18 protein-coding genes (1 of these 18 cut by a window edge) are annotated in these 45347 nt (G+C 74.6%); 11 read left to right on the plus strand and 7 right to left on the minus strand.

What is annotated here, in order from left to right; genetic code table 11:
- From IEZ04_RS21865 to IEZ04_RS21885, 5 genes are all read right to left on the minus strand, one after another.
- On the minus strand, window positions 1-16710 hold the 5' portion of the coding sequence (locus IEZ04_RS21865; protein WP_189218625.1) for an SDR family NAD(P)-dependent oxidoreductase. Its footprint begins 8802 nt before the window's first position; 16710 of the gene's 25512 nt are visible here — the first part of the coding sequence; its start codon is at window positions 16708-16710; its stop codon lies beyond the left edge, outside the window.
- A 39-nt stretch (window positions 16711-16749) separates the two neighbouring features.
- Window positions 16750-26748 carry an SDR family NAD(P)-dependent oxidoreductase gene (locus IEZ04_RS21870; RefSeq protein WP_189218626.1) on the minus strand — a complete coding sequence of 3333 codons (9999 nt, stop codon included), beginning with the start codon at window positions 26746-26748 and terminating at the stop codon, window positions 16750-16752.
- 52 nt (window positions 26749-26800) lie between these two features.
- Window positions 26801-28774, minus strand: coding sequence for an asparagine synthase (glutamine-hydrolyzing) (gene asnB, locus IEZ04_RS21875; RefSeq protein WP_189218627.1), 1974 nt, complete (start codon window positions 28772-28774; stop codon window positions 26801-26803).
- 4 nt (window positions 28775-28778) lie between these two features.
- Window positions 28779-29036 (minus strand): acyl carrier protein, encoded by a 258-nt coding sequence (locus tag IEZ04_RS21880; protein WP_229821174.1) that lies wholly within the window; start codon window positions 29034-29036, stop codon window positions 28779-28781.
- A gap of 109 nt (window positions 29037-29145) precedes the next feature.
- The gene (locus IEZ04_RS21885; RefSeq protein WP_189218628.1) at window positions 29146-30807 is read right to left on the minus strand and encodes an alpha/beta fold hydrolase; all 1662 of its coding nucleotides are present in this window, start codon (window positions 30805-30807) and stop codon (window positions 29146-29148) included.
- Between the two features lie 517 nt (window positions 30808-31324).
- Between IEZ04_RS21885 and IEZ04_RS21890 the strand changes: the two genes are divergently transcribed.
- From IEZ04_RS21890 to urtE, 8 genes are all read left to right on the plus strand, one after another.
- Complete coding sequence (locus IEZ04_RS21890) at window positions 31325-32062, plus strand: 4'-phosphopantetheinyl transferase family protein (RefSeq protein WP_373296342.1); 738 nt, start codon at window positions 31325-31327, stop codon at window positions 32060-32062.
- Window positions 32063-32258: 196 nt separating this feature from the next.
- Window positions 32259-33479 (plus strand): methionine adenosyltransferase, encoded by a 1221-nt coding sequence (gene metK / locus IEZ04_RS21895; RefSeq protein WP_189218629.1) that lies wholly within the window; start codon window positions 32259-32261, stop codon window positions 33477-33479.
- 274 nt (window positions 33480-33753) lie between these two features.
- A complete protein-coding gene (locus IEZ04_RS21900; RefSeq protein ID WP_189218630.1) occupies window positions 33754-34887 on the plus strand; it encodes an amidinotransferase in 1134 nt (377 codons plus the stop codon).
- A 416-nt stretch (window positions 34888-35303) separates the two neighbouring features.
- Complete coding sequence (gene urtA / locus IEZ04_RS21905; RefSeq protein ID WP_189218631.1) at window positions 35304-36557, plus strand: urea ABC transporter substrate-binding protein; 1254 nt, start codon at window positions 35304-35306, stop codon at window positions 36555-36557.
- Between the two features lie 50 nt (window positions 36558-36607).
- Window positions 36608-37492, plus strand: coding sequence for an urea ABC transporter permease subunit UrtB (urtB, locus tag IEZ04_RS21910; protein ID WP_189218632.1), 885 nt, complete (start codon window positions 36608-36610; stop codon window positions 37490-37492).
- Entirely contained in the window at window positions 37489-38628 is a 1140-nt protein-coding gene (urtC, locus tag IEZ04_RS21915) for an urea ABC transporter permease subunit UrtC (RefSeq protein ID WP_189218633.1), read from the plus strand. Before urtB ends, urtC begins: the two co-directional genes overlap by 4 nt.
- Window positions 38625-39398 carry an urea ABC transporter ATP-binding protein UrtD gene (gene urtD, locus IEZ04_RS21920; protein ID WP_189218634.1) on the plus strand — a complete coding sequence of 258 codons (774 nt, stop codon included), beginning with the start codon at window positions 38625-38627 and terminating at the stop codon, window positions 39396-39398. The genes urtC and urtD overlap by 4 nt, the downstream gene beginning before the upstream one ends.
- A gap of 5 nt (window positions 39399-39403) precedes the next feature.
- Window positions 39404-40096, plus strand: coding sequence for an urea ABC transporter ATP-binding subunit UrtE (urtE, locus tag IEZ04_RS21925; protein ID WP_189218661.1), 693 nt, complete (start codon window positions 39404-39406; stop codon window positions 40094-40096).
- A gap of 213 nt (window positions 40097-40309) precedes the next feature.
- On the opposite strand, the gene IEZ04_RS21930 is transcribed toward urtE, so the two are convergent.
- Complete coding sequence (locus IEZ04_RS21930; RefSeq protein WP_189218635.1) at window positions 40310-40510, minus strand: hypothetical protein; 201 nt, start codon at window positions 40508-40510, stop codon at window positions 40310-40312.
- A gap of 169 nt (window positions 40511-40679) precedes the next feature.
- On the opposite strand from IEZ04_RS21930, the gene IEZ04_RS21935 reads away from it, so the two are divergent.
- Window positions 40680-42557, plus strand: a complete 1878-nt coding sequence (locus tag IEZ04_RS21935; RefSeq protein ID WP_189218636.1) for a LamG-like jellyroll fold domain-containing protein — start codon at window positions 40680-40682, stop codon at window positions 42555-42557.
- A gap of 196 nt (window positions 42558-42753) precedes the next feature.
- Complete coding sequence (locus IEZ04_RS21940; RefSeq protein WP_189218637.1) at window positions 42754-43587, plus strand: endo alpha-1,4 polygalactosaminidase; 834 nt, start codon at window positions 42754-42756, stop codon at window positions 43585-43587.
- Between the two features lie 57 nt (window positions 43588-43644).
- Here IEZ04_RS21940 and IEZ04_RS21945 read toward each other — a convergent pair whose 3' ends face one another.
- Window positions 43645-43839: a type 1 glutamine amidotransferase family protein gene (locus IEZ04_RS21945; RefSeq protein WP_189218638.1), complete on the minus strand. Its 195-nt coding sequence runs from the start codon at window positions 43837-43839 to the stop codon at window positions 43645-43647.
- Window positions 43840-43936: 97 nt separating this feature from the next.
- On the opposite strand from IEZ04_RS21945, the gene IEZ04_RS21950 reads away from it, so the two are divergent.
- A partial coding sequence (locus IEZ04_RS21950) for an AfsR/SARP family transcriptional regulator (protein WP_189218639.1) occupies window positions 43937-45347 on the plus strand: 1411 nt, incomplete at its 3' end.

The raw sequence follows: 45347 nt of genomic DNA on the forward strand, positions 1-45347 counted from the left end.
CCGCGGGTCGCGGACGGGCCGGGCGACGGCGTCGGGCGCCGCGACCGGCTCGGTGACCGACTCGGTGACCGGCTCGGTGACCGGCTCGGTGACCGGCTGCGTGCGGGACCGGGCGGTCCCGGACGGGCGGTCCGGCCGCCTGGAGGACTCGACCCAGTACCGCTTGCGCCGGAACGGCTCGGTCGGCAGCGGGACGCGCCGGACGTCGAGCCCGGCGAACAGCGGGCCGAAGTCGACCGTGCCGCCGTCGAGGTAGCGGCCGCGGGCGTCCTCCAGCGAGGTGATGTCGTACGCGGTGGACGGCGCCGGTCCGTCGTCCGCACCCGCCAGCCAGTCCTCCAGCCGCCGCGCCAGCTCCTCGCCGCCGGTGGCGACGAAGGCCGCGCGGTGCGCGAAGTGGCGCCGGCCGAGCGCCAGGGTGAAGGCGATGTCACCGGGCGCCGCGTCGGGCGTGCGGCGCAGGTGGGCCAGCAGGTCGGCGGCCCGGCGGCGCAGCGACTCGGGCTGCGGCGCGGACAGCACGAACAGGTACGGACGGCCGTCGGTCCCGCGGCCGCCGCCGCGTACGGCCGGCTCCGGTGCGCTCTCCACGACGAGGTGGGCGTTGGTGCCGCTGAAGCCGAAGGAGCTCAGCGCCGCCGTCCGCAGGCCGCGGGCGTCGGGCCGCCAGGGCCGCAGCTCGGTGTTGACGTAGAAGGGGCTGCCGGCGAGCCGGACGGCGGGGTTGGGCTCGCGGTGGTGCAGCGACGGCGGGATCTGCCCGTGCCGCATCGACAGCACGATCTTCAGCAGGCTCGCCACGCCCGCGGCCGAGGTGGTGTGGCCGAGGTTGGTCTTCACGGAGCCCAGGGCGCAGGAGGCGGGTCCGCCGGCGGGCCCGTACGCCCTGCGCAGGGCGTCGAACTCGATCGGGTCGCCGAGCTGGGTGCCGGTGCCGTGCGCCTCGACCATGCCGATGGCGGCGGGGTCGACGCCGAAGTCGTCGTACACCTGGCGGATCAGCCGCTCCTGCGACAGGGCGCTGGGGGCGGTGATGCCGTTGGTGGCGCCGTCCTGGTTCAGCCCGGAGCCGCGGATGACGGCGTGGATGTGGTCGCCGTCGGCGAGCGCGTCGGACAGGCGCCGCAGGACCACCACGCCCACGCCCTCGCCGGGCACGAAGCCGTCGGCGCGGGAGTCGAAGGTGTGGCAGCGGCCCGTCGGCGAGAGCATGCCGGCCCGGCCGGCGTTCAGGTGGGTCTGCGGGGTGGAGTAGACGCTGACACCGCCGGCCACGGCCAGGTCGGTCTCGCCGGTCCACAGTCCCTGGCAGGCCAGGTGGACGGCGACCAGGGAGCTGGAGCAGGCCGTGTCCACCGCGACGGCGGGGCCGTGCAGGTCGAGGTGGTAGGCGATGCGCGCGGGGACGACGGACGGCGCGTTGCCCCAGACCGCCTGCGCGGGCGGCGCCTCGTCGAACCACTGGGTGTAGTCGCCGCCGGTGCAGCCGACGTAGACGCCGGCGCGCAGACCGGCGAGGGAGGCGCCGACGTGGCCGGCGTTCTCCAGGGCGGTCCATGCCTGCTCCAGGAACAGGCGCTGCTGCGGGTCGGTGTACGTGGCCTCCAGGCCGGTCATGTTGAAGAACCGGGCGTCGAACCGGTCGATGCCGTCGAGGAAGCTGCCCGCGCGGCAGGACAGTTCGTCCTCGCCGACGGCGGAGAGGTCCCAGCGCTCGATGGGCCCGACCAGGTCGTGGCCCGCGGCCAGGTGCTCCCACAGGGCGTCGACGTCGTCGGACTGCGCGAAACGGCCGCTGATGCCGACGATGGCGATGGGTTCGCGGACGACTCCGGCCGGCGGCTGCGGCTGCGGCTTTGGCTGCGGCTGCGGCTGCGGCTGCGGCTGCGGCTGTACGTCGACAGGTCCCGCGGCCACCGGAGTCGCGACCACCGGAGTCGCGGCCACCGGAGTCGCCGGGGCCGCCGACGGCGGAGTGGGCCGGTGCTCCTCGGTGATGTGCGCGGCGAGCTGCTCCACGCTGCGGTGGTCGAAGATGACCGTGGTCGCCAGGTCGAGCCCGAGGGCCTCGTTCAGCCGCTGGACGAACTTGGCGCCCACGATGGAGTCCAGTCCGTAGTCGGCGAACGCCCGCTCGGTGTCGATCCGTTCGGCCGGCATGCGCAGGGCGGCGGAGAGGGCCTCCAGGACGATGTCCGCCACCGCCACCGGAGCGGGTTCCTCCGTACGTGGTGCGGGTGCGGCCGGGAGCGGCGCCGGCGCACCGGCCGCTCCGCGAGGACGGCGGACGACACCGTCGCTGACGGCCGTCACGATCTGCTGGCCCAGCACCAGCCCCGTCTCCGCCGGGTGGCGGATCGCGGTGAAGCCCTCCTGCTCCAGCACCCGCTGCCAGCTCTCCGGCGGCAGCGCCGGGCTGCCCGGGACGCGCAGTTCGGTGTCGTCGTGGCTCCACCAGCCGTCGAGCAGGCCGAAGGTGAGGTGGTTGACGAGGTAGAAGCCGCTGATCTCGTTGAGCGCGAGCAGTCCGCCGCCGCGCAGCAGGGACTTGGCGTGGCGCAGGGTCGGGCGGATGTCGGGCGTCGCGTGCAGCACGTTCGCCGCGATGACGACGTCGTACTCGCCGCTGCCGAAACCCTGGTCCTGCGGCGCCCTGCCGATGTCGAGGACGCGGTAGGCGAGCGAGCCGCGGTGCGCGCCGAAGGTGTCCTGCGCGTTCTGCAGGAAGGCCTGCGAGAGGTCGGTGAAGCAGTACTCGTCGGGGGTCAGGCCCTCGCGCTCCAGGCGGTCGAGGACCGGCACGGTGGTGCCGCCGGTGCCGGCGCCGATCTCCAGGACGCGCAGCGGGGCGTGCGGGCCGGTCCGGCGGCGTGCGCGCAGGTACGCCGCCACCTGGTCGGCGAGCACCGCGTTGAAGTGCCCGGCCACGCGGTTGTCCCGGTAGACGCCCTCGACCAGCGCGAAGCTGCCGCCGGGGAAGAGCACGTCGGTGGCCGCGCGGCGGCCGAGCAGGACGTCGGCCAGCGCGGGAAGCGTCTCGCCGAGCAGGGCCAGCGGGGCGCGCAGGTCGTCGTTGGCCTCGGTCCAGCGGCGGCCTGCGCGGACCACGTCGGCGCGGCGGGCGTCCGCCTCGTCGCCCGTCGGGGCGCCGGGCGCCCAGCGGCCGTCGGCGCCGATCAGCCCCTGCTCGCCCAGGGCGCGCAGCGTGGCGGTGAGCCAGGCGCCGAGACGGGCGTCGAGGCCCGCCCGCGCCGTCCACTCGTCCTTGCGGCCTGGCTCGTCGAGGCCCATGCGGCGCAGTTCGGCGGCGAGACAGCGGCCCAGGTAGGCGTCGATCTCCCGGGGGACGGGCCCGGTGCCGTACGCGGCCAGCTCGGGCGGCAGCGGGAGCCCGGCCGTCCCGTGGTGCGGGACCGGTTCGACGGGCAGCGTGCTCAGGGTCTCCCCCGTCAGGGCGCCCTCGACGGGCAGCGGGCGGGAGGTGCGCATGAAGCCGACCTGGTCGAGCGGGCCGGCCAGGAGGCGTTCCAGCGCGGTCATCGCGGTCGCGGGCTCGATCGGCGCCAGGCCCAGTGCGGCGAGTTCGCGCAGGTGCTCGGTGGGTGTGTTGCCCCAGTAGCCCCAGTTGACGACCTTGACCGGGCAGCCGAGCGCCGCGCGCAGCGCCGGAGCGCTCGCGTCCTGGGCGGCGCAGGCCGCGGCGTAGTGCGCCTGGTGGGCGTTGCGGATGAAGGAGACCAGCGAGGACACCAGCAGCACGAAGTCGAGGTGGTGACCGGCGAACACCTCGGCGAGGTGCGCGCACGGGTCGGCCTTCGCGGCGCGCACGGCCTCGAGTTCGCCCTCGTCCATCGCGGACAGCGGGGTGTGCGTGAACACCATGGCCAGGTGCACCACGCCGTCGACGCGGCCGTACCGCCGCGAGACCTCGTCGCGCACCCGGGCCAGGGCGTCGCGGTCGGTGGCGTCGGCGGACAGGTACAGCGGGGCGTGCCCGCCGCCCGCGGCGACGCGGGCCGCCCTCTCGCGGACGGCGGCGTCCTCCGCGCGGCGGCCGACCCACACGACGCGGGCGCCGTACCGCCGTACGAGGTGCTCGCTGAGCTGCACGCCGAGGTCGCCCGCGCCGCCGATCAGCACGTACACGCCGTCGTTGCGGAAGCGGGTGGCGTCCGCCGCGGGCGTGGTGTCGTCGTCGACGGCGATGAGGCGCCGGTGCAGCCACTGTCCGCCGCGGCGGGCGAGCGGGTGCGCCCGGTGGCCGGCCGGGAGGGAGAGCACCTCGCTCGGGTCGGGGTTCTCGCCGTCGGCCAGGTCGGCGGCCCGTACCCGCCACTGCGGGCACTCCTTGGCCAGTCCGCCGAACAGGCCGTGCAGGGACGCCTGCTCGGGGTCGACGGCGGCCGTGCCGGCCGGGTCGAAGGCGTGGCGGGTCAGCAGCGTCAGTTCCAGCGGGCGCTCGCCGGCGCCGGTCGCGAGGAGCGCCCTGCCGAAGCGGAAGGCCCGGCGCAGGGCGTCACCGCGGGCGCCGGTGGCGGGGGTGGGGAAGCGGGCGATCACCTGGTCCGGGGCGCCGAGCGCGGCCAGTTCCGCACGGAGTTCCTCGATCGTCCGGTCCGCGGTGTCGAGCGTGACGACCCGCGCGTGGCGGGTACGCAGCGCGTCGACGGTCTCCTGCGGCAGGTTCACCGCGAGCATGCGGCCGGCGCGCGCGTCGGCGGGCGCGGGCCCGGGGCGGCGCACCGGTTCCCAGACGGGTACGAGGGTGAGGTCGCCCGCGGGCAGGTCGCCGCCGTGCCCGGCGGCCGGGGCGGCGAGCTCCGGCGTCTTCGGTGCCGGAGCCGGTGCCGGGGTCGGAGTCGGTGCCGGGGTCGGGGTCGGAGTCGGTGCCGGAGTCGGAGCCGGTGCCGGAGTCGGAGTCGGAGTCGGAGTCGGAGTCGGAGCCGAGGTCGGAGCCGGTGCCGGGGTCGGAGCCGGTGCCGGGGTCGGCGCGGGTGCGGCCGTCCGCTGGGCCGGCTCGGGCAGCACGTCCGTGTACCAGTACCGCTCGCGGGCGAACGGGTACGTCGGCAGGCCCACCCGGCGCGGGGCCGGTCCGTCGCCGTACAGCAGCGTCCAGTCGACGGTGAGGCCGTGGGTCCACGCCTCGGCCAGCGACGCGAGCTTCCCGCGCCGCACCCAGCGGGTCACGGTGTCCCGGAAGTCCTCGTCGTCCGCGAACACGGCCGCCACGTCGCCGCGTCCGGCGTTCTCCCGGAGGTGGGCGCCGGCGGGCAGCGGACCGCCGGACGCGCACGCGTCCAGCGCCGTCAGCAGGGCGGCCAGGTCGTCGGCGACCACCGCGAACCGGGCGTCCATCGCCTCACGGCCGGTCTGGAGCGTGTACGCGATGTCGGCGAGGTCGTCGTCGGTCCAGTCTCCGGAGCGCAGGGCGTCGGACAGGCGTGACGCCGAGGCGCGCAGACGGTCCGTGTCCCGGGCGGAGAGGACCGCGACGGCGGATCCCGAGCGCCGCCGTGGGGCCGGGTCGGGCATGAGGTACTCCTCCACGACGAGGTGGGCGTTGGAGCCGCCGGCGCCGAAGGCGGAGACGGCGGCGAGCCGGGGACGGCCCTGCGGGCGGGGCCAGGGCGCGGCCTCGCGTTGCAGGACGAAGGGGGTGTCGGCGAAGTCGATGTCCGGGTTGGTGCGTTCGGCGTGCAGGGAGGGCACGAGGCGGCCGTGCCGCATCTGCAGCAGCACCTTGGCCAGGCCCGCGACACCGGCCGCGCTCTCCAGGTGGCCGATGTTCGACTTGGCGGAGCCGAGCGCGCAGAAGCCGCGGTCGTCGGTGAACTCGGCGAAGGCGGCCTTGAGTCCGGCGATCTCGATGGGGTCGCCGAGCGGGGTGCCGGTGCCGTGCGCCTCGACGTAACCGATGTCGCGCGGGTCGATGCCGGCCTGCCGCCAGGCGGTGCGGATGACCGCGGCCTGCGCGTTCGGGTTGGGGACGGTGAAGCCGTGGGGGCGTCCGCCGTGGTTCACGGCGGTGCCGCGGATCACGCCGAGGATGCGGTCGCCGTCGGCGACGGCGTCCGCGAGGGGGCGCAGCAGCACCGCGCCCACGCCCTCGCCGGGCACGAAGCCGTCGCCGCCCTCGCCGAAGCTGCGGCACCGGCCGTCGCTGGACGCGAACCGGCCCTGGCCGAGCATCAGGTACTTGCTCGGGTGCACCGACACGTTGACGCCGCCGGCCACGGCCGCCGCGCACTCGCCGCGGCGGATCGCGGCGCAGGCGAGGTGGATGGCGGTCAGCGCCGAGGCGCACATCGTGTCGACCGCCACGCTGGGGCCGCTCGCGTCGAAGAAGTACGACACCTGGTTGGCGACGGACGCCAGGCTGCCCGGTACGACGACGTTCTCGCCGCGGGCGATGCTCTCCGCCCCGTAGAGCTGGTACTCGCTGTACATGGCGCCGACGAACACGCCGATGTCACCGGCGTCCCGGTCCGCGCGGCGCCGTGCGGCGGCGCGCAGTCCGTCGCGGGTGTAACCCGCGTCCTCCAGGGTCTCGTAGGCGCACTGGAGGAACAGGCGTTCCTGCGGGTCCATCGTGGAGGCGACGCTGGGCGCGATACCGAAGAACAGCGGGTCGAACTCGTCGATGCCGTCGAGGAACCCGCCCCACTTGGTGTACGTCCGGCCGGGCACGCCGCGGCGCGGGTCGTAGAAGCGGTCGTGGTCCCAGCGTTCGACGGGGATCTCCGTGACGCTGTCGCGGCCCGCGAGGAGGTTCTCCCAGAAGGCGTCCAGGTCGCGGGCGCCGGGGTAGCGGCCGGACATACCGACGACGGCGATGGCCGTGTCGTTCTCGACAGCCTCGGCAGCGCGAGCGGCCACGGGCTCGGGCTCGGGTCCGGGTCGATCCTCGGGCTCGGGCTCGGGTCCGGGTCGATCCTCGGGCTCGGGCTCGGGCTGCTGCATTCCGGGCTCGGTCGTGGGCTCCGTCCGGTCCGCGCCGACGAGCTCGGCCAGCTCCCGCGGCTGGGTGCGCAGGAAGTGGTCCACCAGGCCGTCGACGGTCCGCACCTCGAAGAACAGGGTGCTGCCCACGTTCCGCAGGACCTTGCGGACCGCGTCGGTGAGCTGCACGACGAGGATGGAGTCGATGCCGTAGCGCTCCAGCGGCACGTCGGCCTTGATGTCCGTGAGCGGCAGGCGCAGCGTGTCGGCGACCAGCCCGCGGAAGAAGTCGCGGGCCAGGTCGCGCAGCCGCGCGTCCCGGTCGGCGGTGTCGGCGGCGGTGCCGGCGGCGGGCGCCGGAGCGGGCGCGACGGCCGCCGTGGGGGCCGTCGCCGAAGCAGCCGGGGCCGGGACCGACGCGGCCGGGGCCGGCACCGGGGCCGGAGCGGTCCCCCGGAACGCCGTGGCCCCCTCCGGCCGCGGCTGGCGGATCGTGCCGTCGCTCTCCGCCACGATCACCTGCTGTCCCAGGTCGTCCGCGCCCTCGGCGGCGACGAAGGCGTGGCGCAGGCCGGTCTCGCCCAGGACGCGCTGCCAGTCGGCGGGCGCGAGGCCGGGCGAGCCCGCGATGCGGGGCGCGGGGTCGTCGTACCGCCACCAGCCCTCCAGCAGGCCGAAGGTGAGGTGACTGAAGAAGACGTTGTCGCTGAGCTCGTTGAGGAGCAGGACGCCGTGGGGGCGCAGGGCCGCCTTGACGTTGCGCAGGGTGGTGCGGATGTTGCGGGTGGCGTGCAGGACGTTGGTGGCGATCACGACGTCGAAGTCACCGGGCCGCACGGGCTGTCCGGCGAGCGGCCGCTCGATGTTCAGCAGCCGCTCGTCCAGGTACGGCGCCAGCTCCGCGTACTCCCTGCGCGCGTGCAGCAGGAAGGCCTTGGACAGGTCCGTGTAGCAGTAGGTCTCGACGTGGTCGCGCCACGGCGACAGCCGGCGGAAGACGACCGCGCTGGTGCCGCCGGTACCGGCGCCCACCTCCAGGATGCGCAGCCGGGCCGACGGGTCGGCGGCGAGCCTGCGGCGCAGGTAGTCCACGAGGGTGTCGGCGAGGACGTCGTTGAAGTAGTCGGCGACGGGGTTGTTCTTGTAGACGGACTCGACGAGCTTGAGCGAGGAGCCCGGGAACATCACGTCGGTCGCCGGACGGCGGCCGGTGAGGATGTCGGTCAGGGCGCGCAGCGTCGTGTCGACGAGGACGGCCTGGGCGCGCTTGGCCTCCTGCGCGTCCCACACCGCGCGGGCGGCGTCCCACTCCCGCCAGGCGGCGTCGAGGTCCACGGCCCGGGGTGCGGGGTCGGCCGCCGCGTACCGGCCGGCGCCGTCGTGCCGCAGGTACCCGGCCCCGGCCAGGGCGTGCAGCGTGTGCGCCGTCCAGCGCTCGTAGGCGTCGATGATGCCGCCGACGGCCCGCCACTCGGCGGCGGTGGCGGCCCGCGCGTCGCCGAAGAGCCCCAGCGACCGCAGCAGGGCCCAGGTGACGCGGATCAGCGCGTCGTGCATGGAGCCGGCGTGTCCGTCGGCCGCGACGCGCAGCCGCTCGATCTCGGCGCCGCGGTCGGGCCGCCCCTCGCGGAGGGCGCCGATCAGGGAGGGCGTGCGGGCGGGGAGCCGTTCCAGGGCGTCGTCGCCGTACAGGCCGTCGATGCTCCGCGCGTCCGTGGCCTTCAGCAGGGCGAGCTGCGGGTACGGGGAGGACAGCAGCGCGTCGTACGCGGCCATGCCCTCGTCCGGCTCGATGGAGGCCAGGCCCGCCCTGGTCATACGGCGCTGGTAGGCGTCGGCGGTGACGATGCCGACGCCCGCCCAGTAACCCCAGTTCATGACCTTGACCGGGCAGGCGAGGCGGGTGGCCAGGTGCTCCGCGTACGCGTCGGAGAAGGTGCAGCCGGCCGCGTAGTTGGCCTGTCCGGGCGCCTTGAAGAAGGCCTGCATGGAGGAGAAGAACGCGACGAAGCGGAGCGGCTGGCCGCCGAAGGCGTCAGCGAGGTTGACCGTCACGTCGGCCTTGGCGGCGTACGTCGTGCGGAAGCCGTCCTCGTCCATGCGGGCCAGGCTCCGGTCGCCCAGGACGATGGCCGTGTGCAGGACCGCGCGCACCGGACCGTGGCGCCGCACGATCTCCTCACAGGCGGCGCGCAGCGCGGCCGGGTCGGTGGCGTCGGCGCGCACGTAGTCCGGGCGCGGGCCGTGGGCGGCCAGCGCGGTGCGGCGCGCCTCGATGTCGTCGTCCAGCGGGCGGCGGCCCACCCAGACGACGCGGGCGCCGTGACGGCGCATCACGTGCTCGGTCCACACCGTGCCGATGCCGCCGGCGCCGCCGATGGCGACCACGACGTCACCGGGCCGCAGCGTCGCCTCACCGGCGTCGGTGTCCGTGCCGGTGTCCGGTTCCGTCAGCTCCAGCAGGCGCTGCCGGTACCACTCGCCGTTCCGGTGCGCCAGTGCCTCGCCGCGCGGGTCGGCGGGCAGGGCGAGCACCTCGTTCCAGGGGACGGGGACGCCCGCGGCCACATCGGCCACCCGGACCCGCCAGTGCGGGTACTCCTTGGCGACCGTGCCGAACAGGCCGTGGACGCCCGCGTGCGTCGGGTCCACCGCCGTGCCGCCGTCACCGTCCCCGTGGCCGTCACCGATGCCGGGGACGCGGCGCGTCTGGCGGGTGATCGCGGTCAGGCCCAGTTCGCGGGCGTCGGCGCCGTCCGCGAGCAGCGCCTTGACGAGGCGGAAGGCCGTCAGGACGGTGTCCGTCCCGCTGTCGGACCGGTCCGTGCCCCGCGCGTCCGGAGCCAGCCACACGGCGTGCTCGACGCCGTCCGGGAGCAGTGCGGCGAGCCGCTCGGCCGACATCGCGTCGCGCGGGTCGAGCACGGTGGTGTCCGGGTAGCGGCGGCGCACCTCGGCCTGCTCCTCCGGGGTGCCGCCGAGGAGCAGCAGCCGGGTCGCGGGGGCGGGCCAGACGGGGGCGTCGTCCCCGGCCGGCAGCGCGTCCCAGACGGGGGCCAGCAGCTGGGCGCGCGGCGCCTCGGGCTCCGTGCCCGTCGCCGTGTCCGTGGCCGTCGCCGTGGCCGTGTCCGTGCCCGTGCCCGTCGCCGTGCCCGTCGCCGTCGCCGTGGCCGTGCCCGTGCCCGTGCCCGTCGCCGTGCCCGTGCCCGTGCCCGTCGCCGTGCCCGTGCCCGTGCCCGTGCCCGTCACCGTGTCCGTGCCCGTGCCCGTCGCCGTCGCCGAGGGCTGGGCGACGCGGCGCGAGGTGTAGCCGCGCATCCGGACGCACAGGCGTCCCTCGTCGTCGTACACGTCGATGTCCGCCTTGACGACGCCGCGTCCCGCGGACGGGGCGAAGCCGTCGCTGTGGCGCAGGTGCGCCCACATGCGGTCGGTGGTCGGGGCGAGGACGTCGACCGTGTCCACCGCGAACGGCAGGGCCGGGGCGCCGGGACGCTCGTCCAGGGCGCCGGTCTCGTCGCCGTACAGGCCCACCACCGCCTGGACGGCGGCGTCGAGCATCGACGGGTGCAGGGCGAGGGTGCCGTCGTCGGCGGTTGCGGGCAGTACCAGCCGCGCGAGGACCTCGCCGTCGCCGACGGCCAGGGAGTCCAGCGCGCGCAGCCGCTCCCCGTGCCGGATGCCGACGGCGCCGAGGGCCGTGTAGCACTGCTGCCGGGTCAGGGTGTACCGCGTGCAGCGGGCGCGCAGCTCCTCGGGCCGCATCCGGCCGCCGGCCGGCGGCTCGGCGGAGGTCACGGCGCGTCCCTGGGCGTGCGCCTCGCGCGGGCCGGCGCCGGACCGCCGTACGCGGAAGGCGCCACGGCCGGTGTCGAGTTCGACGCGCAGTTCGGCACCGGCCGCCGCCTCGACGGGGAAGGGCGCCGGCCAGACGACGTCGCGCAGGCCGAACGGTGCGAAGGGCCCGGTCCCGGTCACCGCACGGCGCACCGCCTCCAGCGTCACCACGGCGGGCAGCACCGCACGGCCGCCGACGTGGTGGTCGGCCAGGAAGAACTCGCCGCCGGTGAGCGGCCAGCGGTGGGCGGCCGCCGGCCCACCGGTGACGTCCGCGGCGGGCGGGGGCGCCGACGAGCCGTCGGCCCAGTAGCTCTCCCGCTCGAACGGGTACGTCGGCAGCGGCACCACGCGGCGCGAGGCGGGCGGGAAGGCGGCGGTGAACCGCTCGGCCCGGCCCTCGACGTAGGCACGCGCCAGGGCGGCCGGCGCGGACGGCGCCTCGGCGGTGGCGGGCGCCGTCGTGCCGGGGACCTCGCCCTCCAGTACGGCGTCGCCGCCGTTGCCGGCGAGCCAGGCCCGCAGGCGGGTGGCGAGGGCCGGCAGGTCCGTCGCGACCACCGCCAGCCGGTGGCCGAAGTGGGCGCGGCCCGCGGCCAGCGTGTGGGCCACCGCGCCGGCGGGCAGGTCGGGTTCGGCGCCGATGTGGTCCAGCAGCCGTCGCGCCGCGGCGCGCAGCGCCCCGGGGGTGCGGGCGGACAGCAGGAAGGCGTGCTCGGTGCCGATGGGGGCGGGGGCCGGTCCGTCGGCGCGGACCGGGTACTCCTCCAGGACGACGTGCGCGTTGGTGCCGCTGGCGCCGAAGGAGCTGACGGCCGCGCGGCGCGGCCCGTGCGCGGGCGCGGGCCAGTCGCGGAGTTCGGTGTCGACGCGGAACGGGCTGCCCTCCAGGGCGATGCCCGGGTTGGGGGCGCGGAACAGCGGGGTGGGCGGCAACTGCCGGTGGTGCAGCGCGAGCAGGGCCTTGACGACTCCGGCGATGCCCGCGGCGAACTGGGTGTGCCCCAGGTTGGTCTTGATCGAGCCGAGCGCGCAGCCGCCCACCGGGGCGCCCTCGAACACGCGGCTGAGGGCACGGAACTCGATGGGGTCGCCGAGCGGGGTGCCGGTGCCGTGCGCCTCGACGTACTGGATGCCGCCCGGGACGACGCCGCTCTCCTCGTGCACCGCGCGCAGCAGCCGCTCCTGCGAGGCCGCGCTGGGAGCGGTGATGCCGTTGGTGGTGCCGTCCTGGTTGATGCCGGAGCCGCGGATCACACCGTAGACGTGGTCGCCGTCGCGTTCGGCGTCGGAGAGCCGCTTGAGCACCACGACACCGGCGCCCTCGCCGGGGACGAAGCCGTCGGCGTCCGCGTCGAAGCTGCGGCACCGGCCGGTCGGGGACAGCATCCCGGCGCGGTCGGCCGCGGGGTACAGCCGCGGGGTGGTCTGGATGAACACGCCGCCCGCCAGTGCCGTGTCGGCGGCGCCGGACCGCAGGTCGCGGCAGGCCAGGTGCAGGGCGACCAGGGAGCTGGAGCAGGAGGTGTCGACGGTGAGCGCGGGGCCCGTCAGGTCGAGGTGGTAGGCGATCCGGGAGGCCACCACCGAGCCCATCGTGCCCCACAGTCCCTGCGCGGGGGCGTCCCCGCCGAGGTGTTCGTGGTAGTCGCCGGCGTAACAGCCGACGTAGACGCCGCACCGCCGGCTGCGCAGCCGCTCACCGGTGTACCCGGCGTCCTCCAGCGCGTTCCAGCACTCCTCCAGGAAGATCCGCTGCTGCGGGTCCATGGCGGCCGCCTCGACGCCCGAGATACCGAAGAACACCGGGTCGAACAGGTCGATGCCGTCGACGAAGCTGCCCTCGCGGCACCGGACCCCGGGCGCGACGCGGTCGAGGTCCCACCGGGTCACCGGGCCGACGAGGTCGTCACCGGCGACGACGTGCCGCCACAGGGCGCGCGCGTCGGGCGCGTCGGCGAAGCGGGCGGCGAGACCGACGACGGCGACGGGCTCGTCGGCGTCCGCGTCGCCGCTGCCGCCGGCGTGGCCGTCGCCGTTCGCACGGGCCGCCGGTCCGGCCGGGCCCGCGTCGGCCGGCCGGCGCAGGGTGTCGCCGTACGTCTCCACGACGAAGCGGTGCATCCGCTCGACCGAGCCGTGGTCGAAGAGGTCGGTGGTCTCCAGGGCGGTGCCCAGCGTCTCGTTCAGCGTGTCGACCACGTTGACGCCGAGGATGGAGTCGAGTCCCAGGTCGGCGAACGGACGGCGGCGGTCGATCTCGTCGGCGGGCATCTGGAGGGCCTCGGCGACCGTCGTCAGGACGATCCGCTCGACCTGGTCCGCGTCGATCCGGGCAGCGGTGGGAGCGGGGATGCTCTCCGCGGAGGGGGTGGCGGACGTCGCGGGACCGAACCAGTAGCGCGGCCCCGCGAACGGGTACGTCGGCAGATGCAGCCGTGCCGGGACCCGGCCGCCCTCGTACAGCAGCGTCCAGTCCAGCGGCATGCCCTTGGCCCAGAACGCCGCCAGCCGCTCCCACTCGCCCCGCGCCGTCCACTCCTCGACCAGCCGGCGCACCTCGGGCCTGCCCGCGAGGGCGGCCCGGGTCTCCCCGGTCGCCCGCACCCGGCCCCGGCGCCAGGACCCGTCCTGGTCCCCGGCGAGGAAGGCGTCCAACTGCGCGCGCCACTCCCCCGCCGTCGCGGCGACGAAGCACACCCGCTCGTCCATCTCCTCGCGGCCGGTCTGGAGGGTGGCGGCGACGGCCCGCAGGTCGACGGGCTCCTCCGCCGCGTCGAGCCAGGCGGCGAGCTGCTCGGCGCGGGCCCGCAGCGCGTCCTGCGTACGGGCGGACAGCGGCAGCGGGACGGGACGGCCGTCGGCGGAGGGCCGGTTCTCCACGGACACGGAGGCCGAGGGCCGGTACTCGGCGAGGACGACGTGCGCGTTGGCCCCGCCCGCTCCGAAGGAGGACACGCCGGCCACGCGCGGGCGGCCGTCGGCGGGACGCGGCCACGGCGCGCGTTCCGTCTGCACGGTGAACGGCGTCGCGGCGAAGTCGATCTCCGGGTTCGGCGGGTCGGCGTGCAGGCTCGGCACCAGCTCGCCGTGGCGGAGCTGGAGCACGGCCTTGGTCAGGCCGGCGATGCCCGCGGCGGCCTCCAGGTGGCCGATGTTCGTCTTCACCGAGCCGATGGCGCACGCCGGCCGGCCGGCCGCGTCACCCCGCGCGGGGTCCGCGAAGGCCTGCGTCAGACCGTCGATCTCGATCGGGTCGCCGAGCCGGGTGCCGGTGCCGTGGGCCTCGATGTAGCCGACGTCGGCCGGGGACACGCCCGCCCGCTCCAGCGCCTCGCGGACCAGGGCGGCCTGGGCGCGCGGGTTGGGCACCGTGTAGCCGTTGCTGCGGCCGCCGTGGTTGACGCCGGAGCCGAGGATCACCGCGTGGATCGGGTCGCCGTCGGCCTCCGCCCGCGACAGCGGCTTGAGCAGGACGGTGCCCACGCCCTCGCCCGGTACGAAGCCGTCGCCGCCGGCGCCGAAGCTGCGGCAGTGGTCGCCGGAGGCGAGCATGCGCGAACGGCACAGGTCGACGTACGTGGACGGGTGCAGGTACAGGTTCACGCCACCGGCGATGGCCAGTTCGCAGGCGCCGCGGCGCAGTTGCTCGCAGGCCTCGTGCACGGCGGTGAGGGAGGCGGAGCACATGGTGTCGACCGGCATGCTCGGGCCGCGCAGGTCCAGCAGGTAGGAGACGCGGTTGGCGAGCGACGCGAAGGAGGTGCGGGGCGCGGGCGGCAGGTCGCCGTCGGCCCCGGCGGGACGGTGGCGGTCGAAGCCGGTCTTGGTGATGCCGGCGAAGACGCCCACGCGCGAACCGTGCTGTTCGGCCAGCCGGCGGGGCGTGTACCCGGCGTCCTCCAGCACGGCCCAGGCGGACTCGACGAACAGCCGCTCCTGCGGGTCCAGGTCGGCGGCGGTGCGCGGCGCGATGCCGAAGAACGCGTTGTCGAAGCGGTCGAAGTCGTCCAGGAACGCGCCCCACTTGCTGTAGCTGGCGCCCTGCCGTACGGCGCGCTGGGCGTCGGGCTCGTAGAAGCCGTCCAGCGGCCAGCGGTCGGCCGGGATCTCGCGCACGCTGTGGCGTCCGGCGCGCAGGTTGCGCCAGAACGTGGCGACGTCGGGGGCGTCGGGGTACCGGCCGCTGAGGCCGATGACGGCGATGGGCTCGTCGGCCGGGAGCGCCGGACGCGGCTCGGTGCTCCCGGTGGCGGGCGCGGGCCGGGGACGCTCGGCAGCGGCAGCCGGGGCCGGGGCCGGGGCCGCCGGGGTGGTGTCCGGTCCGTACAGCCAGCGACGGCAGCCCTCGGGGTGCTCATCGGCCAGGTACCCGGCCAGCTCCGACAGCGTCGGGTACTGGTACAGCAGCGACTTGGGCAGCGCGCCGAACCACTGCTCCAGGCGGCGGTTCAGGCGCGTGACCGCCAGCGAGTCGATGCCGAACGCGTCCAGCGGCGCGGTGGCGTCCAGCCGGGACGCGTCCAGCCGCAGCGTGGCCGCGAGCAGGTTCTTGACCTCCGTCAGCACACGCGCCCGCAGGCCGCCGTCCGCTGCCTCCACGCCGTCCGCTGCCCCCTCACCATGTCCCGCGTCCTCGCCGTGCCCCGGACCGGCCCCCTGCCGGTCGGCGACCAGCACGTGCGGGGCGTCCAGGCGCAGGGCGTCGTCCAGGGCGCGCAGGGCGGTGGCCGTGTCCAGCGGGTGACCGAAGCGCTCGGTGAGCTCCGGGACGTCGTCCGGGTCGGCGGTCATGCCGCCCTCGCGCCACAGCGGCCAGCCGACGGAGAGGCTGCGGCCGTGCCGCCGCCCGGCCGCCACGAGCTGCCGCCGGTGGGCCAGGTAGGCGTCCATGAAACCGTTGGCGGCGGCGTAGCCGGCCTGCCCGGCGTTGCCGAGCACGCCGCAGCCGGAGGAGAACGCCACGAGGAAGTCCAGTCGCAGGTGGGCGCTGGCCGCGTCCAGGTTCACCAGCCCCGCGACCTTGGGCGCCAGCACCCGCTGCAGATCGCGGTGGGTGCCGCGCACGACGTACCCGTCCCGCAGCAGCCCGGCCGCGTGGACGATGCCGTCGAGCCTGCCGTGCCGCCGTACCACGTCCTCGACCGCGTCCGCCACCGCGGCGGCGTCGGTGACGTCGGCGCGCAGGTACTCCGCCGCGCCGAGCCCCCGCAGGTCGACGTGGTCCGGCGCGGTGCGCCCGCACAGCACGAGCCGGGCGCCGGGGGCGTGCCGCGCGACGTGGGCGGCGAGCAGCCGTCCGATGCCGCCCGCGCCCCCGGTGACGAGGTACACGCCGCCGTGCCGCCACGTCGGGGCGGCGGGCGGTGCCGTGGGCCGTGTGGCGGGCTCCCACGTGGGCACCTGCCGGCGTCCGTCGGCGTAGCGCACGTGCGTGTCCTCGGCGCCGTACTCGGTCTCCAGCGCCCGGACCAGCTCCTCGGCCGCCGGCCACCGGTCGAACTCGACGATCTGCCCGGACACGGCCGGGTCCTCCAGGGCGGCGGTGCGCACCATGCCGAGCAGGCCCGCGTAGCCGTGCGGCCGGTCCGACGGACAGACGATCTGCACGACGCGCCGCTCGCGGTGCGGCTGCCCGAGGAGCCGCTGCAGTTCGCCGAAGAGGCGGGTGGCCGCCCGCTCGAAGGCCGCCGCCGGGCCGTCGCCCGCGCTGTCCACGCGGGCGAAGGACACGCCGCGCAGACGGTCGCGCACGGCCTTCTCCCGCGCCTCGTCGAGGTCGCAGAGGACGACCAGGCGCCTGGTGCCCGCGGGCGGTGCGGTCCGCCCGGTGCGGGGCCGGTCGTGCCAGCGCGGCGTGAGCAGGACGTTCCGGTCGGCGGGGGATCCCGGTGACTGCGGTGACCCCGGTGTGGGGGATGTGGTGTCCATGAAGTGCTTCCGTCCAGGAGAGAGGGGCTCGGGACCGGATCAGGACCGGTTGAGGGCGTCCAGGCCGGCGCGGTCGTCGAGCACCGCGTCGAGCGCCGCCGCGTAGGCGTGGGAATCGAAGGAGGATTCCGCGGGTGCCGCCGGTACGGGTGCGGCGGGAGCGGGCGGAACCGGTGCCGGCGGAACCGGTACGGGTGCGGCCTGTCCACGGGAGGGGGCCGGTACCCAGTACCGCTCGCGGGCGAAGAGGTGGCCGGGCAGGCGGACGACCCGTCGCCGCCCTCCGGGGTGCAGCAGCCGCCAGTCGACGGTCTCGCCCCGGCACCACGCGGCCGCGACGTCGTCCAGCCGCCGTTCGCGCAGCGCCCGCGCGACGTCGGGCGCCGGCTGCGGGTCGCGCTGCACGCCGGTGCCGCGGGAGCGGCGCAGGCTGCCCGTGTGCCACGGTACGGACGCGGTGCCGGGAGTGTCGCCGTCCGCGAACCGGCGCAGTACGTCGCGGATCCCGTCGACGTCGCGGGCGACGAAGGCCAGCCGCTCCTCCAGGGGCGCGCGGCCCGCCTGCAGGGTGAACGCCAGGTCGGCGGGGTCCGGCGCGCGGCCCTCGCTCAGGGCCCGGTCCAGGTGGTCGGCCAGGCGCCGGGCCTGGGCGCGCAGCCGTGTCCCGTCGGGGGCGGACAGCACGACGGCCTGCGGCTCGGCCGGGGACGGGGCCACCGGGAGCGCCGCGGGCGGTGCCTCGAGGACGACGTGGGCGTTGGCCCCGCCGAAGCCGAAGCTGCTGACGCCGGCGCGCAGCGGCAGGGTCCGGCCCTCGGCGTCCACGCGCCCGTGCCAGGGCCGCAGTTCGCGCACCACCTCGAAGCCGCCCTCGTCCAGGGGCAGGAGCGGGTTGAGGTCCGCGCAGTGCAGCGTCGGCGGCAGCTCGCCGTGGCGCATGGCGAGCAGCACCTTGAGCACACCGGCGAGTCCGGCCGCGGCCTCCAGGTGGCCGATGTTGGTCTTCACCGAGCCGAGCGCGCACGCCGGGGCGCGGCCGGTCGCCGGCGCCGGGGCGGTGCCGGCCGTCCGCGCGTCCCGGGCCTCGCGCAGGGTGCGGTACGCCCGGTGCAGCGCGTTGACCTCCACCGGGTCGCCGAGTCGCGTACCGGTGCCGTGGGCCTCGACGTAACCGATGCTGTCCGGGTCGATGCCCTGCATGGCCGACTCGATCAGCGCGGCCTGGGCGCGGCCGTTGGGCGCGGTGAGCGAGCCCGCGCGCCCGCCGTGGTTCTCGGCGCTGCCGATGACGACGCCCCAGATGGCGTCGCCGTCGCGCCGCGCCTGCTCCAGCGGCTTGAGCAGCACCGCGGCGACGCCTTCGCCGCGTACGTAACCGTCGGCCCGCTCGGAGAAGGTCTTGCAGCGGCCGTCGGGGCTGAGCATGCCGGACTCCTGCGTGGAGACGAAGGTGTCCACGCTGAGCAGCAGGTTGACGCCACCGGCGATGGCCATGTCGCACCGTCCGCCGCGAATGCTCTCCACGGCGCGGTGCAGTGCGACCAGGGAGCTGGAGCAGGCGGTGTCGACCGGCTCGCTGGGCCCGTGCACGTCCAGCAGGAACGAGATCCGGTTGGCCAGGATCGAGTGGGCGTTGCCGGTGGCGGTGTAGCCGTCCGGGGCGACGCCGGAGGCGTTGAGCAGGTGGTGGTAGTCGTTGCCCGACACGCCGAAGAAGACGCCGGTGTTCTCCGGCAGCCGGGCGGGGGCGTAACCGCCGTCCTCCAGCGCGGCCCACACGGTCTCCAGGGCGAGCCGCTGCTGCGGGTCCATCAACTCGGCCTCCAGGCGCGAGAGATGGAAGAAGTCGGCGTCGAAACGGTCCACGTCGTCCAGGCGCCCCGCCCACTTGGGGAAGTCCGCCCGCCGTACGGTCTCGGCGTACCCGCCGTCGAAGCGGTCCCCGGGATAGGGCCCGACCAGATCGGCGCCCTCGCGCAGCCGGGCCCAGAACTCCTCCAGGTCGCCCGCACCGGGGAAGCGTCCGGCGGCACCGACGATGGCGACCGCGTTCCGGTCCTCGTGCTCCGGCGCGGGCCCGGCGACCGGTGCGGAGACCCGCACCGGCTCGACGGGGGGCTGCGGTTCCGGGGTGCCCCGCAGGCGGTCGCCGTACTGCTCGGTCAGGTACTCGCTCAGGCTGCGGATGTCGGGGCACTCGAAGAAGAGCGTGGGGGTGATGTCCGTGCCGAGCGAGGCGTTGACCTCCGTGGCGAGGCCGGCCAGCGCGATCGACTCGAAGCCGTAGGCGGAGAACTGCGTGTCGGCGTCGATCTCCGCCAGGTCGAACTTGAGCAGGTCGGCGACGATCCGGCGCAGCGTCTCCACCAGCGCACCGCTCTCGCCGGGCGCCGCGGTCGTCGCGGGCGGACCGGTCACCGGGATCGCCGCGGGCGGCACGGTCGTCGTGGGCGCCACGGTCGTCATGGACGCCGCAGTCGTCGTGGACGTCGGGGCGGGCGGCACGGTCGTCGTGGGCGCCGCAGTCGTCATGGGCGCCGCAGTCGTCGTGGACGTCGGGGCGGCCGGCGTGGGTGCCGCCGCCGGGGCGCCCTCGGTGCCCAGGGCCCCGGACAGCGGACGGGCGCCGAAGAGCACGTCGGTCAGCCGCCCCAGCACCTCTCCCCGGTCGTCGAGGAGCGTCGCCCCGATCCGCCACGACTCACCGTGCAGCTCCCGGTCGACGACCACCGCCCGGGTACGGGTGAGGTCCTGGCCGTGGAGCGAGCCGAGGGCGGACGGTGCGAGGTCACCGGCGGCGCCCTGCCCTGCCGCCGCGGCCGGGTCCGCCGTCGCGTGCAGGTACATCACGCCCTGGGTGAGGCCGGTGAGCAGCCAGGCAGGCAGGCGCACGCGCCGCTTGTGCGGGTCCTGGCACCGGTCCGGCTCCCCGATCCGCAGCAGCAGGCGGCCGCCGTCCAGGACGGTGGCGCCCGCCACGGAGCGCACGTACGGGTGGGCGTCGACGCCGGCCTCGGCGAGCCGGGCGTAGAACGCCTCGCCGTCCAGCGTCGCGGGCAGCTGTGCGAGGCCGGGCAGCGGTGCCTCCCGGGGCTCCGGTGCGGCGGCCACCACGTCGGCGTGGAAGCGGAGCGTGGGCCGCTCCTCGCCGGCGCCGACCTGCCACAGCTCGACGCGGTACCGGCCGTCGGCGTCGGCCGTGCCGAGCCGCCACTCCAGCTCCACCGGGTCGTCGGCGGGAGCGGGCAGCGCGCCCCACCGCGCGTTCTCGACGCGGAAGGGCCCCGCGCCGAGCCCGGCCAGCTCGGCGAAGGCGGCCGCCGCGTCCACCAGCGCCAGGGTGACGTAGCGGCGGGTACGGCCGGAGGTGTGCACGTAGTCGAGGAGTTCGTCACCGCGCAGGGTCAGGGCGTGGCGGACCCCGCGCAGGTCGGAGTGGTTGGTGCCGATCCACGGGTGGGCGCGCCGGGCGAAGGCCAGGGGGTTGAGCACGCTGGGCGCGTCCTCGTGGCCGGGGTACCAGCAGCGCACCTTCTCGAAGGGGTACGCGGGCAGGGACAGCTTGGCCGGGCGGGTACCCGCGGGCCACAGGCGGTCCCAGTCGAGGGCGGCGCCCCCGGTCCAGTACGCCGCGAGGTCGTCGAGCCGCCTGCCGTCCAGGGCCTGTTCGACGGCGGCGGGGTCGGCGGCGCGCCGCCTCCGCAGGACGCTCGCGGTGTAGTGCACGCCGTCGGGGAGCACCGGTGCGGCCGTCGTCCCCGCCGTCCAGTCGAGGGCGCTGAGGCGCTCCAGCAGGCGCGTGGCCTCCGCCGTGTCCGCGGCCACGAAGGCGAGCCGGCACGGCAGTTCGTTCTTGCCGGTCTGCAGGCCGTACGCGAGGGCGTCCAGGGAGGGCGCCGTGTCGCGGACGTAGGCGTGCAGGTCGCCCAGGACGGTGCCGAGGACGGCGGGCGTCATGGCGGAGAGGACCAGCAGCTGCGGGCGGCCGCTGTCGGGCGCGGCGGTGACCGGGCCGGTGTGCTCCTCGACGACGATGTGGACGTTCGCGCCGCCCGCGCCGATCGAGGTGACGCCCGCCCTGAGCGGTGCCTCGGCCGTGCCGCCGCCCGCCACCGGGACGCGCGGCCGACGCCACTCCTCCAGGTTCCGCTGGACCGTGAACGGGGTCGTGCCGAAGTCGATGGACGGGTTGGTGGTCTCGGAGTGCAGGGACGGCACCAGGGTGCGGTGTTTGAGCTGCAGCAGCACCTTGGTCAGCCCGACCAGGCCGGAGCCGGACAGCAGGTGCGCGACGTTCGACTTGACCGAGCCGAGGGCGCAGAACCCGGTGTCCTTCGTGTCCCGGGCGAAGGCCTGGCTCGCGCCCTTGATCTCGATGGGGTCGCCCAGTGCCGTGGCCGAGCCGTGGCCCTCCAGGTAGCTGATGGTGCGGGCGTCGACGCCCGCGTCGTCCAGCGCCTTCTCGATGGCCCTCGCCTGCTGGCGCGGGCTGGGCACGGTGAAGCCGTTGCGCACACCGGCGTTGGTCATGCCGGTGCCCTTGATCACACCGTAGACGTGGTCGCCGTCGGCGACGGCCTCGGCGAGCGGCTTCAGCACGACGGCGCCCACGCCCTCGCCGAGGACGGTGCCGTCGGCGCCGACGCCGTAACTGCGCACGACCTCGGCCGACTTCGACGTGAAGTGCGCCTGCGAAGTGGCGATCAGGTCGTACGGGTGCAGCATCAGGTTGAGGCCGCCCACGACCATCATGCGGCACTCCCCCTCGCGCAGCATGCGCACCGCCTGGTGCACACAGGCCGAGGACGAGGCGCACATGGCGTCGAGGAAGACGGACGGTCCGGTGAACCCGTAGTGGTACGACAGCATGTTGGCGATCACGCCGATCTCGCTGCCGCTGGTCACCGAGCCGCGCTGGAGCATGTTCTGGAAGCCGTACAGCGCGTAGCTGTTGTTCATCGAGCCGACCAGGACGCCGACGTCGCCGTCGTAGCGGCGGCGCAGCGTCTCCTTCGAGTAGCCGGCGTCCTCCAGCGCCGTGACGCCCGCCTGGAGGAACAGGCGGACCTCCGGCGAGAGGAGTTCGGCGTCGCGCTGGGAGATGGAGAAGTAGCGGGGGTCGAAGGCGTCGATGTCCCGCAGGAAGGTGCCGGTGCGGACCACCGTCTTGCCGAGCACGTCGCGCTCGTCGTGGTGGAGGTCGCTGTGCCGCCAGCGGTCCTCCGGCACCGGCTCGAAGCTGTGGCGGCCCTCGCTGAGCAGCTCCCAGAACTCCTCCAGGGTGTCGGCGCCGGGGTAGCGCCCGGCCATGCCGACGACGGCGATGTCGTGGTGGCCGGGGTCGGCGGGGGTGCGCGGGGTGGCGGTGACCGGCGCGACCGTCGTACGCCCGGCGACCCCGGCGACCCCGGCGACCTCGGTGGCCTCGGTGGCCTCGGTGGCCTGAGGGGTGGTGGTCGGTCGGTCGGCGGCGGGTGTCCCGACGGCCGTCACGGGCGTCGGCTCGGCCGGGGCCGGTGCGGCCGGGGCCAGCAGTTCCTGGAGGCGGGCGCGGTGCTCCGCGACGAAGTAGTCCGCCACGCCCCGCAGGTCGACGTACTCGAAGAACAGCGTCTTCGGCAGCGAACCGAAGTCGTCCTCCAGCCGGCTGGTGACGTCGACGATGGCGATGGAGTCGATGCCGTACTGCTCCAGCTGCTCGTCGGCCCGGATGGTGTCCGGGTCCTGGAGGGTGACCTCGGCGAACACCTGCCGCAGGTAGTCCTGGGTCCGGGTGCGCAGCTCCCGCTCGCCGAGTTCCGCACCGGCAGCGGTGACGGGCGCGGGGGCGGGCGTCGTGGGGGCGGCGCCGGCGGCCTCGTCCAGCCCGGCGTACCCGCGCAGCTTCGCCTCGTCCCCGAAGAGCACCGCACGGCGCACGGTCCCCCCGGTGCGCAGGGCGCGCTCCAGCGCGTCGAGGCCGGCCTCGGTGGGCAGCGGGACGGTGCCGGTGCGCTTGCGCAGGTACGCGAGGCTGGCGCCGTCCACGCGCATGCCGCCCTCCGCCCACAGCGGCCACTCCACGACGCGCAGCACACGGTCCTCGTCCGGGTGGGTCACGGCGAAGGAGCCGAGGAAGGCGTTGGCCGCGGCGTAGTCGGTCTGCGCGGCGTTGCCGAACGCGCCGGCCACGGAGCCGAACAGCATCAGGAAGTCCAGGCCCGCGTCACGGGTCGCGGCCTCGATGTGCGCCGTGCCGTCGACCTTGGGCGCCAGCACCGCGGCGGTCCGCGCGGGCGGCTTGGCCACGAGGTACCCGTCGTCCAGGACGCCCGCGGCGTGGAACACGCCGTCGAGCCGCCCGAACCGTGCGCGGATACCGGCGACGGCGTCCCGCACGCTGTCCGCGTCGGTGACGTCCGCCGGCCGGTGGACGACCTCGCCCGGCAGACCGGCGAGTTCGGCGCGCAACCGGTCGGCGTCGGCGCTCCGCGGCGACCTGCCGCCGAGGACGACGGTGGCGCCGTACCGCCGCACCAGGCGTTCGGCCAGCAGCCTGCCGATACCGCCGGCGCCGCCGGTGATCCAGTACACGCCGCCCTCGCGCAGCAGGGTCTCCCCGCCGTCCGTGGCACCGTCCAGTTCGGCGGTCGTGCAGCGCGTGCGCCGGTCCCGGGCGTCCCAGGCGGACTCCGCGCCGTCGTCGGCCGCCGCCTCCGCGCGGACGACGCGCTCGAAGCGGGCGCCGTCGCCCGGGTCGAGACCGTCGACGAGCACCAGCCTGCCGCGCAGGGACGGGTCCTCCTGCCCGGCGCTCTTCAGCAGGGCGGCGAGGGGGGCGTACACCGGTGAGTCCGGCGCGCCGGGCGCGACGACCAGGACGTGCCGGCCGGTGGAGCCGCGGTTGCCGAGGAGGGTGCGCAGGTGCGCGTAGCAGGCGTCGAAGGCGGCTTTGGTGGCGGTGGCCAGGTCGGCGTCCGCGTCCTGCGGTGACGGGGCGTGCGGGAGGGGCAGGATGTCGGCGCCGAGCCGGGCGGCGACGTCCGGGACGTACGCCTCGTCGAGGGCCGCGTTGAGGACGACGAGCGGGGCGGCCGGGCGGGACGGGGCGGCGGCGGCCGGTGCCTCGCGCCAGACACGGGTGACCTCGATGAGCGTGCCGTCCGCCGCGGCCCGGGAGGGGAGGGTCTCCTGCGGGGCGGACGCCGACGGGGCGGACGCCGCGGACGCCAGCGGGCGCGCGGTGTACCCGCGCAGCCGTACGCACAGCCGTCCGGTCTCGTCGTACAGGTCCACGTCGAGCCTGGGCAGGTCCGGGCGGTGGCCGGCGCCGGGCCGCAGCCACGCCCATGTCACCGGGGTCGTCGCCGCGTGTGCCTCCAGCGTGTCCAGGGCGAACGGCACTTCGGGCGCCGTCGGCCGCCGCCAGCCGTGACCGCCCGCACCGTCACCGCCCGCACCGTCACCGCCCGCACCGTCACCGCCCGCACCGTCACCGCCCGCGCCGACGGCGAGCGCCGCCTGCAGGGCGGAGTCGAGGATCGCCGGCTGCAGGGTGACTCCGGACGGGGCGCCCGCGGCGGGCAGCACCAGCCGTGCCAGGACGCCGTCCGGTCCCGCGTACACGGCGTCGAGACCGCGCAGGGCGGCGCCGTGCTCGACGCCGCCGGCGCGGAGGGCGGCGTAGCCCGCCGCGGGATCGAGGGCGCGGGGGCACGCGTCGCGCAGGGCGGTGAGGTCGGCCTGCTCCTCGGTGAGGCCGGCCTCCTCGACACGGCCGCGGGCGCAGGTCGTGCCGGACGCGTCGACGACCGTGTAGTCGCCGTCGGCGTCCAGGCGCAGTTCGGCGCGGAGTCCGGATCCGTCGACCTTCAGCGGGCGGACCCACACCGCGTTGCGGACGCGCGGCCGTGCGTCCGGACGGCCCGCGTCGGCGGCGATCCGCCGGGCCGCGGCGGTGACCAGCTCCAGGACCATCACACCCGGCACGATCCGCTCGCCGCCCACCACATGGTCGCGGACGAAGCCGTGGCCGGCGTCGAAGCGCAGCGGGAAGCGCCACTGTCCGTCGTCCGCCCGCCGGCCCTCGCCGAGCGGCGGGTCGGGCTCCGTGTCCGTGTCCGTGGCCGGCTGCCGGGTCGCCGCCGCCGGGGCGGTCGCCTCGAACCAGTGCGGGGTGCGGGCGAAGGCGTACCCCGGCAGGTGCAGGCGCCGGCCCTCGCCCGGCCACTGCGACCAGTCCACCGGCAGTCCCCGGGCCCAGGCCGCCGCGAACTTGGCGAACCGGCCCTCCTCCAGCCAGCGCGCGCCCAGCGCGACGAGGTCCTCGGCGTCCAGCACGCCGTGCGCCGCGCTGTCGGCGTCGGCCTCCGCGCGGCCGCGCGGGGCCTCCTCGGGGAGCTCGCCGTCGGACGCGAAGCGCTCCAGCTGCTCGGCCCACGCCGCCAGGCCGGCGGCCCGGAAGACGACGCGCTCGCGCATCGGCACCCGGCCCTCGCGCAGGGTGTGCGCGATGTCGGCCAGGTCCGGCGGCGTGTCCTCGGCGAGCCGTGCGCGCGCCCAGCGCGCGAGGGAGCCGCAGGTCGCCCGCAGGCGCTCCGTGTCGCGCGCGGACACCGGCAGCCACTGCTCCGCCGGCTCGGCACCGGCGGCCCGGGCGGACCCGGCCCCGGTGCGCGGCGGCGACTCCAGCAGTACGTGGGCGTTGGTGCCGCCGAACCCGAAGGAGCTGACGCCCGCGCGCAGGGGGGCGGACGCGTCGCCGGTGTCCCAGTCCGTCAGCCGGTCCACGATGTGGAAGGGGCTGTCGTCGAGCTTGATCAGCGGGTTGAGGCGCCGGAAGCCGACCGTCTCCGGCAGCTTGCGGTGGCGCATCGAGGCGATGACCTTGAGGATGCCCGCGACGCCCGCGGCGCCCTCCAGGTGACCGATGTTCGTCTTCACCGAGCCGATGCCGCACCGGTGCGCGGAAGACGGTCCTGCCGTGTCGCCGCCGTCGCCGTCCCGCAGCTCGGCGAAGGCCTGCTTGAGCCCGCGCACCTCGATGGGGTCGCCGATCCGCGTGCCCGTGCCGTGCGCCTCGATGTAGCTCACCGTCTCCGGCGCGACGCCGGCCCGGCGGTAGACGTCGGCGATCAGTTCGGCCTGCGCGGCCGGGTTGGTCACCGTCAGCGACGACGTCCGTCCGCCGTGGTTGCTGCCGACGCCCTTGACGAGCGCGTGGACGGGGTCGCCGTCGCGTACGGCGTCCGCGGCGCGCCGGAGCAGCAGCACGCCCCCGCCCTCGCCGCGCACGTACCCGCCGGCGTCGGCGTCGAAGGCCCGGGAGCGGCCGTCGCGGGAGAGCATGCCCGCCTTGCTGAAGGCGACGAAGTGGCGCGGCGACCAAACCAGGTTGACGCCGCCCGCGAGCGCGTAGTCGCAGTCCCCGGCGAGCAGGGCCTGCACCGCCTGCTGGACGGAGACCAGCGAGCTGGCGCACGCGGTGTCGTTGACGACGCTGGGGCCGCGGAAGTCGAAGTGGTGGGAGACGCGGTTGGCGATGATCGCGTAGGCGGTGCCCGTGGGGTAGTAGGCGTCGATCTCCGCGACCTGCTGTTCGATCAGCTCGGCGTAGTCCCAGTGGCACACGCCCATGAACACACCGGTGCGCGAGCCCGCCAGCCGGTCGGCGCGGTACCCGGCGTCCTCCAGCGCGTGCCAGCTCAGTTCGAGGGCCAGGCGCTGCTGCGGGTCCATGGACCGCACCTCGCGCGGCGACAGCCGGAAGAACTCCGCGTCGAAGCAGTCGATGTCGTCGACGAAGCCGCCCCAGACGCTGCTGGTCCTGTTGAACTCGCGCCGCGGGTCGCCCGCGTACTCCTCCTTGCGCCACCGCTTGGCCGGCACCTCGCCGATCAGCGAGCGGCCCTCGGCCAGGTGGTCCCAGAACTCGTCCATCGTGTCCGCCCGCGGCAGGCGCAGGGAGGCGCCGACGACGGCGATGTCGCGCTCGTTCGTACCGGTGGTGCTGCTGGAAGTGGTGTCGCTGCTGGAAGTGGTGTCGCTGCTGGAAGACATGTCCGCCTCGTGCATGGTGCCGCTCTCCGTATCGGGCCGCGTCGGGGCCGGATCAGACCGACAGGGCGCTGTCGCTGCGCCGGTCGACGACGTTCAGGGGAAGGTCCTTCGGCGCGCGTTCGGCGCCGGCGCGCTTCACGTACCAGTGGTGCAGCCAGACCAGTGAGGACAGCAGGACGAAGGCCTGGTTCTCCTTGGTGCCGATGCGCTCGGGCGGGCTGTCGAAGACCCGGTTCACGAAGGCGCGGACGAAGCGCGGCTCCAGTACGCCGATGTCGTCGAGGGTGTCCTGGTCGAGGAGCAGGTCGCGGTGGTCCGGGCGGGACCGGACGAACGCGGCGCTGTCGGGCGCGCGGTAGGGGAACTTGCCCTTGGCGACGACGCGTTCGGGCAGGACGTCGGCGTAGGCGCGCTTGAGCAGGTACTTCTCGTCGAAGCCGTCGTCGAAGCGGAGGTTGACCGAGGCGGCCAGGCGGACCACCGCGGGGTCGAGGAAGGGGCAGCGGTTCTCCACCCCGTGGGCCAGCGCCATGCGTTCGCCCTGCGTCGACAGCAGGTAGCCGGCGAGGAGGGTGTGGTACTCCAGCCACTGCGCCTTCTGCACCGGGGTCAGTTCGCCGTAGCCGGGTTCCTCGGCGACGAGGCGCCGGACCGCGGCGAACGGGTCGCCGGGGTTCTTGAGCAGCCGGGCGGCGAAGCGGCCGTTCTGGAAGCGCATCTGGTGGGAGAACAGCCCGGGCAGGCGCTCCTCGGTGAACTGCTGGTAGAGGCCCAGCATGCGGCGGTGCCCGTCCTCGCCGTTGAAGTGCCGCAGGTAGGGGTGGAGCTGGCCCATGCGGCGCAGCCGGGTGGCCTCGTCCAGGTCGTTCCAGGAGGCGAGGAGCCGGGTGTCCTTGAAGATGCCGTAGCCGAGGAAGGCCTCGTCGGCGCCCTCGCCGCTGAGCACCACCTTGACGCCCTGCCGGCGGACCTCCTCGGCCAGCAGGTACATGGGGACGAAGGCGGTGCGGAAGGCGGGGACCTCCGCGTGCCGTACGGCCTCGGGGAAGGCGTCGACGACGTCGGTGTCGGACACGCGGACGGCCGTGTGCTCGGTGCCCAGGCGGTCGACGATCTCGGCCTGCTCGGCGGACTCGTCGAACTCGGCGTCCTCGAACTGCACGGAGAACGTGCGCAGCCGGCGGCCCGTGTGCCGGGCCGCGAGGTGGGCGACGATCGAGGAGTCGAGCCCGCCGGAGGCGTACACGCCGACCTCCACGTCGCTGCGCAGCCGTACGGCCACCGCGCGGTCGAGTTCGGCGCGCACGGCCTCGATCGCCTCGTCCTCGGTGGCGGGCCCCGGCTCTCCGCGGAGCTCCAGGCCCGCCCAGCGCCCCCGTTCGACGTGGTCGCCGCGCAGGGTCGCCCAGGAGCCGTTGGGGAGCTGCTCGATCCCCCGGTAGCCGCTCTGGTGGGGCAGCGGCGCCCAGGTCGCGAAGATCGACGCGAGCTGGTCGGGGTCGAAGGCGAACTCGAAGCCGGGGTAGGCGAGGAACGCCTTCATCTCGGAGGCGAACAGCCAGGCGCCGTCGTGCCGCGCCATGTAGAGGGGCCGCTTGCCGAAGCGGTCGCGGACCAGGTGCAGTTCACCGGTGACCGTGTCGTGGACGGCGAAGGCGAACGCGCCGTTGAACCGGGGCAGGCAGTCGCGGCCCCAGGCGATCCAGGCGTTGAGCACGACCTCGGTGTCCGACTCGGTGCGGAAGGCGAATCCGCGCCGCTTCAGCTCCTCGCGCAGCTCGATGTAGTTGTACAGCTCGCCGTTGTAGCAGAGCCAGTAGCGGCCGTCCGCGCTGCCGAGGGGCTGCGATCCGGTGGCGAGGTCGATGATGCTCAGCCGGACCGTCCCCATGGCCAGTCCGTCACCGAGGAAGCAGCTCGCCTCGTCGGGACCGCGGTGCTCGATCTGGGCGAGCATGCCGCGCATCACGTCGTCGTAGGACGGGGGCGGCAGCTGGCCGCCGTGGAAACCCGCGATCCCGCACATGCCGTCACCTGCTCCCGGCGGTGTTCCGGACCGCGGCGGTCACGAAGGCGGTGATGCTCGACAGGGAGACCATGACGTTGCTCAGCAGCTCCTCCTCGCCGAACTTCACGCCGTAGGTCTCCTCGACGTGGGTCATCAGCTCGATGTAGCCGAAGGAGTCGAGGATCCCGGCCTTGAACAGGTCGGTGTCCTCGGTGATCTCCTCGTCGAAGGCGAAGAGGAACCGGTCCTCCATGTAACGCTTCAGCTCGTCCTTGATCATTGCTTGCGCTGCCTTTCGGGCATGGGTGCGTCTCGCCGCGGCACGGCGGCCTGTGGGGTGTGCGGGCGTGAGGGAGGTGCGCGGGGTCGGGCGGGTTCCGGCCGGCGTCTCAGCGGCCGGCGTCGGCGCGCAGACCGGAGACCACGATCCGGGCCAGTCCGGCCCAGTGCTCCTTGATGAAGAAGTGGCCGCCCGGGAAGCGGTGCGTGGTCAGGGGGTAGCTGGTCTCGGCCTGCCACGCGCGGATGTCGTCCTCCGTGAACCACTCGTCGTACCCGGTGATCACGGTGACGGGTGTGTCGAGGGGCTCCCGCTCCTGGTGCGTGTACGAGCCCAGCGCCTCGAAGTCGGCGCGCAGGATGCGCTCGTAGAACCGCATGAGGTCCTGGTGGTCGAAGAGTTCCGGCGGGATGCCCCCCAGTTGCTTCAGGTGGTCCCAGAAGGCGTCGGTGGGCAGCCTCCAGGTGTCGCGCTCCCGGCTGGGCAGCGCGGGCGCGCACTCGCCGGACACGAACAGGTGCCGTGGCGCGGGCAGGCCCTCGTCCCGCAGCCGGCGGCACAGCAGGAACGCCAGCCGTGCGCCCAGGCTGTGCCCGTAGAGCGCGTACGGCCCGTCGAGGTGCTCGCGCCGGTCGCGGACCTGCCGGAACAGGTCGTCGGCGAGGGCACCGGCGTCCCGCAGCAGCGGCTCGGACATCCGCCTGCCGCGCCCGGGGCGTTCGAGGGTGACCACCTCGACGTCCGGGCAGTGCTCGGCGAGCCCGGCGTAGGCGCGCTCGTCGCCGCCCGCGTAGGCGACACAGACCAGCCGGGGGCGGCGCGCGGGCGCCTGCGGGGCGGGCCGCCGCGCGGTCCCGGCCGTGGCACCTGCCGCCTTGCCGGATCCGGGCTCCGTACCGGCCGCGTCGATCTGCTCCAGCATGCGGGTGAGGACCCGGCCGCCGCCGGCCTCACGGCAGTTCTCCGCCGGTGTCAGCCGCAGCAGGTGCCGGACGCTCTCCACCCAGCGCACCGGCCCGGCGATCTGGGCGCTCAGCACCTGCGCGATCTCGTCGTCGGCGTACGGCCGCGCCGTGAAGTTAGCGATCACCGTCGCGCGCAGCGGGGCGAACCGGTAACCCTTCAGGAACGCCCGGAACTCCGCGCGCGCCGGCTCCATGTACCGCGAGTGGAACGCGGCCGACACGCGCAGCCGGGAGGTGCGCACCCGCCGGTCGTCCAGCGACCGCCGGGCGCGTTCGATGTCCTCGACGGGCCCGGACAGCACGGTCTGCGTCGGTGTGTTGAGGTTCGCGACGTCGAGCCGCCCCAGGTCCTGCCCGGCCAGGAACTCCCGGAGCGCGGTCTCCGGCAGGCCGACCACCGCGAGCATGGCGCCGCCGCGCTCACGGGCCATCAGCTCGCCCCGCCGGGCGACCAGCCGCAGACCGGTCTCGAAGTCGAACGCACCCGCCGCGAGCAGGGCGTTGTACTCACCGAGGCTGTGCCCCAGGAAGTACTCGCCCACCGGCTCGCCGTCCTCCACGGAGGCCAGGTGGGACAGCGCGTTGACGACGTAGAGGGCGGGCTGGGTGTACCGCGTGTCGTCGAGCCTGCCGTCGGGGTCCTCCAGGCACAGGCGCGGCAGGTCGTAGCCGAGCACGTCACCGGCCAGGGAGACCAGTTCGGGGAAGCGGCCGAACAGGTCGGCACCCATTCCCCGGCGCTGGGAGCCCTGGCCCGGGAAGAGCACCGCACGACCCGGTCCGCTCGCGGTGGCGGGCCGGTTCACACCGGCTCCTGGAGACGACAGCGAATGCGTGTAGTGCACGTACCTGTCACTTCACACATCCTTCCGGTAAATCGAGAACGGGTGCCTTGCACACAGGCGCTTTGCACGCAGGCGCTTTGCACACAGGTACGTGCAACACAGGCACTTCCAACACAGGTGTAATGACCACGAGTGTGTTGACCACAGATGTGTCGACCGCGGGGATCAACGTCATGCCCGGATGCTAGGCGAGGCACCACTGGGGAATTCCCAAAAGATCGTCCGCGCCGGTGGGACTAGGGAATTCCCCAGAGGCCCCGCTCCCGTCCTCCGGTCGTCCCGCCTGCCGGACCACCGGTGCCCCCGGCGGCCGAACTCTGGGCTTTTCCCCAAGCCTTCGCCTTCCGGGCAGGTGACACGTTGATCGAGCGGATGCGCGGATGGCATAAAGCTCGGGGACCGGCCCCTTACTGTCACTGGTGGAGATGGTGGTAATGACGGACACACCTTTTCCTCGACCGGGCACACCGTGCGACCGCTGATGCGCCGGCTGCTGCCGCACGAGGTGGCGGTCGGTGAGGTACGCGGTGAGCTGACCGCGCCCCCGCTCTTTCCCGAGGAGGAGGCGGTGGTGGCGAGAGCGGTGGAGAAGCGGAGACGGGAGTTCGCCACCGGAAGGCGGTGCGCCCGGCTCGCCCTGGCCGCGCTGGGCCATGCGCCCGCTCCGCTGCTGCCGGGCACACGGGGTGCCCCCGGGTGGCCCGCCGGAGTCGTCGGCGCGATCTCCCACTGTGACGGCTACCGGGTGGCGGCCGTCGCCCGGGACACCGACCTGGCGGCGCTCGGCATCGACGCCGAGCCGGCCCTCCCTCCGCCCGGAGGCGTCCTCGAGGCGGTGTCCCTGCCGCAGGAGCGTGCGGCCCTGGACCGGCTGGCGCGGGAACAGCCCGCCGTGCCCTGGGGCCGGCTGCTCTTCAGCGCCAAGGAGTCGGTGTACAAGGCGTGGTTCCCGCTGGCCGGCCGGATGCTGGGGTTCGGGGACGCGCACCTGCGGCTGTCCTGGGAACCGGACCCGGCCGGCGGGGTGCGCGGCACCTTCACGGCCCGGCTGCTGGTGCCGTTGCCGCCCGCGGTCGCCGCGGTGACCGGCCCGGGCGGCGAACTGGCGGGCCGCTGGCTGGCCGACGACGGCCTGGTGCTGACCGCCGTGGCCGAACCCGCCCGCCGCCGGTCCCCCGCCCCCCGGACCGCTCCGGGCACGGCCGTGCCCGGATGAACCCCCGCCGCCCTGCCCGGCCCGCTCCCCTTCCACTCCCTCCGGCCGCTCCGACCGCTTCTCGGCCGACGGCTCCCACGAGCCGTCAGCGGGCCGCCGTACGGCCACACCCCGACCACCACGACACACCGGCACACCGGCACCCACCCACCGGGCACGACGATGCCCGACCACCATCAGCCTCGGAGAGCACACGATGAAGACACGCCTGTTCACCTCGGAGTCCGTGACCGAGGGCCACCCCGACAAGATCGCCGACCAGATCAGCGACACGATCCTCGACGCCCTGCTGAAGGAGGACCCGACCGCACGCGTGGCCGTCGAGACACTCGTCACCACCGGCCTGGTGCACGTGGCCGGCGAGGTGAGCACCACGGCCTACGCCCCGATCGCGGCGCTCGTCCGCGACAAGATCCTGGAGATCGGCTACGACTCGTCGAAGAAGGGCTTCGACGGCGCCTCCTGCGGCGTGTCGGTGGCCATCGGCTCCCAGTCGCCCGACATCGCCCAGGGCGTGGACAGCGCCTACGAGCGGCGCGTGGAGGGTGTCGACGGCGCGGAGGCCGACGAGCTCAGCGGCCAGGGCGCCGGCGACCAGGGCCTGATGTTCGGCTACGCCTCCGACGAGACCCCGCAGCTCATGCCGCTGCCCATCACCCTCGCGCACCGGCTGTCCAAGCGGCTGAGCGAGGTCCGCAAGGACGGCACCGTCCCCTACCTGCGCCCGGACGGCAAGACCCAGGTCACCGTCGAGTACCACGACAACCGGGCCGTCCGTCTGGACACCGTGGTGGTCTCCTCCCAGCACGCCTCGGACATCGACCTCGACTCGCTCCTCGCCCCCGACATCCGCCGGTTCGTGGTGGAACCGGTGATCGGCGCCTTGGCGGACGAGGGGATCGAGCTGGACACCGAGGGCTACCGCCTGCTGGTCAACCCCACCGGCCGCTTCGAGATCGGCGGCCCGATGGGCGACGCGGGCCTGACCGGCCGCAAGATCATCATCGACACGTACGGCGGCATGGCCCGGCACGGCGGCGGCGCCTTCTCCGGCAAGGACCCGTCCAAGGTCGACCGCTCGGCGGCGTACGCGATGCGCTGGGTCGCCAAGAACGTGGTGGCGGCGGGACTCGCCCGGCGGTGCGAGGTGCAGGTGGCGTACGCCATCGGCAAGGCCGAGCCGGTCGGTCTGTTCGTCGAGACCTTCGGCACCGCGGCGGTGGACCCGGAGCGCATCGAGCGGGCCGTCGCCGAGGTGTTCGACCTGCGCCCGGCCGCGATCATCCGCGACCTCGACCTGCTGCGTCCGATCTACGCGCAGACGGCGGCGTACGGCCACTTCGGCCGCGAGCTCCCCGACTTCACCTGGGAGCGCACCGACCGCGTGGACGCCCTCCGAGCGGCCGCGGGTCTCTGATCCGCGGCCCGTGACCCCGCGGGGCGCGTCACGGTGACCGGCCGGGGGACCGTGACGCGTCCCGGGGCACGGCATCCCACCCGCCCCTCTGTCTTCCGGACATGTCGCGACACAGACCTTGCCGCGCCGCTTTGAGTAACGTACTGACTACTGCGTGCGCTGATTGTGTCCGCAATCGATCGGAAGCGAGCGACATGGCGATGGTACGGAGGACGGGCGCCGTGACGGCGCCGATGGGCGGCGGGGCGTGTGCGCGGGCCGCGGAGCGCGTGTGATGCCGGCGCCCGAGGCCCGCACCGACACCGCCGCGCGACCGGCCGCGGAACCGCTCGTGTCGCCGGTCGGCTCGTACAACGAGTGGGACCCGCTGGAGGAGATCGTCGTCGGGCGTCTCGACGGCGCGACGATCCCCTCCAGGCATCCGGTCGTGGCCTGCAACATGCCACCGTGGGCGGCCCGCCTGCAGGGGCTCGCCGCCGGCACCAGGTATCCGCGGCTGCTGGTCGAGCGGGCCCGGCAGGAGCTCGATCGCTTCGTCGCCCTGCTGGAGTCCCTCGGCATCACGGTCAGGCGCCCGGACGCGGTGGACCACGGACGCCGCTTCGGCACGCCCGACTGGTCGTCCCGCGGCTTCTGCAACACGTGTCCGCGCGACAGCATGCTCGTCATCGGCGACGAGATCATCGAGACCCCGATGGCCTGGCCGTGCCGGTACTTCGAGACCCACTCCTACCGCTCGATCCTCAAGGACTACTTCCGGCGCGGCGCGCGCTGGACGGCGGCCCCCAAACCGCAGCTGACCGACGAACTGTTCGACGCCGGTTTCCGTGTCCCGAAGGCCGGCGAGCCCCTGCGCTACGTTCTCACCGAGTTCGAGCCGGTGTTCGACGCGGCGGATTTCGTACGGGCGGGGCGCGACCTCTTCGTCACCCGGAGCAACGTCACCAACGGGATGGGCATCGACTGGCTGCGCCGCCACCTCGGGCCGGGCTTCCGCATCCACGAGATCGCCAGCCGCTGCCGCACACCCATGCACATCGACACCACGTTCGTCCTGCTCGCCCCCGGCAAGGTGCTGGTCAACCCCGAGTACATCGATGTCGACCACCTGCCCGACGTGCTGAGCTCCTGGGACGTCCTGATCGCCCCCGAGCCCGACCCGATCGGCGAACGGCTGCTCAGGATCACCTCGATGTGCGGCAAGTGGCTCAGCATGAACGTGCTCATGGTCGACGAGAAGCGGGTGATCGCGGAGCGGCACCACACCGGCATGCTCCGCGCGCTGGAGAGCTGGGGCTTCGAGCCGATCCCGTGCGACCTGCTGCACTACGCGCCGTTCGGCGGCTCCTTCCACTGCGCGACCCTCGACGTCCGGCGCCGCGGCACGCTGGAGTCCTACTTCGACTGACGGTGCCGGCCTTCACACGCCCGCTTGACCTCCCGGTCGAGGCCCCCCGGTCGAGCGGCCGGTGCCCGGGGGCTCCCGCGAGCCCGCGGGCGGCGTCCGGCCGTGGACGCGCAACGGCCCGCAGCCGCAGCTCCGGCTCCTGCGGCGGGTCCGACGGCGACAGGCCGACGGCGACAGGCCGACGAGGACGGGCCGACGAGGACGGGCGCAGCGCTGCCACACGCACCGCCGCGCCCCGTTCGCCCCGCTCCCGGACCGCTCGACCGCCCGGCCGGCGCGGGCGGGTGCGGCAACTGTCCCTCAATTACGCGGAAACGCCTCCGAAACAGTTCCCTCGCAGGCTGTGAGCGCACTCCGGCGACCGGCCCGCACACGCCCCGGGACGGCTACGGCCCATGTGGGCAAGGAGGTTCCGCATGTCAGGTCTCGGCATCAGCAGGCGCGGCCTGCTGGCCGGCGCGTCGGCCCTCGGCGCGTCCGCCGCCCTCAGCGCGTGCGGCGCCAAGGTCGGCAGCGACACGTCGTCCTTCTCCGGCACGAAGGCGGACACCTCCGGCGACACGGTCAAGGTGGGGCTGCTCAACTCGCTCTCGGGCACCATGGCCATCAGCGAGGTCACGGTCCACAACTCGCTGCTGCTCGCCGTCGGGGAGGTCAACGCCGCGGGCGGGGTGCTGGGCAGGAAGCTGGAGCCGGTCAGCCAGGACGGCGCCTCCGACTGGCCGACGTTCGCCGAGAAGGCGGAGGCCCTCATCACGGACGACAGGGTCGTCGCCACCTTCGGCTGCTGGACCTCCGCCAGCCGCAAGGCCGTCAAGCCGGTCTTCGAACGGCACAGATCGCTGCTCTTCTACCCCGTGCAGTACGAGGGGCTGGAGCAGTCGCCGTACATCTTCTACGTCGGCGCCACCACCAACCAGCAGATCGTGCCCGCCCTCGACTATCTGAGGGAACGGGGCCTGACCAGGCTCTGCCTCGTCGGCAGCGACTACGTCTTCCCGCGCACCGCCAACAAGATCATCAAGGCGTACGCGAAGGCCAACGGCATGGAGGTGCTGGGCGAGGAGTACGCCCCGCTCGGCTCCACGGAGTTCAGCACGATCGTCAACAAGGTCAGGAACGCCGGCCCCGACGCCGTGTTCAACACCCTCAACGGCGACAGCAACGTGGCCTTCTTCAAGGAGTACAAGTCCGGTGGCCTGACGGCGGGGAGCATGCCGGTGCTGTCGGTGTCCATCGCGGAGGAGGAGGTGAAGAGCATCGGCACGCAGTACCTCGAGGGCCAGCTGACCGCCTGGAACTACTACCAGACCACCCCGGGCGCGGCCAACGCCGCGTTCGTGAAGGCGTACCGGGCCGCGTACGGCGCGGACAAGCCGACCAGCGACCCGATGGAGGCCGCCTACCTCTCCGTCCACCTGTGGGCGGCGATGGTCGAGAAGGCGGGCTCGTTCGACGCCGCCGCGGTCAGGGCGGCCTCCGACGGCGTCGCGTTCGACGCGCCCGAGGGCAGGGTCACCGTCGACGGCGCGAGCCAGCACGTGTACAAGACGGCCCGGATCGGCAAGGTCGGCGCGGACGGCCTCATCGAGGAGGTCTGGAACTCGGGCGGCCCGGTCAGGCCGGACCCGTTCCTGAAGGACTACACCTGGGCCTCCGGCCTCTCCTGACCAGGCCGTCCCGCCGCCCGCACCTGTCGTCCCCGACCCGGAGCCGCTCCATGACGGTCATCCTCAACCAGTCCTTCACCGGCATCAGCATCGGCGCCGTCCTCCTGCTCATCGCGCTCGGCCTGACCCTCACCTTCGGTCAGATGGGCGTGATCAACATGGCGCACGGCGAGTTCATCATGACCGGCGCCTACACCACGTACGTGCTGCAGCAGGCCGTCGGCGGCGCCGGTGTCCCCCTGCTCCTCGCCCTGCCGCTGGCCTTCCTGGTCGCCGGGGGCCTGGGCGCGCTGCTCGAGTGGCTGCTGATCCGGCGCCTGTACACCCGGCCGCTGGACACGCTGCTGGTCACCTGGGGCGTCGCCCTGATGCTCCAGCAGCTGGCCCGTGACCTCTTCGGCGCCCCCAACGTGCACACCACCGCGCCGGACACGCTGACCGGGAACGTCTCGGTCGCGGGCGTCGTCCTCACCACCAACCGGCTGTTCATCCTCGGCCTCGCCCTGGCCTGCGTCCTCGGGCTCACCCTGATGCTGCGGCTGACACCGCTCGGCCGCCGCGTCCGGGCCGTCGTGCAGAACCGCGAGCTGGCCGAGGTGTCCGGCATCGCCACCGGCCGCGTCGACCGCACGGCCTTCTTCATCGGCTCGGGCCTCGCGGGCGTCGCCGGCGTCGCGCTCACCCTGGTCGGCCCGATCGGCCCGACGATGGGCACCAACTACATCGTCGACGCCTTCCTCGTGGTCGTCGCCGGCGGCATCGGCCGGCTCAGGGGCGCCGTCGTCACGGCCTTCGCGCTGGGCGTGCTCCAGGCGGTGCTGGAGTACTCGACGACGACCAGCGTGGCCAAGGTCGTCGTGCTCGTGGCCGTCGTCGCCTTCCTCCAGTGGCGCCCCCAGGGCCTGTACACACTGCGTACCCGGAGCCTCGTATGACGACCACCGCCCCGCCCCCGGCCCCGACGCCCGCCGTCGCCACGCCGCCGCCGTCCCCGTCGGCCCGCTTCCGCGTGCCCGGCGCGTTCCTCCTCGGCGCCGTCCTGCTGTTCGGCGTCGCCCCGCTCGTCCTGTCCGACTTCCGCATCAGCCTCCTCGCGAAGTACCTGTGCTACGCGATCGTGGCGGTCGGGGTGAGCCTCGCCTGGGGCCGGGGCGGCCTGCTCGTCCTCGGCCAGGGCGTCTTCTTCGGGCTCGGCGGCTACGCCATGGCCATGCACCTCAAGCTCGCCGACGCCGCCGCGGCCGGCGAGACGCTGCCCGACTTCATGCTGCTGTACGGCTCGGGCGACGCCCTGCCCTGGTGGTGGCGGCCCTTCGCGAACCCGGTGTTCGCGCTCGCCGCGACCGTGCTGCTGCCCATGGCGGTCGCCGCGCTGCTCGGCTACTTCGTCTTCCGGCGGCGCGTCAGGGGCGCCTACTTCGCGATCCTCAGCCAGGCCCTCGCCGCCGCCCTGTCCATCTGGCTGGTCGGCCAGCAGACCACCACCGGCGGCACCAACGGCCTCACCGACATCCGTGGCTTCTTCGGCTACGACCTGAGCGACCCGGTCAACCAGCGGACGGTGTACTTCGTCGTCGCCGGCGTCCTCCTGCTGCTGATGGCCGCCGCCCGTCAGCTGTTCGTCAGCCGTTACGGCGAACTCCTGGTCGCCGTCCGGGACGCCGAGGAGCGGGTGCGCTTCCTCGGCTACGACCCGGCGGCCGTCAAGCTCGTCGCGTACGTCGTCGCGGCCGGCACGGCGGGGCTGGCGGGCGCCCTGTTCGTCCCGGCGGTCGGCATCATCTCCCCGGCGCTGATCGGGATCGTGCCGTCCATCGGCTTCGTCATCGGCGCGGCGGTCGGCGGCCGGGCCAGCCTGGTGGGCGCGGTGCTCGGCGCGGTCGCCGTGGCCTGGGCGCAGAGCTCGCTCTCCGACGCCTTCCCGGCCGCGTGGACGTACCTCCAGGGGCTGCTGTTCGTCGTGGCGGTGGGTTTCCTGCCCGGTGGACTGGCCTCCGTGGTGACCGCCCTGCGCGCACGCCGTACCCGTACGGCCCCGGCCCCGGCCCCGACGAAGGGAGAGACGGCATGAGCGGCGCCGGACTGACCGTCCGCGACCTGCGGGTGACGTTCGACGGCTTCCGGGCCGTCGACGGTGTGGACCTCGACGTTCCCCCCGGTGACCTGCGCTTCCTCATCGGCCCGAACGGCGCCGGCAAGACCACCCTGGTCGACGCGGTCACCGGCCTGGTGAGGGCCACCGGGTCGGTCCGCTTCGCGGGCGAGGAGCTGCTGGGCAGGCCCGTGCACCGGATCGCCCGCCGGGGCATCGGCCGTACGTTCCAGACGGCCACGGTCTTCGAGCAGTTGACCGTCCTGCAGAACCTCGACATCGCCGCGGGCGCCGGGCGCGGACCGCTCACCCTGCTCCGCCGCCGCAGGGGGGTGCCCGAGGCGGTGGCACATGCCCTGGAGACCATCGGTCTCGCCGGTCTGCGGGACCGCCCGGCGGGTGTGCTGGCCCACGGCCAGAAGCAGTGGCTGGAGATCGGCATGCTGCTCGTCCAGGACGTGCGGCTGCTGCTGCTCGACGAGCCGGTCGCCGGGATGAGCCACGACGAGCGCGAGGCCACCGGCGAGCTGCTGCGGCGGGTCGGCGAGGACCGTACGGTCGTCGTCATCGAGCACGACATGGACTTCATGCGCTCCTACGCCCGCAGCGTCAGCGTCCTGCACGCCGGCAAGGTGCTCAAGCAGGGCACGGTCGCGGAGGTCCAGGCCGACGCCAGGGTGCAGGAGGTCTATCTGGGCCGGGCGGCCGCGCCCGAGCCGGTGGCCGTACCCGTCGCCGAGGAGGCGTGACACGCATGCTGGAGATCGCCGCCGTACGGGCCGGTTACGACCGCACGACCGTGCTGCACGGGGTGACCGTCGCCGTGCCCGAGGACGGCGTCGCGGCCGTCCTCGGGCACAACGGTGCGGGCAAGAGCACCCTGTTGCGGACCGCCATGGGGCTGATCCGGCCGATGGCCGGGAGCGTCCTGCTGGACGGCGAGGACATCACGCGTCTGGCTCCGCACCAGCGGGTGGCCAGGGGCATGGCGTACGTGCCGCAGGGCCAGCAGGCGTTCCCGCACCTGACCACCGCGGAGAACCTCCGGCTCGTCGCCGACGGCCGCACCGGCGGCAGGGCGGCCGTCGCCGAGGCCCTGGACCTGTTCCCGGTCCTGCGCGAGCTGTCCGGCCGCCGGGCCGGCCTCCTCTCCGGCGGCCAGCGGCAGCAACTCGCCATCGCCCGGGCCCTGGTCACCCGCCCGAGGCTGCTGCTGCTCGACGAGCCGACCGAGGGCATCCAGCCCTCCGTCGTCGCGGAGATCGAGGAGACGGTCCTCGCCCTGACCCGGCGCGGCGGCCTGTCCGTCCTCCTCGTCGAACAGCACGTCGGCTTCGCCCTGCGGGCCGCGCAGCACTACTACGTCCTGGAGACGGGCCGGGTGACCTCCTCCGGCGAGGGCGGGGGCGACGCCGAGCAGACCGTACGGACGGCGCTCAGCGTGTGAGCGGGGCGGCTCCGCCGGGGTGACCGGCGAGTACCGTCCGGTACTCGCCGGGCGGCGGACGACGGGCCGTGGGGTGCGACCGGGGCCGGTCAGGGCCTTGCGCGCGCGAACGCCGGCACCGGACACGGACACCGGACCCCGACCGCGCCCGCGGTCACCCGGACGCCCACCGGACGCCCGGGTCGTGTGCGAGAGGAGCGGGACCTGGCCGTGCTACCCGTCGTCCCCGCCGCCGCGCGTCGCGCGGACGCGTGGCGCGCGGACGCGTGGCGCGCGACGCACCAGCTCGCCCGCCGTCAGCGTCGCGAAGGACACGGCACGGACCCAGCGCGGGCCGCCCCGGCTCGCCCACACCACGCAGACGCATCCCCCGGCGACGGCTGCGAGCACAACGGACAGGACGACCACGATCATGCTTCTTCCCCCTCCTCGGTCACGGTCCGCGCCATCCTCTCAGCCCGCCGGGCCGCACCGGACGCCCGCCATCCGTCGAGCGCCGTTCAGCTCGGCGTCCCGGTGTGGTCATGGACCTTCACGACAGTTCGCTGCAGCCTCTTCGTCCCACGCGATCCCAGGAGCAGCCATGAGTGCGGCACAGCCCCATCACCCCGACAGACGCCGGCTGCTGCGGGCCGCCGTGGCCGTCCCGGCCGCCGGTACGGTCACCGCCTCCGCCCTCGCCGCCGGTGCCGCGCCCGCGCGGGCCGCCGGCGCGTCGTCCCGGCCGGGCCGTTTCGACGCCGGCTCGCCGCGCTTCGCGCTCGCGGTGCTGCCGGACACGCAGTACCTGTTCGACGCCGACAGCGCCGACCCGGAGCCGCTGCGGGCGACGTTCGAGTACCTCGTGCACCAGCGCGAGGAGGCCAACGTCGCCTTCATGACGCACCTCGGCGACATCACCGAGCACGGGACGAAGGACGAGATCGAGCTGGCCGCCGACACCTTCGGCCTGCTCGACGGCCGGGTCCCCTACAGCGTGCTGGCCGGCAACCACGACATCGCCTCCGGCGACGACCAGCGCGGCGACAGCCCGTACCTCGACTCCTTCGGCCCGCGCCGGTTCCGCTCCGCCGGCACCTTCGGCGGTGCCTCCCCCGACGGCTACAACAGCTACCACCTGCTGCGCGCGGCGGGCCGTGAGTGGCTGGTCCTCGCGCTGGACTGGCGGGTGTCCGACGCGGGCCTGCGCTGGGCGCAGGGCGTGCTCGACGCCCACCCCACCGTGCCCGCCGTCCTCACCACCCACGACCTGGTGTGGGCCGAGGACGACGGCACCGCGCACCTGTCGGACAACGGCACGCGCCTGTGGGACGGGCTCGTCCGCGGCAACGACCAGATCTTCCTGGCGCTCGGCGGGCACTACTGGCCGCCCGGCCGCACCGTGCTGACCAACGACGCCGGGAACGACGTCCACCTGCACATCACCAACTACCAGGACCGCTACTACGGCGGCGCCGGCATGATCCGCCTCTACCACTTCGACCTCGTCCGGAACGTCATCGACGTCGAGACCTTCTCCCCCTGGTTCCTCTCCCGCGACGCGGACGACCGGACACCGCTGGAGGCGGAGACCGTCGAACTGACCGGCCCCGTCGACCGGTTCAGCCTCGCCGTCGACTTCGCGGACCGGTTCCGCGGCTTCTCCCCCGCCGTACCGCCGAAGCCGCGCCCCGCCGCGGCCGTGATGCCGCGCGGCACGGTCGCGTACTGGCGGTTCGACGCCTCCGGCGCCACCATGCCCGCGGCCGGCGCACCGGTGCCGGACGGCACCGTCGTCCGCGACCTGTCCGGCAACGGCAACGACCTCACCGTCGGCCGTGTCGGCGCCGGCGACCGGCAGGCGCTCACCTTCTCCGCCGACCACCACCCCGGCCAGCCCGCGCACGCCAGCCTCCGCTTCGACGGCGGCAAGAACCCCGACCGCGGCGCCATTCTCACCACGGGCCCGCGCGCGCCGCTGAACAGCGAGAAGTTCCTGCGCGGCTACACCATCGAGACGTACATCAAGCTGCCCGAGCCGTTCGAGGGCGACCACGCCTGGATGGGCGTCTTCAGCTGGCAGGGCCGCAACCGGGACGCAGGCAAGACCACCGGCTGGTCCCCGCTGGAACCGACGTGCAGCCTCAACGTGTCCTCGGAGCGCTTCCTGCAGTACGTCGTCTATCCCGAGCGGCAGGACGCCGATCCCACCTCCTGGAGCCACGCCCTGCCGGTGGGCCGCTGGACGCACGTCGCCGTGGTCAACGACGGCCGCCGCACCGTCGTGTACGTCGACGGCTCGAGGATCGCCCGCAACCCCACCCAGCGGTCGACCGGCATCGCCACGCTCGGCAAGCCGTTCACGCTCGGCGCCACCCAGTTCGACGAGCGGTTCGGACAGGGCTTCTACGGCTGGCTCGGCGACACCCGGATCGTGGACCGCGCGCTGTCCCCGAAGCATTTCCTGACCCCGTTCGACTGACCCGGCGGCCCTCGGTTGACATGACGCGAGCTGCTCGGTTTACTCCCTGCTGCGTCAGGACCGAGCACCAGACGCCAGAGGTACGCCCAGCCGGTAGCGCGGTCCACGCACCGCAAGTCCGGACACAGTCGCCAGGACGGCCGCACCGACGCGGTGTCCGAGGCGGGGTCGTGCCCTCACCCCACGGAGCTCACTCATGCACCACACCCAGCACGCCCGTGCCCGCAGGCCCGTCGCCTTCGTGGCGACGGCCTCGGCCACCGCGGTCGTCGGCGCCCTGCTCGTCGCCTGCGGTCCGAGCGCGAGCGCGGCGCCCACCGCCACCGTCGAACCGCCGCCGGCCGGCGCCGTCTTCGACTACCAGATCGGCGCGCCCTACACCCCGGCGTCCGACGTCGAGGTCGTCACCCGCGACCACACCGCGGACCCGGCGGACGGCCTGTACAACATCTGTTACGTCAACGCCTTCCAGGCCCAGCCGGGAGCCGAGAAGGAGTGGGGCGACCTGCTGCTGAGAGACGGGAACGGCGACGTCGTCTACGACGACGACTGGGGCGAGGCGATCCTCGACATCCGCACCGAGGACCGGCGGAAGAGCATCGCCGCCAAGGTCAACGCCATGATCGACACCTGCGCCGACAAGGGCTACGACGCCGTCGAACCCGACAACCTCGACACCTTCACCCGCTTCGGCGACCTGCTCGGCGAGGACGACGCCAAGGCGTTCGTCCGGCTGCTCTCCGAGCACGCCCACGACCGGGGCCTGGCGATCGGGCAGAAGAACACCCCCGCCTTCTCCACCGCGCGCGACGAGACCGGCCTCGACTTCGCCGTCGCCGAGGAGTGCGGCGAGTGGGACGAGTGCGGCGACTACACCGAGGGCTTCGGCGACGACGTCATCGTGATCGAGTACCGGAAGGACGCCTTCGACAAGACGTGCTCGGAGTTCGGCGACCGCCTCGCCGTCGTCCTGCGCGACCTGGACGTCACCGCACCCGGCGACGACGCGTACGTGCGCGAGGCCTGCTGACCCGGCCCCTCCGGCCCGCGTGGACATGAGGTCCGCGCGGGCCGTCGTGCGCACCGGTCAGCGGCTGTCGAAGCGGGCGCGGTCGGTGAGCAGGCCGCTGAGGTCGTGACCGGTGCGCATCTCCTCCGGCTCCGCGCCGCGCCGGAAGACCACGCCGCCGGCCGGGGTGCCGCCCGGCGTCAGCCGGTCGCCGTCCCGGCGCAGCCGGGCGCCCCCGCGCAGCGCCACCGCCGGTCTGCTCGTCTCCTCCACGCGCCGGACCGGTTCCGCGGACGCGGTCAGCCGTCGAGTGGGTGCCCGCGGGGCGCCGTGCGGGTTAGGTTGGTTGCCTCGCCCGGGGGAGGCGGTGATGGACGATCACTTGGCGTCCCGGACCCTGCGCTTCGAGGTGCTCGGCCCGCTGCGGGTGTGGCGGAACGGGACGCAGCTGGACATCGGACCGGTGCAGCGGCAGGTGCTGCTGGCGACGCTGCTGCTGCACGCGGACCGGCCTGTGCCGCAGGAGGAGCTCGTCGACGTGCTGTGGGGGTCGGTGGCTCCGGAACACGCGGTGGACCTGGTGCGGCGGCATGTCCTCGGACTGCTCCGGGCACTGGAGCCCGGCCGGCCGGCCGACGCCCCGTCCCGCCTGCTGAGCCGGACCGGGACCGCGTACACGCTGACGGTTCCGCCCGGCCGGCTGGACGTGACCAGGTACGCCGAGCGGGTCGAGCGGGGGCGGGCGGCCCGGGCCGCCGGCGATCTGCCCACGGCGGCCGGGGCACTGCACGGGGCGCTCGGGCTGTGGCGGGGCCCGTTCTGCGAGGGGCTCTCCGGTCCGCTGCTGGACCGCGAGCGGGAACGGTTGACGGAGCACCGGCTGGACGTGCTGGAGGAGCGCGTCGCAGTCGATCTGGCACTGGGCCGGCACGCGGACGTGGTGGCCGAGCTGGCCGGCCTGGTGCGCGAACACCCCTCGCGGAAGAGGCTGCGCGCCCAGTGGACGCTGGCCCTCCGGCGGTCGGGACGGCGGGCCGGGACGCCGGCCACGTACGAGGGGGTCGGGAGGCCGCCGTACGAGGAGCCGGGCGGCGCGCCCGGCCCCGCGCCCCGGCGCCCGGAACGAGCCGTACCCACCGACGGCCCCGCCCCCGCGGCGGACACCGGTCCGGCGCCCCCGCCCGTGCCGTTCCTGCTGCCCGGTGACGTGGCCGCATTCACGGGCCGCGAACGGCAGTTGGCATGGCTGGACCGGCTGACGGCCGCGGACACGGCGTCCACGGCGGCGCCGATCTGCCTGATCTCCGGTGCCCCGGGGGTGGGCAAGACCGCGCTGGCCGTGCACTGGGCCCACCGGGCCCGCCCGGCCTTCCCCGACGGGCAGCTGTACCTGAACCTGCGCGGCTACGACCCCGAGCAGCCGATGCCCGCGGGGGACGCGCTGGCCCGCCTGCTGACCGCGCTCGGCCTGCCCGGGAAGGACATCCCCCTGAAGGAGGCGGACCGGGCGGCCCGGTACCGCAGTGAACTGGCCGGCCGGCATGTGCTGGTCGTCCTGGACAACGCGGCCACCGCGGAACAGGTCCGGCCGCTGCTGCCCGGCACCCCCACCTGCCTGACCGTGGTCACCAGCCGCGACGCCCTGCCCGGCCTGGTCGCCCTGGACGGCGCCCACCGCCTCGTCCTCGGCCTGCTGCCCACCGGGGACACGCACGCCCTGCTGCGCCGGCTGATCGGCCCCCGGGTACGGGCCGAACCGCAGGCCGCCGCCACCCTGGCCA

Origin of the sequence: Streptomyces ruber (genome assembly GCF_014648075.1) — a bacterium.
GTDB classification, from domain to species: Bacteria; Actinomycetota; Actinomycetes; order Streptomycetales; family Streptomycetaceae; genus Streptomyces; species Streptomyces ruber.

Excerpts from the sequence above, each read along its gene's own strand:
- IEZ04_RS21880 (WP_229821174.1), bottom strand. The coding sequence starts at position 29,036 with ATGATCAAGGACGAGCTGAAGCGTTACATGGAGGACCGGTTCCTCTTC.
- metK (WP_189218629.1), top strand. The coding sequence starts at position 32,259 with ATGAAGACACGCCTGTTCACCTCGGAGTCCGTGACCGAGGGCCACCCC.
- urtE (WP_189218661.1), top strand. The coding sequence starts at position 39,404 with ATGCTGGAGATCGCCGCCGTACGGGCCGGTTACGACCGCACGACCGTG.
- IEZ04_RS21900 (WP_189218630.1), top strand. The coding sequence starts at position 33,754 with ATGCCGGCGCCCGAGGCCCGCACCGACACCGCCGCGCGACCGGCCGCG.
- IEZ04_RS21870 (WP_189218626.1), bottom strand. The coding sequence starts at position 26,748 with ATGTCTTCCAGCAGCGACACCACTTCCAGCAGCGACACCACTTCCAGC.
- urtD (WP_189218634.1), top strand. The coding sequence starts at position 38,625 with ATGAGCGGCGCCGGACTGACCGTCCGCGACCTGCGGGTGACGTTCGAC.
- IEZ04_RS21930 (WP_189218635.1), bottom strand. The coding sequence starts at position 40,510 with ATGATCGTGGTCGTCCTGTCCGTTGTGCTCGCAGCCGTCGCCGGGGGA.
- IEZ04_RS21940 (WP_189218637.1), top strand. The coding sequence starts at position 42,754 with ATGCACCACACCCAGCACGCCCGTGCCCGCAGGCCCGTCGCCTTCGTG.
- urtC (WP_189218633.1), top strand. The coding sequence starts at position 37,489 with ATGACGACCACCGCCCCGCCCCCGGCCCCGACGCCCGCCGTCGCCACG.
- urtA (WP_189218631.1), top strand. The coding sequence starts at position 35,304 with ATGTCAGGTCTCGGCATCAGCAGGCGCGGCCTGCTGGCCGGCGCGTCG.
- asnB (WP_189218627.1), bottom strand. The coding sequence starts at position 28,774 with ATGTGCGGGATCGCGGGTTTCCACGGCGGCCAGCTGCCGCCCCCGTCC.
- urtB (WP_189218632.1), top strand. The coding sequence starts at position 36,608 with ATGACGGTCATCCTCAACCAGTCCTTCACCGGCATCAGCATCGGCGCC.
- IEZ04_RS21935 (WP_189218636.1), top strand. The coding sequence starts at position 40,680 with ATGAGTGCGGCACAGCCCCATCACCCCGACAGACGCCGGCTGCTGCGG.